The 57,671-nt window shown below is 57.0% G+C and carries 51 protein-coding genes (1 of these 51 running past the window's edge); 14 read left to right on the forward strand and 37 right to left on the reverse strand.

Annotation, left to right across the window (positions count from 1 at the left end; translation table 11 throughout):
• Positions 1-208: 208 nt before the first annotated feature.
• Positions 209-1,270 (reverse strand): helix-turn-helix domain-containing protein, encoded by a 1,062-nt coding sequence (locus tag ABYM29_RS00505; protein ID WP_372860756.1) that lies wholly within the window; start codon positions 1,268-1,270, stop codon positions 209-211.
• A 129-nt stretch (positions 1,271-1,399) separates the two neighbouring features.
• Here ABYM29_RS00505 and ABYM29_RS00510 point away from each other — a divergent pair, with 129 nt between their 5' ends.
• The 8 genes from ABYM29_RS00510 (at position 1,400) to ABYM29_RS00545 (ending at position 10,888) form a co-directional block, all read left to right on the forward strand.
• A complete protein-coding gene (locus ABYM29_RS00510; protein WP_372860759.1) occupies positions 1,400-2,263 on the forward strand; it encodes a metal-dependent hydrolase in 864 nt (287 codons plus the stop codon).
• Positions 2,260-3,078, forward strand: a complete 819-nt coding sequence (locus ABYM29_RS00515; protein ID WP_372860761.1) for an SDR family NAD(P)-dependent oxidoreductase — start codon at positions 2,260-2,262, stop codon at positions 3,076-3,078. The genes ABYM29_RS00510 and ABYM29_RS00515 overlap by 4 nt, the downstream gene beginning before the upstream one ends.
• A gap of 9 nt (positions 3,079-3,087) precedes the next feature.
• Positions 3,088-4,590 carry a flavin-containing monooxygenase gene (locus ABYM29_RS00520; RefSeq protein ID WP_372860764.1) on the forward strand — a complete coding sequence of 501 codons (1,503 nt, stop codon included), beginning with the start codon at positions 3,088-3,090 and terminating at the stop codon, positions 4,588-4,590.
• Entirely contained in the window at positions 4,587-5,591 is a 1,005-nt protein-coding gene (locus tag ABYM29_RS00525; RefSeq protein WP_372860767.1) for an alpha/beta fold hydrolase, read from the forward strand. Before ABYM29_RS00520 ends, ABYM29_RS00525 begins: the two co-directional genes overlap by 4 nt.
• Position 5,592: 1 nt before the next feature.
• On the forward strand, positions 5,593-6,858 hold the full coding sequence (locus tag ABYM29_RS00530) for an MFS transporter (protein ID WP_372860769.1): 1,266 nt from the start codon (positions 5,593-5,595) through the stop codon (positions 6,856-6,858).
• Between the two features lie 84 nt (positions 6,859-6,942).
• Complete coding sequence (locus ABYM29_RS00535; RefSeq protein ID WP_372860772.1) at positions 6,943-9,279, forward strand: TonB-dependent receptor; 2,337 nt, start codon at positions 6,943-6,945, stop codon at positions 9,277-9,279.
• 10 nt (positions 9,280-9,289) lie between these two features.
• Positions 9,290-9,961, forward strand: a complete 672-nt coding sequence (locus tag ABYM29_RS00540; RefSeq protein ID WP_372860775.1) for an START domain-containing protein — start codon at positions 9,290-9,292, stop codon at positions 9,959-9,961.
• A gap of 228 nt (positions 9,962-10,189) precedes the next feature.
• Complete coding sequence (locus ABYM29_RS00545; RefSeq protein WP_372860777.1) at positions 10,190-10,888, forward strand: GNAT family N-acetyltransferase; 699 nt, start codon at positions 10,190-10,192, stop codon at positions 10,886-10,888.
• An 83-nt stretch (positions 10,889-10,971) separates the two neighbouring features.
• On the opposite strand, the gene ABYM29_RS00550 is transcribed toward ABYM29_RS00545, so the two are convergent.
• The 26 genes from ABYM29_RS00550 to rpmH all read right to left on the reverse strand — a co-directional run bounded on the left by ABYM29_RS00550 (position 10,972) and on the right by rpmH (position 35,422).
• On the reverse strand, positions 10,972-11,280 hold the full coding sequence (locus tag ABYM29_RS00550; protein WP_372860779.1) for a hypothetical protein: 309 nt from the start codon (positions 11,278-11,280) through the stop codon (positions 10,972-10,974).
• 84 nt (positions 11,281-11,364) lie between these two features.
• Complete coding sequence (locus ABYM29_RS00555; protein WP_372860780.1) at positions 11,365-11,967, reverse strand: class I SAM-dependent methyltransferase; 603 nt, start codon at positions 11,965-11,967, stop codon at positions 11,365-11,367.
• Positions 11,968-12,229: 262 nt separating this feature from the next.
• On the reverse strand, positions 12,230-12,856 hold the full coding sequence (locus ABYM29_RS00560) for a hypothetical protein (RefSeq protein ID WP_372860783.1): 627 nt from the start codon (positions 12,854-12,856) through the stop codon (positions 12,230-12,232).
• A gap of 109 nt (positions 12,857-12,965) precedes the next feature.
• A complete protein-coding gene (locus ABYM29_RS00565) occupies positions 12,966-13,412 on the reverse strand; it encodes a hypothetical protein (protein WP_372860785.1) in 447 nt (148 codons plus the stop codon).
• Positions 13,413-13,508: 96 nt separating this feature from the next.
• Positions 13,509-13,841: a hypothetical protein gene (locus ABYM29_RS00570; protein WP_372860788.1), complete on the reverse strand. Its 333-nt coding sequence runs from the start codon at positions 13,839-13,841 to the stop codon at positions 13,509-13,511.
• Between the two features lie 758 nt (positions 13,842-14,599).
• The gene (locus tag ABYM29_RS00575) at positions 14,600-15,025 is read right to left on the reverse strand and encodes a F0F1 ATP synthase subunit epsilon (RefSeq protein WP_372860791.1); all 426 of its coding nucleotides are present in this window, start codon (positions 15,023-15,025) and stop codon (positions 14,600-14,602) included.
• 39 nt (positions 15,026-15,064) lie between these two features.
• Entirely contained in the window at positions 15,065-16,462 is a 1,398-nt protein-coding gene (atpD, locus tag ABYM29_RS00580; RefSeq protein ID WP_372860793.1) for a F0F1 ATP synthase subunit beta, read from the reverse strand.
• A 53-nt stretch (positions 16,463-16,515) separates the two neighbouring features.
• Complete coding sequence (gene atpG / locus ABYM29_RS00585; RefSeq protein ID WP_372860795.1) at positions 16,516-17,382, reverse strand: F0F1 ATP synthase subunit gamma; 867 nt, start codon at positions 17,380-17,382, stop codon at positions 16,516-16,518.
• A gap of 52 nt (positions 17,383-17,434) precedes the next feature.
• The gene (atpA, locus tag ABYM29_RS00590; protein ID WP_372860797.1) at positions 17,435-18,979 is read right to left on the reverse strand and encodes a F0F1 ATP synthase subunit alpha; all 1,545 of its coding nucleotides are present in this window, start codon (positions 18,977-18,979) and stop codon (positions 17,435-17,437) included.
• A gap of 32 nt (positions 18,980-19,011) precedes the next feature.
• Positions 19,012-19,548 (reverse strand): F0F1 ATP synthase subunit delta, encoded by a 537-nt coding sequence (locus tag ABYM29_RS00595; RefSeq protein ID WP_372860799.1) that lies wholly within the window; start codon positions 19,546-19,548, stop codon positions 19,012-19,014.
• 12 nt (positions 19,549-19,560) lie between these two features.
• A complete protein-coding gene (locus ABYM29_RS00600) occupies positions 19,561-20,031 on the reverse strand; it encodes a F0F1 ATP synthase subunit B (protein ID WP_372860802.1) in 471 nt (156 codons plus the stop codon).
• Between the two features lie 56 nt (positions 20,032-20,087).
• Entirely contained in the window at positions 20,088-20,327 is a 240-nt protein-coding gene (atpE, locus tag ABYM29_RS00605) for a F0F1 ATP synthase subunit C (protein WP_251086350.1), read from the reverse strand.
• A gap of 54 nt (positions 20,328-20,381) precedes the next feature.
• Complete coding sequence (atpB, locus tag ABYM29_RS00610; protein ID WP_372860804.1) at positions 20,382-21,320, reverse strand: F0F1 ATP synthase subunit A; 939 nt, start codon at positions 21,318-21,320, stop codon at positions 20,382-20,384.
• A 35-nt stretch (positions 21,321-21,355) separates the two neighbouring features.
• Positions 21,356-21,766 (reverse strand): ATP synthase subunit I, encoded by a 411-nt coding sequence (locus tag ABYM29_RS00615; protein ID WP_372860806.1) that lies wholly within the window; start codon positions 21,764-21,766, stop codon positions 21,356-21,358.
• A gap of 232 nt (positions 21,767-21,998) precedes the next feature.
• On the reverse strand, positions 21,999-22,895 hold the full coding sequence (locus ABYM29_RS00620) for a ParB/RepB/Spo0J family partition protein (RefSeq protein ID WP_372860810.1): 897 nt from the start codon (positions 22,893-22,895) through the stop codon (positions 21,999-22,001).
• Positions 22,888-23,712 carry a ParA family protein gene (locus tag ABYM29_RS00625; protein ID WP_372860813.1) on the reverse strand — a complete coding sequence of 275 codons (825 nt, stop codon included), beginning with the start codon at positions 23,710-23,712 and terminating at the stop codon, positions 22,888-22,890. The genes ABYM29_RS00620 and ABYM29_RS00625 overlap by 8 nt, the downstream gene beginning before the upstream one ends.
• Before the next feature lie 10 nt (positions 23,713-23,722).
• Positions 23,723-24,379, reverse strand: coding sequence for a 16S rRNA (guanine(527)-N(7))-methyltransferase RsmG (gene rsmG / locus ABYM29_RS00630; RefSeq protein WP_372860815.1), 657 nt, complete (start codon positions 24,377-24,379; stop codon positions 23,723-23,725).
• Position 24,380: 1 nt separating this feature from the next.
• Positions 24,381-26,270, reverse strand: coding sequence for a tRNA uridine-5-carboxymethylaminomethyl(34) synthesis enzyme MnmG (gene mnmG, locus ABYM29_RS00635; RefSeq protein ID WP_372860818.1), 1,890 nt, complete (start codon positions 26,268-26,270; stop codon positions 24,381-24,383).
• 409 nt (positions 26,271-26,679) lie between these two features.
• On the reverse strand, positions 26,680-28,575 hold the full coding sequence (locus ABYM29_RS00640) for an ATP-binding protein (RefSeq protein ID WP_372860820.1): 1,896 nt from the start codon (positions 28,573-28,575) through the stop codon (positions 26,680-26,682).
• A gap of 1 nt (position 28,576) precedes the next feature.
• Positions 28,577-29,284, reverse strand: coding sequence for a hypothetical protein (locus ABYM29_RS00645; protein WP_372860822.1), 708 nt, complete (start codon positions 29,282-29,284; stop codon positions 28,577-28,579).
• A 198-nt stretch (positions 29,285-29,482) separates the two neighbouring features.
• A complete protein-coding gene (locus tag ABYM29_RS00650; protein WP_372860824.1) occupies positions 29,483-31,459 on the reverse strand; it encodes a TonB-dependent receptor plug domain-containing protein in 1,977 nt (658 codons plus the stop codon).
• A gap of 113 nt (positions 31,460-31,572) precedes the next feature.
• Entirely contained in the window at positions 31,573-32,925 is a 1,353-nt protein-coding gene (gene mnmE / locus ABYM29_RS00655) for a tRNA uridine-5-carboxymethylaminomethyl(34) synthesis GTPase MnmE (RefSeq protein WP_372860826.1), read from the reverse strand.
• A 3-nt stretch (positions 32,926-32,928) separates the two neighbouring features.
• Positions 32,929-34,614: a membrane protein insertase YidC gene (yidC, locus tag ABYM29_RS00660; RefSeq protein ID WP_372860828.1), complete on the reverse strand. Its 1,686-nt coding sequence runs from the start codon at positions 34,612-34,614 to the stop codon at positions 32,929-32,931.
• Positions 34,611-34,871, reverse strand: coding sequence for a membrane protein insertion efficiency factor YidD (gene yidD / locus ABYM29_RS00665; RefSeq protein ID WP_372860830.1), 261 nt, complete (start codon positions 34,869-34,871; stop codon positions 34,611-34,613). The genes yidC and yidD overlap by 4 nt, the downstream gene beginning before the upstream one ends.
• A 4-nt stretch (positions 34,872-34,875) precedes the next feature.
• Positions 34,876-35,253, reverse strand: coding sequence for a ribonuclease P protein component (rnpA, locus tag ABYM29_RS00670; protein WP_372860833.1), 378 nt, complete (start codon positions 35,251-35,253; stop codon positions 34,876-34,878).
• 34 nt (positions 35,254-35,287) lie between these two features.
• On the reverse strand, positions 35,288-35,422 hold the full coding sequence (gene rpmH, locus ABYM29_RS00675) for a 50S ribosomal protein L34 (RefSeq protein WP_372860836.1): 135 nt from the start codon (positions 35,420-35,422) through the stop codon (positions 35,288-35,290).
• 490 nt (positions 35,423-35,912) lie between these two features.
• Here rpmH and dnaA point away from each other — a divergent pair, with 490 nt between their 5' ends.
• The 4 genes from dnaA (at position 35,913) to gyrB (ending at position 42,362) form a co-directional block, all read left to right on the forward strand.
• Complete coding sequence (gene dnaA / locus ABYM29_RS00680; RefSeq protein WP_372860839.1) at positions 35,913-37,394, forward strand: chromosomal replication initiator protein DnaA; 1,482 nt, start codon at positions 35,913-35,915, stop codon at positions 37,392-37,394.
• Positions 37,395-37,490: 96 nt separating this feature from the next.
• Positions 37,491-38,603 (forward strand): DNA polymerase III subunit beta, encoded by a 1,113-nt coding sequence (gene dnaN, locus ABYM29_RS00685; protein WP_372860842.1) that lies wholly within the window; start codon positions 37,491-37,493, stop codon positions 38,601-38,603.
• Positions 38,604-38,714: 111 nt separating this feature from the next.
• The gene (gene recF, locus ABYM29_RS00690; protein WP_372860844.1) at positions 38,715-39,854 is read left to right on the forward strand and encodes a DNA replication/repair protein RecF; all 1,140 of its coding nucleotides are present in this window, start codon (positions 38,715-38,717) and stop codon (positions 39,852-39,854) included.
• 84 nt (positions 39,855-39,938) lie between these two features.
• Complete coding sequence (gene gyrB / locus ABYM29_RS00695; protein WP_372860846.1) at positions 39,939-42,362, forward strand: DNA topoisomerase (ATP-hydrolyzing) subunit B; 2,424 nt, start codon at positions 39,939-39,941, stop codon at positions 42,360-42,362.
• A gap of 61 nt (positions 42,363-42,423) precedes the next feature.
• Here the strand turns inward: gyrB and ABYM29_RS00700 are convergent, their stop codons facing one another.
• Genes ABYM29_RS00700 through glyQ form a run of 3 tightly spaced genes read right to left on the reverse strand, consistent with a single transcriptional unit; the run spans position 42,424 to position 46,212 of the window.
• On the reverse strand, positions 42,424-43,155 hold the full coding sequence (locus ABYM29_RS00700; RefSeq protein WP_372860849.1) for a lysophospholipid acyltransferase family protein: 732 nt from the start codon (positions 43,153-43,155) through the stop codon (positions 42,424-42,426).
• Between the two features lie 22 nt (positions 43,156-43,177).
• A complete protein-coding gene (gene glyS, locus ABYM29_RS00705) occupies positions 43,178-45,262 on the reverse strand; it encodes a glycine--tRNA ligase subunit beta (RefSeq protein WP_372860852.1) in 2,085 nt (694 codons plus the stop codon).
• A complete protein-coding gene (gene glyQ, locus ABYM29_RS00710) occupies positions 45,262-46,212 on the reverse strand; it encodes a glycine--tRNA ligase subunit alpha (protein ID WP_372860855.1) in 951 nt (316 codons plus the stop codon). Before glyQ ends, glyS begins: the two co-directional genes overlap by 1 nt.
• A 144-nt stretch (positions 46,213-46,356) precedes the next feature.
• Between glyQ and djlA the strand changes: the two genes are divergently transcribed.
• Positions 46,357-47,133, forward strand: a complete 777-nt coding sequence (djlA, locus tag ABYM29_RS00715; RefSeq protein WP_372860857.1) for a co-chaperone DjlA — start codon at positions 46,357-46,359, stop codon at positions 47,131-47,133.
• Between the two features lie 20 nt (positions 47,134-47,153).
• Here djlA and ABYM29_RS00720 read toward each other — a convergent pair whose 3' ends face one another.
• Positions 47,154-49,034 (reverse strand): putative bifunctional diguanylate cyclase/phosphodiesterase, encoded by a 1,881-nt coding sequence (locus ABYM29_RS00720; protein WP_372860860.1) that lies wholly within the window; start codon positions 49,032-49,034, stop codon positions 47,154-47,156.
• A gap of 163 nt (positions 49,035-49,197) precedes the next feature.
• Here ABYM29_RS00720 and ABYM29_RS00725 point away from each other — a divergent pair, with 163 nt between their 5' ends.
• Entirely contained in the window at positions 49,198-51,624 is a 2,427-nt protein-coding gene (locus ABYM29_RS00725) for a penicillin acylase family protein (RefSeq protein ID WP_372860862.1), read from the forward strand.
• Here the strand turns inward: ABYM29_RS00725 and ABYM29_RS00730 are convergent.
• From ABYM29_RS00730 to def, 6 genes are all read right to left on the reverse strand, one after another.
• The gene (locus ABYM29_RS00730) at positions 51,614-52,201 is read right to left on the reverse strand and encodes a class I SAM-dependent methyltransferase (RefSeq protein WP_372860864.1); all 588 of its coding nucleotides are present in this window, start codon (positions 52,199-52,201) and stop codon (positions 51,614-51,616) included. The two genes, ABYM29_RS00725 and ABYM29_RS00730, sit on opposite strands and share 11 nt — an antisense overlap.
• Entirely contained in the window at positions 52,201-53,649 is a 1,449-nt protein-coding gene (locus tag ABYM29_RS00735; protein ID WP_372860867.1) for a TrkH family potassium uptake protein, read from the reverse strand. The genes ABYM29_RS00730 and ABYM29_RS00735 overlap by 1 nt, the downstream gene beginning before the upstream one ends.
• 12 nt (positions 53,650-53,661) lie before the next feature.
• A complete protein-coding gene (gene trkA / locus ABYM29_RS00740; protein WP_372860869.1) occupies positions 53,662-55,035 on the reverse strand; it encodes a Trk system potassium transporter TrkA in 1,374 nt (457 codons plus the stop codon).
• An 83-nt stretch (positions 55,036-55,118) separates the two neighbouring features.
• Entirely contained in the window at positions 55,119-56,408 is a 1,290-nt protein-coding gene (gene rsmB, locus ABYM29_RS00745) for a 16S rRNA (cytosine(967)-C(5))-methyltransferase RsmB (RefSeq protein ID WP_372860872.1), read from the reverse strand.
• On the reverse strand, positions 56,405-57,358 hold the full coding sequence (gene fmt, locus ABYM29_RS00750) for a methionyl-tRNA formyltransferase (RefSeq protein WP_372860874.1): 954 nt from the start codon (positions 57,356-57,358) through the stop codon (positions 56,405-56,407). Before fmt ends, rsmB begins: the two co-directional genes overlap by 4 nt.
• A 9-nt stretch (positions 57,359-57,367) precedes the next feature.
• A protein-coding gene (gene def / locus ABYM29_RS00755) for a peptide deformylase (protein ID WP_372860876.1) crosses the window boundary here: on the reverse strand, positions 57,368-57,671 show its 3' portion. Its footprint extends 203 nt past the window's final position; 304 of the gene's 507 nt are visible here — the last part of the coding sequence; the start codon falls outside the window, past its right edge; it ends in the stop codon at positions 57,368-57,370.

Genomic DNA, 57,671 nt, shown 5'->3' on the forward strand with positions numbered 1-57,671 from the left:
ACCACCTGGGTGAATTTGGTGACCCGCTGCGCAATTGACTGCGCCTGCGCGCCATCGACCACAATCCGCCCCTGCGCCAACAGCAACCGGGTATCGGCAATGGTGTAGTCGCTGTGTTGACTGATAAAGCGATCGAGTCGCGTGGTCGAGGCTGTCATGCCCTGCTGGCCATAGAAATACTCACCCAGGGAGGCAAAAATCTGCCGACCTATCCGCGGTGTTTATTGAGGTATTGCTTGGTAGAGTAGCCGGTCCAAACCTTAAACGCCTTGCTGAAATTACTGGCGTTGCTGTAGCCCAGCAATTCGGAGATATTCTCCAGCGTCATGCGCTCGTCTTCCAGTAACTGGATAGCCCGGCTGAAGCGCTCGGAGTTTTTGATATGTTGGAAGCTGCTGCCCTGTTGGTTCAGTTTTCGCTTAAGACTGCTCACCGACATAAACAGCGCGTCGGCGACTTCGTCTATCGACCGCCAATGCCGGCGGTCATCGCAGTAGATAAGATTGCGCACCTGATCAGTAAAGGTGATGCCCCGGGCATTCATCGCCAGCAATTCTTCCTCACATTGCGCCAATGCCGCTTGTGATATCGCCGGATTGTGCGCCGTGGGCTGCATTTCTAACAGCGCGGCCGGAAAAAAAATGCTGTGGCGCTCACCCTGGTACTGAATATCCAGCGCCGGCTGCTGGCGACGGGGGTCAACCCCCCGGCTCGGGTAGGTGGTGTGGATAACAATGTCGCGATCAGACTGCAACTGGCCGATAAGCTGCTTGGCCATCAACGCCAAGCAGCACAATATCGTCAGCACAAAGATCTCTTCTATCTGTGCCTGCTCCGGCGCTAGCACATCCTGGTTCGCCAGCTGATCGACAATAAACACCTCGGCGATATCGCCGTTTATCTCAAGTTTTAGTTTGAGGTTTTGGATACGAATATCGATAAGCTGAATCAGCAGAGTAATGGCTTCATGTACCGTTGCGCAGCCGTTCAAGGCAAAACCCAACTTGCCGTGACGCGACAGCGTAAGGCGCCGTGCAAAGTCGTATGGCAGCATCGGGTCGGCCAGCAAACTCGGACAGTTTCTCAGCACCTGCACCAGCGACTCATTGCCTATTTTGATATCGTCATGAATAAAAATATCAACGGGCAGGTCGCTGCCAGCCAGAAACTGTCGCGGCTCAATGCCGCGCTCAAACGCCAGCTCCTGCAGTGCCACCAGGTATTCAACGGCGATAGCCGTGTCGCCTCTCCCCACCATTTTTACTGTCATTGTGCGCACTTTATTAAAGTTAAATCGGGCTAAAAGGACTAAAAGCTGGTCTGTTTGAATCTGTCCGCACCACTACCCCTACTCTAAGATCATCGACCAGTTTGGGTCAACACGCTTAAGGGGAAGCAAATGGACGGCAACAATACCGCTAATTCGGCGACATCGGAAATATCAAAGATTCTGCCACGCAATGTGCAATTTGATTTTAATATCGATATTAAAAAATATTGGTACGACGACAACGCGCTGATGACCGCGTGGATGTGTGCGCTGTCTTCGATGTTTCCCCCCGGCGAAAAGGAATTTATTCGCTCAATACGCGCCTTTGAAAAACAAATTCAAGACCCCGCTCTGCAACAAGATATCAAAGGCTTTATCGGCCAGGAGGGCTTTCACCAGCTCAACCACAAACGCGTTAACCGCTATCTGGAAGAAAAGACCGGCTTGCGCGTCACCGCCCTGGAACAGCAGGTCAGCGACAATATCGGCGACATGCTAGCCGCCGGTGACTTTAGCGACGCCCAGTTACTGGCCTCCACCGTATGTCTGGAACATATCACCGCGATTATGGGCGAGTGGATGCTGCGCAACAAGGAAATCGCTGACCCTGCCCCGGCCATCTTTCGCGAGCTGATTTTGTGGCACGGCGTGGAAGAGCTGGAACATAAATCTGTCGCTTTTGATGTGTATATGCAGTGCGTCGGCGACCGCAAATTGCTGCGCCGGGTCATGGTGGCCACCACCTTCGGCTTTTGCATTGGCCTGCTGCGCATGCAGCTCCAGCTGCTGTGGTGGGAACGCAAGCTGCCGTCGCTGCGCGACCTGTGGGGCACGCTCAAATTCAACTTTGGCAAGCACGGCGTTATACGCCATGTGTTTAAGCCCTACTTCACCTTCTTCAAAAAAGACTTTCACCCGGACAACACCGATGAAAGCGCACTCATTGCCGAGTGGGCGCGAAACTACCCAGAACTGGCGAGTGCCACAAAATGACGACCCAGCAAGCACCGGTGGTGGCGATCAGCGGCGCCGCCTCGGGCATCGGCCGCGCAATAGCCCTTCTCTATGCCCGCCGCGGAGCGCGCTTGTCGCTGGCGGATAAGGGCGAACTCAGCGAGGTTGAGCGCGACTGTCGCCACCTGGGCGCCGCCGATGTGCTGTGCCTGCAGCTGGATGTCAGCGATCGCCAGCAGGTCCGGCAGTGGGCCGACAGCAGCGCCGCACAATTTGCGGAAATTAACCTGATTATCAATAACGCTGGCGTGAACCTGAGCGGCTGTTTTGAACACAGCAGCCGCGAGGACTTTGACTGGCTGATGGGCATTAATTTCTGGGGCGTGGTCAATGGCTGTGAGGCCTTCCTGCCCTACTTAAAACACGCCCGCTGGGGCCACGTGGTGAATATATCCAGCCTGTTTGGCCTGATCGCAATGCCCAATCAAAGCGCCTACAACGCCGCCAAGTTTGCCGTGCGCGGTTTTACCGAAAGCCTGGCGCTGGAAATGGCGCAAAGCCCCTACAACATCAGCGTCAGCACCGTGCACCCCGGCGGCATTAAAACCAATATCGTCAACAACGCCCGCTTTGGCGACGCCCAACTGGGCGCCGTCGATATCGAACAGGCCAAGCAGCAATTTAACCACCAGCTGGCGCGCACCAGCGCCGAACAGGCCGCGCAAATTATCGTCCGCGGTATCGACCGCAAAAAGCGCCGCATCATCGTCGGTAAAGACGCGGCGTTTATCGACCTGGTTCAACGCCTATTGCCATCACGCTACCAAGCTTTAGTGCTGCGCTACGTATCCTGAGGACTCATCATGAAAGAACAACAGGCCAAGGTAATTATCGTCGGCAGTGGCTTTGCCGGCCTAGGCATGGCAATACAATTAAAGAAAGCCGGTTGGCACGACTTCATCGTACTGGAACGCGGCGACGACGTTGGCGGCGCCTGGCGTGAAAACCACTATCCGGGTTGCGCCTGCGATGTCGAGAGCCTGCTCTACTCGTTTTCCTTCGAGCCCAAGCACGATTGGTCGCGCAAGTTCGCACCGAGTGCGGAGATTCACCAGTACCTGCGCCACTGCGCGCGCAAATACGATATTTACCCCCATATTCACTTTTCGCGCAGCCTGGTTAGCGCCGAGTTCGACGAAGGCAATGCCCGCTGGCAACTGCGCGACAGTGACGGCCGGCATTACAACAGCCAATTTCTGGTGTCGGCACTGGGGCCGCTGAGCAACCCCATTATCCCCGACCTCGACGGCCTGGATAACTTTGACGGCCCGGCATTTCACTCCGCGCAGTGGGATCACAGCGTTGACCTTAAAGACAAGCATGTCGCGATTGTCGGCAGCGGCGCCAGCACCATCCAGTTTTTACCGAAAGTGGCCGAACAGGCCAAGTCGGTCACCCTGTTTCAACGCACAGCGCCGTGGGTGATGCCAAAGCTCGATAGACCCTTCAGCCGCCGCGAACAACTGATGTTCAAATGGCTACCGGGCTTTCAAAAACTCTGGCGGGGGATGATCTACTGGCGCGCCGAGCTGTTTCTTAAAGCCTATCTCAACACCGATTCGTGGTTACACCGCTACGGCGAAAAGCAAATTAGACGCTATATCGACGCCGTTATTAGCGACCCGCAGTTGCGCGAAAAAATAACGCCCAAATTCAGCCTCGGCTGCAAACGCACCCTGCTCAGTAATGACTACTACCCCGCCCTGATGCGCGACAATGTCAGCGTGGTCGACGCCGGTGTAGAACAGATTTCTTCTCGCGGGGTCATTGCCGCCAACCAGCAGGAATACCCCGCCGACGCCATTTTATTTGGCACCGGCTTTCGCGTTGACGACCCACTCTCCGGGGTCACGGTGAAAGGGCTGGACGGCCGCGACCTCGGCAAAGAATGGCAGGGCAATGCCTTTAGCAGCTATTACGGCACGACGGTCAGCGGCTACCCCAATATGCTGATACTGGCGGGACCGAACACCGGCATCGGCCATACCTCGCTGGTGTATATGATTGAGCAGCAAATCAGCTACGCGATTAAATACCTGAAAAAAGTCGACAGTATCGATGGCGCTTATCTCGATGTGCTCCCCGACGCTCAGCAGCGCTTTCACGACAAACTGCAGCAGCAATTCCCCGGCACCGTGTGGGCCGCCGGCTGCGAAAGCTGGTATCTCACCGAGGGCAAAAAGAACTTCAGCATTTGGCCGACCTTTACCTATCGCTACGCTAAAGAAGTTCGTCAGCTGCGCCTGAGCGACTACCGCCTGTGCTCAGTCGCCGGGGTCAATGGTAGCGAGGTGCTGGCGCGATGAAGCCGCTGAATAAAATCGCAGCGGGTGCTGCGCTGGTATCGGCCTTGGTCGCACTGCCAATTGCCGCCTGCTACACCGCCCCGCTACAAACCGCAGCGGGAATTACCCAACTGCAACGCTACTTATCCGGCGCGAGTTACCAACAAGTGTCGCTGGCCAGCGGTGTAAGCATGGCCTATTTAGATAGTGACAGCAGCGCAACCGCCGACAAACCAGTGCTGCTGTTACTGCACGGCATTACCTCTAGCAAGGATATTTGGCTGGAGATACTGCAAAACTTCCCCAGCTATCGCGTCATCGCTGTGGATATGCCCGGCCACGGCGACAGCCGCGAACCCCAGGACTTTGACTACGCCGTCGAAAACCTCAGCGCTCAACTTGCCGCCTTTATTCAGCAACTTGAGCTGCCGCCGGTTCACCTGGTCGGCAACTCACTGGGCGGACTCGTTGCCGGCCTCTACACCGCTGAGCACCCTAAGCAGGTACAGTCATTAGTGCTGATGAACAGCGCCGGCATTGACCCGCCACAGAAGAGCATGTTGATGCAGAAGGCCTTAACAGATCGCAGCTACAACCCGCTGTTAGTGCAATCACCTGAGGACCTTTCGCCAAAACTGGCCGCCGTGCTGGCCCGGCCACCGCAGCTGCCACCACCGATAAAGCAGCTGATGTCTGCCCGGGAACTGTCGCGGCTGAAGGCCAATAGCCAGTTGTTCGCAGCCGTGCTTGACGATGAAAGCAACCTGAATAAATTAGAAGCGCTGCTGCCCAAGTTCGCGGTGCCAACCCTGTTGCTGTGGGGCGATCGCGACCAAATATTTCACTTCTCTGCAGTGAGTAAAGCTCGGCGACTGGCGCCGGCACTGCGCAGCCATATAATTCCCGACTGCGGTCACCTGCCGATGCTTGAAGCGACGGCCGAAACCGCCGCCGTGTTGCAGCAGTTTTTTGCCGACATCGCCCCCAAAGGGCAGCGCGCCGCTTTATTGACGGGGGTATAGGGTGCGCAGCACTAACGCCCTGCTGGCGGCGCCCGCACTGGTGATCTATTGGCTGTCCTTTTACGCTGGCGCCCTATTGTCGATCAACATGGCATCGCTGCCCTATCTCGCCAAAAGTTTCTCACTGGGCGACGGCCAGCTGGCCAAGATGCTGTCGGCGCTGGCGGTTGGCGGCATATTGGCGCTGTGGGGGGCGCGCTACAGCGACCGCTTAGGACGCCGCCGCGTGCTGCTGGCCTGTGCCTTATTGTCCTACCCTCTGTTGCTGGCCAGCGCGCTGGCACCGAGCCTGTGGGTGTTTATTCCCCTGCAAATCGCTCTCGGAGGCTTATTAGGCACCATCCACATCACCACCATGGTGGCAGTGGAGGAACAGCTGCCGCTGTCGTTCAAGGCAAAGGGCCAGGCCTGGGTGGGTGCGATCTTTGTGCTGGGCAATGGCGCCGGACTGATCAGCGTCAACCTTGCCGCCTATTTTATTGCCGAGGAAAGCTGGCGCTATGTGTGGCTGTTCTTTTGCTCGGCTATTTTTCTGCAGCCACTGCTCGCAAAATTTCTCAGCGAAAGCCACGAGTACCAGCAAATTGAAAGACACCAGGGTCTGCGCGGCGATCGCTGGCTGGATTTATTTTCGGGCCGACAGCGGAAATTAACCCTGTCGCTATTTGCCGCACTGCTGTGCTGGGACATCGCCCAGTCCGCCGTCAACAGCTGGTTGATCTATCACCCGGTAGAAAATTTAGCGGTGGCCCACGAGTGGGTCACCAGCTATTTGATTATCGGTGGCTGGCCGGCCTTGCTGGGCTTCGCCCTGGGGGTTTGGCTGCGCGAGCGCCTCGGCGGCTATGCGCTAGCGCTGTCGCTGTGTTGCGCACTGAGCTTGCTGGGCAATTTTGTTTACTTCTGGGTAAAAGCCGATGCCAACGGACTCTTGGCAGCCATTAGCAGCGCCTATGTTCTCGGTCTACTGATGGCCAACGCCCTGCTGGTCAATGTGCGCCTGCTGATCAACGAACGCTACCCCACCCAGATGCGCGCCAGTATGCAATCGATCGCGGTACTGGCAATGGCCTGTTCTTCAGTGCTTTCGCAGCTGGCAATTTCGCAACTCATCGCGCCCCTGGGCGGGCTGGCCAATGCCATCAGCGCACTACTGATGTTGAAGATCCTGGCGGCGCTGATTTTCATCGCCCTGCCGCTGGCGACAGAACCTGCAACAGGGCTCAAAACAAAAAACGCTGGCCTGATAACAAAAAATAATTTTTAGCGCTTAGCCACCGCCATAAGGCCGCGCGCTTAATAAGCAAAAGAATCCGCTGGTATTTCGCGGAGAGAAGATTGGAGTTTAATAATGATAGCGAATTTTGCTAAAAACACCCTCACACTGTCGATACTGCTGAGCGCCGTCAACACCGCACAGGCCGACAGCCGCATGATTGAAGAAGTGGTGGTCACCTCGCAAAAAACCGCACAGAGTTTACAAGATGTGCCGATATCCGTGTCGGCGGTCACCGGCGAGGCGCTGCGCGATGCCAATATCGGCACCCTTGCGGAACTTTCCGTACAGCTGCCCAACGTCAACTTTGCCTCGGAAGGCCAGCGCAACGAACAGGTTTATATTCGCGGCTTTGGCACCAACCCCTTTAACCCCAGCTTTGAAAGTTCGGTCGGCATGGTGCAGGACGAGGTGTTCTACGGTCGCGCACCGTATTTTTCGGAAATTCCCTACGACATTGAACGCATAGAAGTGTTGCGCGGGCCGCAGGGCACACTGTTTGGCAAAAACACCGTCGCCGGCGTATTCAGCCTGACCTCTCGGCCAATCACCGAAGAGTTTCAATTTTTTCTGGAAGCCGGCGCCTCGGAACACCAGGGCAAGAAATTGGAAGTGGCTGCCGGCGGCATGCTCAGCGAGCGCATTGGCCTGCGCCTTGCCGGTATTGACGTCAGCAGCGACGGCCAGCTGGACAATTACTTTCTCGACCGCAAGGAAGAGGCCTTTGAATACCAAGCCGCGAAACTAAAACTGCTGCTGCGCTTAAGCGATAGCACTGAACTGGAGCTAAGCGCCTCAACGGCAGACACCGACAGTAATTTTTGGGGCAACCAGCTGTATCTGTTAGACGACGATACGCGCGAATACCTGCAGGATTTTGACCCCGACATCGAAGGCAACGCCTTTGATTATAAAATGAGTTCCAACACCCCCGGCACCGCCGACAAACCCACCCAGACTTATATCGCCAAACTGAACATGGACCTGGGCGAAGCCCTGGGCAGCGATCAACTGGATATGACGGTGGTGCTTGCCAGCACCGACCTGCAAGTCTCTTCTCTGGCCGACCTCGACGCCTCGCCCGCCGATATTGCCACCATGTTTATCAACGACGACTACCAGCAATACACCTTGGAATGGCGCTTCAGTGGTCGCGGCGGCGCGCCCTTCGGCCTTGGACAGGGCGTGGATTTTGTCACCGGCGTTTACCTGTTTGCCTCCGACTACGTCTTTCACGGCGGTTTCAAACAGGGCGAAGACACCACCGACTACGTATTAACAGAAGACGCCGCCGAACTGGCCGGCGACATGGCGCCCGCCATTCCGGCGCTGTATGCCCTGACCCTGACCCAGCGCAATCAGCGCTACGATTTACACTTTGATCGCCGCACCGAATCCATCTCGCTGTTTGGTCAGTTCACCTGGCAGTTAAGCGACAGCCTCGCCATCACCCCGGGTCTGCGGGTCAACCGCGAAACGAAGCGGGCGGATTTATCCGGCACCCTGAGCTGCGACAGCATCGTGCCGGTCGTCGGCGAACAGACGCCCTGCACTTTCGGCATGGTATTGGGGGCAAACTCTTACGCACTGCGCGACCAACAGCGCACCGTCGATGATATTTCGCCAAAACTGTCGCTGATGTACGCCCCCAGCGAAGAGATCAATTTTTACACCACCGCCAGCGTCGGCTTTAAAAGCGGCGGCTACAACGCCCTGTCCTTTAGTGGCGAACAGCTGTCCTACGACGATGAAACCGCGCGCACCATCGAATTTGGCAGCAAGGGCCGCTTTTTCGACCGCAGTCTAAGCCTCAATGCGGCGGTGTTCTACAGCGAGTTTGAAGACCTGCAGGTACTGGCCTTTAATGGCGTTTTCTTTGACGTGCGCAATGCCGCCACCGCCGTGTCTCAGGGCCTGGAACTGGACTGGCAGTGGCTGACCCCCTTTGAACCGCTGAGTGTCAGCGGCGCTTTGGGCTGGCTGGACTCGCACTATAAAAGCTATCCGGGTGCGCCGGCACCGATCAGCGACGGCCGCGAGGCGCAGCAGGATCTGGGCGGCGAGCAGGTGGCCTATTCACCGCAAAGCTCGCTGACGGTGAGCCCCAAGCTGGAACTTCCGCTGGGAGATCACTATGGTGTGCAAACGGTGCTGGATATTGTTTACAACGGCGACAAATACACCGATACCGATTTGGATGAGAACACCAAGGTGGCGGCCAACACCAAGTTAAACCTGCGGCTTAGCATGGGGCATATTTCGCGCAGCTGGGGGGTGACACTGGGGGTAAAAAACCTCACCGATAAACGCACCCTCAACGCCGTTACCGACTCGCCGTTTTTTCCCGGCAGTTATTTCGCCACTCAGGCGCCGGGACGCGAATACTACGCATCGCTGCGCATTGATATCTAGGAGATATGTTATGGCAAGACTGCAAAATATCTTTACCGCAATCGTGCTCGCACTGCTAACTGCCAACACCGTACTGGCAGAAGAAGGTGATTGGCAGCTCGCCGCCGAGCGCGACGGCGTGCGCGCCTACACCCGCGCCATAGACGGCTCGGACTACCGAGAGTTCAAGGGCGAAATGCTCGTCAGCGCAAGCATCAAGCAGTTGCTCGGTTTGCTGGACGACACCCAAGCCTGCCCCCAGTGGATGCACAACTGCGTGGCGCCGCAATTACTCAGCGCCGTTTCCGCCAGAGAGCGCTACACCTATATGCGCAACGACCTGCCCTGGCCCTACTCCGACCGGGAACTGCTGGTCCACTCTGTCATTCACAACGACGGCGACAGCGTGACCATTGAACTTAATGGCGTCGACGAAGAGGCTCTGACCGCCAAGGCCCAGGCAACGCTGCCCAGCGGCAAAAAATTTCAGCGCGCCAAATCCCTGCGCGGTTTCTGGCGCTTCACTCCCCAGGGCGACAACTACCATATTCACTACCAGCTGCACATCGACCTCGGCGGCTCGCCGGCACCGACGCTGGCCAACGCCCAAATCGCCGACACCCCGCTGAACACCCTGCTCAATATGCGCAAGCTGATAGAAGCCGGCGCCTATCGCGAATTCACCCTCCCCGACGATGTCTGAGTATCACGCTGGCCGCCAAGCCAGCGTGACACAGCAGTCGCCGCGCCCTCCTCAAGGGCACTGCTGAAGCAGGAAATTGTCGTCGAAGCGGGGGCTGAAGCCCGTCCCCAGCCAGCGTCAGCTATACTTGTTTAGCTGACACGGCTACCGCGTCACGCTGATCCGAATCGTTAATGTGCACGAAATGGCCCACCAAGCCGGCTGGTAAACAAGAGGGGGGGATATGACGTGATCGCCGTTAACGAGATACGTAACAGCGTTGCAAAATTCGGCGTTACTAGCACCGTCCATGATCTAGCCCTTAGAACTGCAAATCGCCTGCTGCTATTGAAGGTATTTAAGGGATTTGTCGGCGAGCGCGTCGCCCCGTCCTTTCTGCTCTGCCCGCCGCCATACCGCCGACAATTTCTCGATGAAACCATGCTGCGCGCATTCGCGCTGGACCCCAATACCGGCCTGTCTGCAGGGTTTTTGGATGAAGCACTGTCCAAAGGGGACGAGTGCTATGGGATACTCGACGGCGACGGTAGACTGGCCAGCTATGGCTGGTATGCCCGAACGCCGACTCGCATCGACCCTCCCAAGCTGAGGCTATTCTTCGGCGAGCACTATATTTACATGTACAAGGCCTATACAGACCCTCGCCATCGTGGAAAAAAGCTGCTCGCGCTGGCCATCACCGGCGCACTCAAACACTATCAGCAGCTGGGCTACCAGGGGCTCGTTGCCTACGTTGAGTCCAACAACTTAAGCTCGCTCCAATCTTGCCGGCAGTTGGGCTACAGCGCTTTCGGCACAATCGTCCTTATTAAACTATTCGGCCGATTCCTCATCCTGACCAGCGCCGGATGCCGCCCCTTTGGCTTGCGCATCGAGCCTGTCGCTGCCGACGGCAGCGACCGCCATCACCCCCCTGCCGGCAGCTGAGTAATACCGCCGTCGCCCCCAGCTGCCCGCACTGAGCAGCGCCTCGCCGGCCGGAGGCAAACTAACGAAAATGTCTCGGCGAGCTAGCGGCCAAGTATTTCGATAATTTCCCGAGTGTTCTCCATAACCCTGAACACCTCGCCGTCGACATCTACCGTGACCGCCCCGCGGCCATCGCTGGAAATCACCCGGCCCTGACGATAAATATCATCGTCAATCACCTCACCCACCACCAACTTCTTCTGCCAACCCGGTGGCAGAGCACCCCCTCTGTCCACTTTCTTTTGCAGGCCCGGCGGCAGCGGCTTGTCTTTTTCCGGCTTGGCCTGCGCCAAGCCACTGATACCCATCATCAACACCGCTAGCGCCACCGCAACTTTTATTAGCCTCATACTCCGCACCCTCTGATAAAAAGCTTACCCTGCCGCCCCTTATAGCCCTGGGCGGCAACGCAAAGCAAGACCGGCGAGCGTATCTCAGCCCTCGGCAGTCGCGCGCTTCTCTGCATTCAAGGTATACGCCCAGCGCCAGCCGTGTTTCTGCGACACCACAAAGCCGTGCTCGACCAAACAGCGCGCCAGCTGCGGCGCGTGCTCAAAGTCCGGGTCGGGATGGTGCTCGGTAATCGACAGCACACCGCCCGGCTTCAACACCCGCGCCGCCTCGCGCAAAAAAGACTCACGCTCGGCGATCTCGCCAAACACCGTCACCAAAAAAATCGCATCAAAACTGCCATCGTCAAAGGGCAGCGCCTTGCCGTCCGACTGCCGGGTGACAAAATTATCCAGCCCCGCTGCCTGCAAGCGCGCCGCGCTTTTCGCCAACATCTCCGGCTGAATATCCAGCAGCGTTAACATGCCCCGCGGAATCCGCCGCGCCACCGCCGCACTGTAATAGCCAGAACCCGGCCCCACTTCCAACACCGCCGCATCCGGTGCCACCGGCAAACGCCCCGCCACCGTCTTCGCCGACATAATCAAACCCCGCCCCGGCAAATCCAAAAACCACGTCATCTGATGCGGATACACCCCGCGCCCAAAGGCCCGCGACCAAATATTCAACCTCTCGGAAAGTTTCATAAGCTCAATTCTTATTGGTGAATTTCAGCGGTGAATTGCAGGGGTAGACTCGCCTACACCGTAGCGCCCCCAGCCACATAAAGACCGGTTAAACCCGCCATGCGATTCCGCCTTGAACCATCAAGCTAAACTATCGACAGCGTGCAGAGTCAATGATTATTACCCCATTGAAATTGTTGATTAACGCCTTACATAGATAAAACTTTTTACTCAATGAACGACACGGGAAGGGTAGAGACTACACCTCCAATGTCACTCCGATTTATATGTCGTTGCCGGCTGCTTGGCAACCTCCGGAAGTGACCGTGTCATCCCCACCAACAACATTACAGTCATCTCCGCCGACAAGCGTTGTGCTTTCGCCGCCGCCGGAATCACTTCCACCGCCACCGCCACCGGCAGCTACAGCCGCTCCTACGGCGACGGCGCCAACCCACACCCAAGGGTTGGCAAAAAAACTGCTGCCTCCTCCACTGCCATTGGCGTGCTTTATTAGTGATGGGTTGTGGTAGGCAACAGGAATGCCGTAGAGGTAGCTGGTTTTTACGCCGGAACTGCTTAGCGAAAATTGGGCAAACGGACTAACGAAGGTATCGCCCTGCGTCAGTAAAAGCGCGTTTTGCCCAGAGGAGGCAAGCAAATTACTGACTGCATTTTCATTCATTCCCAAGGAGGTGAGCTGGGATGACTGCAAAACATCAGCTTGCGCGCGAGCGTTGTGGCTAACAAACAGATTGCTTACCCAGCGATCTTGTTGAGCAGCCAACGAGCCGAATTGCAGGGTGAAATTAAGTGCCAGCGAGTACTGCTGTTCTGCCGCCTTAATCGGACTAGTACAACAAAGAAATACCGCAATAAAGCTAGCGATCCGTAGAGATATCGGCTTCATTCCCATCTTCCTTAATGATTGTTATTTTTGAGCACGGTCTAACGCCGCCGTTTGCGGGCGCGACGACAAAAGTCTTCCTCTGAGCCCTATTGATTCTTGCCAGCTCTAGTTAAGAGCCAGAGACATTGTTCATCTCAGCTAGTATTTCAGGCGTTGGGCACTCGGTTTTCTCCAATAAAAAAGTGGGAACCATGTTGGCAATGATCGGAATAATTGCCGCCCCCAACATCTCCCGGTTTGGCTTGCTGGCGATGCATGTTGTTTTTCCGGGAACAAGATCAACTTCTAGAATTGATGCAGGGCTAGCATCCGCTTTTGCTTGCAGAACATGATTCCCAGAATCGATTTCAACGACCGAATATTGGTCATTCCGCAACTTCATAAAATACTGGTCCCCTTCACCGACATACAAGCTTGCTGCACCAGCCTGGAATGCCGACTCCCGGTAAACAAGGAGTTCAGAGGTTTCACTTCCTTCCGTTACAAATGAATAATCATTCGACAACGTCGTGCAGCCTGACAATACAATCAAACCCAGGATTATCAGTTTCTTCATTCGAGCCTCCTATGCTCATTTTTCTCATAACGCCGCCAGCAGGAGCGAAAAAACCAGAGCGAAGCGTCGGTTTTTACGTCGCGCTGCCTGGCCTTGTTAATTGTCTTTTTCATACTTTGCTAATATTAGCTTTGCTTCAGCCAAACATAGCTTAAGCATAAGCTCTTCCTGCAACGAACCTACTACCGTTTGGTACTGCTCAGCCATCGCCGCCTCAATTTCCTGCAAGATTGACTCTGCACCGGCGGGGATGTTCACGCTGAACGATAACGATGGTAGCCCTCCATATTCATTGAAAATTTCGACGACCCTATCAATGACTTCTTGCTTTTCCGCTGGATTGCGTATCTTCAACCCCGCAATAAGCTCGTCTCGCATTTGATTTGAAGCGCGGAGTTCCTTCGACGGAAATTCTATAATTTTGCTCATAGACAATTAACAGCCTGTTTATGAGGACTCCGTCCTCATAATAATTATTATCGGGCGGCCATCTATCACTTTTAGGCGGCCGTTTAATTACGCGCTAACTCACTGTATTAAAATCAATATTTCTCTAATGAATTAACCAAAAATCCATTAACCGGGAGATGGCGAGTTAGATAAAAGTGTTAAACAGCCCGACTTTTTAACAACGAAGGAAGTGAGAAGAGTTACGAGAATCCTTACCGTTCCTTCGGCATTGCGGGGCAGTAATCCTTAACTGCTTTAGTGCGTTTACCATAAATTCCCGCCACGCTTTAGGCAAGCATTTCCTTCGATCCTTCCGTTGGCACGGACGGTAATCCCCCTCAGCACTGCCGAGCACGGCCTTGCCCAAACGGAAATTGCGCGAGGACTGTCTGAGCCGACAGGCGAGTTCCGCAGCGCCCGTTTGGGCAAGGCCGCGCGCAGGGGATCGGCGGCGATTAGCCGACGACAGTGATGTGGGGGCGTGCTTTTCTTGCTTACTTCTTTTTCACGTAAAAAGAAGTCAGTCGCCCAGCAAGGGCGAAACCAGTTTTATCAACCAGTAAATTAAATAAAGAATTTCGCCAAGTTATCCACACGGCACCACACAACGCCACCCCGCTATCTAATCACACAGCCAACGTCGCAAACACCAAGCCCCAGCGGCTTAAGTCTGCCCTAAATCCCAGACATAAAAAAAGGCAGCCTAAGCTGCCTTTCTTCGTAACCCCATTTAGGAATTACTTGCTCATCGCCTTGCGAATCTGCTGCAAAGTCCGCAACTGCGCAGTGGCTGCCGCCAATTGCGCCGCAGCGCGCGAATAATCGATATCCGCACTCTGGTTGGTCATGGCGTGCTGTGCTTGCTTCTGGGCTTCCAGTGCTGCAGCTTCGTCCAGGTCGTCAGCGCGCAATGCCGCGTCAGCAAGAATGCTGACCACATTGGGCTGAACTTCCAGATAGCCACCTGACACGTAGTAAACCTGCTCTTCGCCGCTGTCCAGTACGATGCGTACTGGGCCGGGCTCGAGTGAGGTTAACAACGGGGCGTGACCGTAGGTCACACCCAGGTCACCCTGAATGCCATTGGCAACAATCAGCTTGGCACGGCCGGAGAAGATTTCTTCCTCGGCACTAACGATGTCGCAATGTATTGTCATAGCCATATCTTCAGCCTCTTAGGCATGAAGCCCGCTCGCGCGGACTTACAGTTTTGACGCTTTCTCGATTGCTTCTTCGATGGTGCCAACCATGTAGAAAGCCTGCTCTGGCAGGTGATCGTAGTCACCGTTCAGAATGCCTTTGAAGCTGGAGATAGTGTCTTTCAGAGACACGTACTTACCGGGGCTACCGGTGAAGATTTCTGCAACGTGGAAAGGCTGTGACAGGAAACGCTCGATTTTACGCGCGCGCTCTACAGTCATTTTGTCTTCTTCAGACAGCTCGTCCATACCCAGGATGGCGATGATGTCTTTCAGCTCTTTGTAGCGCTGAAGTACCGTCTGTACACCGCGGGCAACTTCGTAGTGCTCGGCACCAACGATCAGCGGGTCGAGCTGACGTGAAGTTGAATCCAGTGGGTCTACCGCCGGGTAGATACCTTTTGCAGCGATATCACGGCTCAGTACTACCGTTGAATCCAAGTGAGCAAAAGTGGTGGCTGGCGAGGGGTCAGTCAAGTCATCCGCCGGTACGTATACCGCCTGGATAGAAGTGATAGAACCGGTTTTGGTTGAGGTGATGCGCTCCTGGAGTACACCCATCTCTTCCGCCAGAGTCGGCTGGTAACCTACCGCTGAAGGCATACGACCCAGCAGTGCTGATACTTCGGTACCGGCCAGTGTGTAACGGTAGATGTTGTCGACGAACAACAGTACGTCACGACCTTCGTCACGGAATTTCTCGGCCATAGTCAGGCCGGTCAGTGCTACGCGCAGACGGTTGCCCGGCGGCTCGTTCATCTGACCGTAAACCATGGCTACTTTTGATTTGCTGAAGTCTTCAACGTTTACAACGCCAGCTTCCTGCATCTCGTGGTAGAAGTCGTTACCTTCACGAGTACGCTCACCAACACCGGCGAATACAGACAGACCGCTGTGCTCGGTAGCGATGTTGTTGATCAGCTCCATCATGTTTACGGTTTTACCAACACCGGCACCACCGAACAGACCAACTTTACCACCCTTGGCGAACGGGCAAACCAGGTCGATAACCTTGATGCCAGTTTCCAGCAGGTCGGAAGACGCGGCCAGCTCTTCGTATTTAGGTGCAGCGCGGTGAATTTCCATGCGCTCTTTTTCACCGATGGGACCACATTCGTCGATGGGGTTACCCAGTACGTCCATGATACGGCCCAGAGTTTCTGTGCCCACGGGTACTTTGATTTTTTCGTGGGTATTGTTGACGTCCAGTCCGCGGCGCAGGCCTTCAGAAGAACCCAACGCGATCGCGCGAACTACGCCATCACCCAATTGCTGTTGTACTTCCAGGGTCAGACCGCTGTCAGAAACTGTCAGTGCATCATAAACCTTTGGCACGGAATCGCGCGGAAACTCCACGTCGATAACGGCGCCGATAACTTGTACGATACGTCCGCTACTCATGTTAGGTTCCTCTTAAAAACCTTAAAAATTCAAAATCCGTTGCCGGCGTCGTCTTAAGACGACACCGCCGCAGCACCGCCAACAATCTCGGACAGCTCTTGGGTAATCGCTGCCTGACGGGCTTTGTTGTAGACCAGTTGCAGACCGTCGATAATTTCACCAGCGTTGTCGGTGGCGCTCTTCATCGCGATCATTCGAGCTGCCTGCTCACACGCGCCGTTCTCAACTACTGTTTGGTAAACCTGTGACTCAACGTAGCGAGTCAGCAGACCTTCCAGCAGTTCTTCCGGGTTGGGCTCGTAAATATAGTCCCAGTGGTGTTTCAGGCTATCGTCTTGCTCTGCTTCCAATGGCAGCAGCTGGCGGACAAACGGCGTTTGAGTCATGGTGTTAATGAACTCATTGCCCACCAGGTAAAGACGGTCGATCCGGCCTTCGCTGTATGCGTCCAGCATGGTTTTCACAGAGCCGATCAGGTCGGCAACGCTGGGTGCTTCACCCATGTCGCGAACTGAAGCAACAATGTTGCCACCAAAGCTTTTGAAGAAACCGGCGGCTTTGCCACCGATCAGGCAAAGATCAACCTCGACGTTTTTGTCTGACCAGCCCTTCATGGCTTTGATGGCTTGCTTGAACAGGTTGGTGTTCAAACCGCCACACAGACCACGGTCTGTAGAGACGATGACAAAACCGACGCGCTTAACTTCGCGCTCTTCCATGTACTGGTGACGGTATTCCGGATTTGCATTGGCGATATGCCCAACCACTGCACGCATACGCTGCGCGTAGGGCTTACCCACTTCCATGCGATCTTGAGCTTTGCGCATTTTACTCGCCGCAACCATTTCCATGGCGCTAGTGATTTTTTGCGTGCTCTTGATGCTGGAGATCTGGGTGCGTATTTCTTTTGCACCTGCCATGATTAAAAATCCTCAAGCAGCAAAGCGCCCCGTTGAGGGCGCTTTATCCGTCTTACCAAGTCTGAGTTGACTTGAACTTTTCGACCAGTTCTTTGAACTTGCCTTCCAGCTCGTCATTCCAGTTACCGGTGTCGTTGATCTGCTTCATCACATCGCTGTATTCAGCGTGTGCGAAAGACATGATCGCGGCTTCAAAATCCAGTACCTTTTCGACTGCGATATCTTTCAGGTGGCCTTCGTTCGCGCAGTACAGCGACAGTGCCATTTCGGCATTGTTCATTGGGCTGTATTGCTTCTGCTTCATCAGCTCGGTTACGCGCTCACCTTGCTCAAGCTGAGCTTTGGTGGCGTCGTCGAGGTCAGAGGCAAACTGCGAGAATGCCGCCAGTTCGCGGTACTGAGCCAGTGCGGTACGAATACCACCGGACAGTTTCTTAATAACTTTAGTCTGCGCTGCACCACCAACACGCGATACCGAGATACCGGCGTTCATTGACGGACGAATACCGGCGTTGAACATGTCGGTCTCGAGGAAGATCTGACCGTCGGTGATCGAGATAACGTTGGTCGGTACGAAGGCAGATACGTCACCAGCCTGGGTTTCGATGATGGGCAGAGCGGTCAATGAACCGGTTTTGCCTTTCACTTCGCCGTTGGTGAATTTTTCAACGTAGGCTTCTGATACCCGTGCAGCACGCTCCAGCAGACGAGAGTGGAGGTAGAACACGTCACCGGGGTAGGCTTCACGGCCTGGCGGACGACGCAGCAGCAGCGAGATTTGGCGGTAAGCCCAAGCTTGCTTGGTCAGGTCATCGTAAATGATCAGCGCGTCTTCACCGCGGTCGCGGTAGTATTCGCCGATAGTACAGCCGGTGAACGGCGCGATGAACTGCATGGAAGCAGGGTCAGACGCGGTTGCGGCAACGATAACGGTGTGGTCCATAGCGCCGTGCTCTTCCAGTTTGCGCACAACGGCGGCAATAGAAGAAGCTTTCTGACCTACGGCAACGTAGACACACTTAATACCAGAGTTTTTCTGGTTGATGATGGCGTCAACAGCGATCGCTGTTTTACCGATCTGGCGGTCACCGATGATCAGCTCGCGCTGGCCACGACCGATGGGTACCATCGAGTCAACGGCTTTCAGACCGAGTTGTACCGGCTGGTCTACCGACTTACGCCAGATTACACCGGGGGCAACTTTTTCAACTGCGTCGGTGAGTTTGGCATCGATAGGGCCTTTGCCGTCGATGGGGTTACCCAGTGCGTCGATAACGCGACCCTGAAGTTCGGGGCCTACGGGCACTTCCAGAATACGGCCAGTACACTTACAGGTTTGGCCTTCGGCGATATCAAAGTAGTCACCCAGGACTACCGCGCCGACTGAATCGCGCTCGAGGTTAAGTGCCATACCGAAATGGCCACCTTCGAATTCGATCATTTCACCGTACATCACATCGGTCAGGCCGTGGATACGTACGATACCGTCTGATACCGAGACGATAGTGCCCTCATTTTGGGCTTCAGCGGTCACATCCAGTTTCTCGATGCGCTGCTTAATAATATCGCTAATCTCGGAGGGGTTCAGTTGCTGCATGCTCTGTTCCTCAATCCTATTCTCTAAAACGCTCAGGAATTTATTGCTTCAGCGAGTTTCGCCAAGCGACCGCGCACCGAGCCATCTATAACCAGGTCGCCGGCGCGAACCACAACGCCGCCCAGCAGGCTGCGATCTTCGTGGCTGCTTACCTTTACCTGGCGTTGCAGTTTCTTAGTCAAAACGTCGGCAAGACGCTGCTCGGATTCTGAGTCCAGCGCAAAGGCTGTTGTCAGCTCGACGTCCACGGTTTTCTCTTGGACGGCTTTGTGCGCTTCAAACAATTCGCTGATTAACGGCAGTAATGCCAAGCGCTTGTTCTCTGCGAGAATCCTGATGAAATTTTCACCGCCGGCATTGAGTGCATCACCGCAGATGTCGATAAACTTCTGCGCTTGCTGCTCGCTGGTGATGGCCGGAGAAGACAGCAATTTGCTGACCCCGTCCTGACTGGCCACAGCGGCTGCTGTTGCCAGCATTTGTGACCATTCACCTAATGCCGAAGAAGCCAGGGCGTGCTCGAAAGCCGCCTTGGCGTAGGGTCTAGCCATCGTGCTCAATTCAGCCATGATCAACCTCGCTTATAGGCCTGCGGCCAGCTTGTCGACCATGTCTTTATGAACAGACTCATCGATAGAGGCTTGCAGTACTTTTTCAGCACCCGCCAGCGCCAGTGTCGCCACCTGTGAACGCAGCGCTTCTTTCGCGCGGTTCACTTCCTGCTCAACTTCTGCTTGGGCTGCGGCTTTCAGGCGATCGCCTTCAGCACGTGCAGTCTCTTTCGCTTCATCAATAATTTGATTGGAGCGCTTGTTGGCAGCATCAATGATGGAAGCCGCTTCCGCTTTGGCTTCGCGAAGCTGCTTGGCAGCTTTTTCTTGAGCAAGCTCAAGATCGCGACCCGCGCGGTCTGCGGCATCAAGACCGTCAGCAATCTGCTTTTCACGCTCTTCCATGGCCTTGCGAATAGCGCCCCACACAAAAGCGTGGCAGAACCATACGAAGAACAGGAAGGTGATCGATTGTCCAATCAGTGTGAGATTAATATTCACGCCGATACCTCTGCTATATCAAGTTGCTGAACGTGTCGTATTCCGAATGCGTGCAATTAAGCGGGCAGGCCGGGAACAACAACGAACAGAACGTACATAGCGATACCAACACCGATCATTGGAACGGCGTCAAGCAGACCGGCGATCAGGAACATTTTACCTTGCAGCATCGGAGCCAGTTCAGGCTGACGTGCAGAGCCTTCCAGCAATTTACCGCCCAGCAGTGCGAAACCAATCGCAGTACCCAGTGCGCCAAAACCGATCATCAGTGCAACAGCAATCAGAGCCAAACCCATGGTAGTTCTCCTACATCAATTTAAGTTAAGAAAAGTAAGTTAAAACAAATTGCCTTAGTGGAACTGGTCTTCTTCTTCAACCTGGTGCGCCGTTGCCATGTAGACAATGGTCAGTACCATGAAGACGAAAGCCTGCAGCGTAATAACGAGGATGTGGAATACTGCCCACGCCCACTGCAATACACCTGCGAAAAGTCCCAAAATCAGTCCAGCGCCGAACATAGTGGCGATCAAAATAAAGATCATCTCACCGGCGTACATGTTGCCGAACAGTCGCAGACCGAGTGAGATTGGCTTGGAGATCCACGAGATCGCTTCAAGCGCAAAGTTGATCGGCACCAGCAAAATATTTACGTACCACTTGGGGTGGTGGAAAGGGTGCAGGGTCAGTTCTTTGACAAAACCCATAAAGCCTTTTTTGGCGATGGTGAAGTAGATCATCAGGCCAAAGATGGTGAAGCCCATACCCAAGGTAACATTGGGATCGGTAGTCGGCACCACTTTAAAGAAGAAGTGCGGGTCGCCAGTGGCCCAGGCCATAAAGGCGGGAATCCAGTCGACCGGCACCAGGTCCATGGTGTTCATCAACAGGATCCACATGAAAATGGTCAGTGCCATCGGCGCGATCATGGCATTTTTGTAGTGGAAGCCGTCTTTAACCGTTTGGTCGATAAAACCGATGATCATTTCGATGGCGTTTTGCGCACCGCGCGGAATGCCGCTGTGGGCACGCTTGGCGATGCGGGCAAAAATCAGCAAAAACAGGAAACCCAGACCGATCGACCACAGCATGGAGTCGACGTGAATGGCCATAAAGCCCATGTCGGCAGCTTCCTGACCACTGTGCGCCAGCGTCCAGGTGTCTTCCGCCAGCACTTCGTGGACGTGACCGTCACTGTCGAGGCGCTCGTAGCCAGCGGGAAGCTTGCCATAGGTGAGATTGGTTAGATGGTGCTGGATATATCCAACAGTCGACTGCGATTCAGCTGCCATGTGTCACTCTCATTGCAAAACTTAGAAATCGGTTTTTACCTTGCGCCGGTATTTTTCAACACGGCCACCAGCAAGGCGTTCAGCAGCATAGCCAGTAGATATGCCGCAAATAAGACAAATTCATTAAGCGGTTTGACCAGGGCAAACGCGCTGGCAAACAGCCCGAGCGTCGCCAAAAACTTCCCCGCTTCCCCCCGGTAAAACGCCCCGGTAACTTGTCGCGCATAGGCGGCGCCAGCGTAACGAAATACCTGGCGCGCAAAATACGCATTGGGTAAAACGGCGGTCAAGCCACCGATCAACAGGGAATAGCCCGCCACCCTGTCGATTGAAAATACTATGCCGGTCGCGACCAGCAGTACGATGCACTGCGCGCTGTAGATCTTCAGCAGTGGCGGTTTGACTGTGTCGAGTGCCGATTTCGGCCGCCTCTGTGTCGCTGTCATCGCCTTAACACCTGCCGCCGCAACGCATCTTTCGCTTGTCTAAAAAGCGGGGCGAATTATAGGGTTTCGCTGGCTAAGGATCAACCGATTTACCGCGAATGCCGACAAAGTCGGCAATAAGCACGTTTCACAATTCGCTTTAATTATCAGGAATTTAGCGATCTAGCCCGAGGCGCATCTGCAGCCAGCCACCAGATACAGTAGCGTAACCAGAGATGGGCCACCAGATAAGCTATTTGATGTGGGCGAGGATGCCGTCCAATTCGTCCAGGCTGCTGTATTTGATGGTCAGCTTGCCGCTCCCCTTGGCGCCGTGTTGAATCTGCACCGGTGAGCCGACTTTTTCCGACAGGGCGTTCTGCAGTTGTTGGATATCGGGGTCCAGACGCGGCGCAGCGTTACCGGGGCTTTGCGCCTCATCGACCAGGCGGCGCACCAGCGCTTCGGTCTGGCGCACCGACAGACCGCGGCTAACCACGGTGGCGGCAGCGCTGCTCTGCTGCTCGGCCGGCAGGCCCAACAGCGCGCGGCCGTGGCCCATTTCAATATCGCCGTTTTCCAACAGGGTTTGCACTTCTTCACGCAGGCCGGTGAGGCGCAGCAGGTTGGTGATGGTGGTGCGCGACTTGCCCACCAGAGAGGCGATTTCGGCGTGAGTGAGTTCAAATTCGCGCTGCAGCCGCACCAATGCCTGGGCCTCTTCCATCGGGTTGAGGTCTTCGCGCTGCAGGTTTTCGATCAGCGCCATGGCCGCCGCGGCTTCGTCGGCGACGTCGCGAATCAGCGCCGGCACGGCGTCCAGGCCGGCCAACTGGCTGGCGCGCCAACGGCGTTCACCGGCGATAATTTCGTAGCGCTCGTCGGCCACCAGCCTCACCACAATGGGCTGCATAATGCCCTGTGAGCGAATCGATTCGGCCAGCTCTTCCAAACCCTCGGCGGGCATTTCCCGCCGCGGCTGGTATTTGCCGCGCTGCAAAAATTCAATGGGCAGGTTGCGCAGTTCACCGTCTACCGCGCCACTGCTGTGCTCGACAGCCGGCGTGTCCACTTCCGCGATCGCCACCGGTTGGGCCGACGCGCCCAGCAGTGCATCCAGTCCGCGTCCCAAGCCTCGTTTTTTAGCCATTGATCTGCTCAACCTGTTCGTTGCCCTGACTATTTTCCACCAGCGTGTCGCGCTGCTGACTGCGGCGCAAAAGTTCACCGGCCAGCGCCAAATAGGCCAGTGCGCCCTTGGATTGTTTGTCGTAGTAGAGCACTGGCAAGCCGTGGCTGGGCGCCTCGGCCAGGCGCACATTGCGCGGGATCACCGTGCTGTAAAGTTTGTCGCCAAAGTGGTGACGCAGTTCGTCGGTTACCTGGGTGGTGAGGCTGTTGCGGCCGTCGTACATGGTGCGCAATATGCCTTCGACCTGCAGCTGGGGGTTGATCAGCTGGGTGACGCGGTTGACGGTGTTGAGCAGAGCGCTGAGCCCTTCCAGCGCGTAGTACTCACACTGCATGGGGATGATTACGCCATCGGCCGCCGCCAGGGCATTGACGGTGAGCATATTCAGCGACGGCGGGCAGTCGATCAGCACGTAGTCGTAGCGCTCGGCAACCGCTGTCAGCGCTTCGCGCAGGCGAAATTCGCGGCCGATTTCATTGATCAGCTCCACTTCCGCAGCGGTCAGGTCCTGATTGGCGGGCAGCACGTCAAAGCCGCTTTCCGGCGCGGTGACGGCGGCGTCGGCGATGGCGCGGTCGGCCACCAGCACATCGTAGACGCTGTACTCGACCTCGTTTTTGTCTACCCCGCAGCCCATGGTGGCATTGCCCTGGGGGTCGAGATCGATCAGTAAAACCCGGCGCTTGGTCGCCGCCAGAGAGGCGGCCAGGTTGACGCTGGTAGTGGTTTTACCCACCCCGCCTTTCTGGTTGGTGATCGCGAATATGGTGGCCACGGCCGGTTCCCTATTGGTCGCACGCAGTAAGTTCACCGCTGTGATTCGGGGCGATCACCAACAAGTGGCGCGCCTCGTCCACACCGGGAACGGAAAGGTTGTGACAGGCCTCGACGATAAAGTGTTTTGGCAGCTGACTCAACTCTTGCTCGGGGTATTGACCCTTCATGGCAAACAGCCTCCCCGCAGGAGTTAGTAAGTGCTCACAACCACTTACCATGTCGGCCAGCGAGGCAAAGGCCCTTGAAGTGATGGCATCGAAGCCCTGTTCATCGCGCAGCGACTCCACCCGGCAACAGTGGACTTTGACATTGCTCAAACCCAGCTGCAGCTTGGCTTCGATCAAGAACCGGGTTTTCTTGCCGTTGCTGTCGAGCAGTTCAAACTGGCGCTCGGGGTAGAGAATCGCCAGTGGAATACCGGGCAGTCCGGGGCCGGTGCCAACATCGAGAATCCGCTGGCCCGTCAGCAGCGGCGCCACACTCAAGCTGTCGAGCAGGTGGCGGGCAACCATCTGGCCGGGGTCGCGGACTGCGGTGAGGTTGTAAGCCCGGTTCCACTTGATCAGCAGCGCCAGGTAATTCATCCGCGCATCGAGGTGGGCATCGCTGAGGCTCAGCCCCAGTTGCGCGGCGCCGCGCTGCAAAAATCGGCGTTCGTCATTCACCTCAGGCAGATTTCCTTTCCAGTAAACCGCGTTTTTTCAGGGTGATCAGCAACAGCGACACCGCGGCCGGGGTCACGCCGGGAATGCGCGACGCCTGCGCCAGGGTCTGCGGCCGGGCGTCGCCGAGCTTCTGCTTGATTTCAGTGCTCAGCCCGTCGATCGCCGCGTAGTCGAAATCGATGGGCAGCGGGGTTTCTTCGTGGCGGCGCAGACGCTCAATTTCGTCTTTTTGGCGCTCGATATAACCGGCGTATTTGACGCCGATTTCCAGCTGTTCAGCCACTTCGTCGCTAACTTGTTCGCCGTCGTCGAGCAGCGCCGCGAGGTCGGCAAAGTCGAGTTCGGGACGCTTTAGCAAGTCCAGCAGATTGTATTCATGGGCCAGCGGCTTGGCGATTTTAGCGGCCAATTGCTCGGCCTGGGCACTGCCGGGCTGTACCCAGCTGCTGGCCATGCGCTGGCGCTGGCGCTCGATGGCTTCGCGTTTTTCACAGAAGACGGCCCAGCGCACATCGTCGACCAAACCGAGCTCGCGGCCCTTTTCGGTGAGTCGCTGGTCGGCATTGTCCTCGCGCAGCAGCAGGCGGTATTCCGCCCGCGAGGTGAACATGCGGTAGGGCTCTTTGGTGCCCATGGTTATCAGGTCGTCAACCAGCACGCCGATGTAGGCCTCGTCGCGGCGCGGACACCAGGCGTCTTTGTCCTGGGCCAGCAGTGCGGCATTGGCGCCGGCCAACAAGCCCTGGGCGGCCGCTTCCTCGTAGCCGGTAGTGCCGTTGATCTGACCGGCAAAAAACAGACCGTTGATAAACTTGGTTTCCAGCGAGTTTTTCAGGTCGCGGGGTTCGAAGTAATCGTATTCGATGGCATAGCCGGGCCGCGTCATATGGGCATTTTCAAAGCCCTTGATGGAGCGCACTAACTCCAGCTGCACATCGAAGGGCAGGCTGGTGGAAATGCCATTGGGGTAGAGCTCGTGGGTGTTTAGCCCCTCGGGCTCGATAAACACCTGATGGGAATTTTTGTCGGCAAAGCGGTGAACTTTGTCTTCGATGGACGGGCAGTAGCGCGGGCCGATGCCCTCGATAACGCCGGTGTACATCGGCGAGCGGTCCAGCCCGCTGCGAATGATCTGGTGGCTGCGTTCGTTGGTGTGGGTAATCCAGCAGCACACCTGCTCGGGGTGTATGGCGCGATTGCCCAGATAGGACATCACTGGCCGGGGCTCGTCGCCCCACTGCTGCTCCAGACCGTCGAAGTTAACGGTTTTGGCATCAATGCGCGGCGGTGTACCGGTTTTTAGCCGATCGACGCGAAATGGCAGTTCGCGCAGACGGTGAGCCAGGGCGATGGAGGGTTGGTCCCCCGCCCGGCCGCCGCTGTGGTTATCGAGGCCGATATGAATTTTGCCGCCGAGGAAGGTACCGGCGGTAAGCACCACGCTGCGACTGTAAAACTTCAGGCCGATGTTGGTGACCACGCCGCGTACCTGCTCGCCCTCGACAATCAGGTCGTCAACCGCCTGCTGAAAAATGGCCAGATTAGCCTGGTTTTCCAGAATTTCCCGGATTGCCGCCTTGTACAGCGCGCGGTCGGCTTGGGCACGAGTGGCCCTAACAGCAGGGCCTTTGCGAGCGTTGAGAACGCGAAATTGAATGCCGCCACGATCAGTGGCTTGCGCCATGGCGCCGCCCAGGGCGTCGACTTCCTTGACCAAATGGCTTTTGCCGATGCCGCCAATCGCGGGATTGCAGGACATCTGCCCCAGCGTTTCGATGTTGTGCGTTAGCAATAGGGTCGATGCGCCCATGCGCGCAGCAGCCAGGGCCGCTTCGGTTCCCGCGTGGCCGCCTCCAATAACAATGACATCGTAACGCTGCGGATAGTCCACATTGCACCTAAGTGAGAAATTTTGCTGGGGGCGAAATTATACGGGGTTCTGTCTGAGCTGCAATGAATTGGTGAATTTTTAATCAAGCTTGTTAAAACATAAAAGAATAAATGTTTATGAATATATATATGTTGATAGTTCTATGTTTTTTATTCTTGATACTGATGTTAAGGGCCGGCTATTTTGTTGATAATTAATTTAACTCTTTGTTTTTAATAATTTTTTAGAATGTATAACTAGGGGTTTTATCCACAGAAATCCTGTTCCTTCACTGTGTGTGCACTGGGGATGAAATGTGGATAAGTTGCTCGGTTTTCGCGGCCTGTGGGTAAGGCCTGCTTTATGGACGGTTTTTTCACAGGCTCTGAGGGGACTCTACAGTCGTTATACCGGTGGGATTTGGCGGGATTTAGGGCTTGTCGATGGCACTCGGCAGCAGCTCGGCAATGCTTTGCTGGAGTTTTTGCAGCGATATTGGTTTTGATAAGAAGGCATTCATCCCGGCGTTGACGCATTGCCGTTGGGTTTGGGGGTCGGTATTGGCGGTCAATGCGATCACTGGAGTGTCCGAGTGGAGGCGCCGGCGCAGTTGCAGGGTGGCTTCATAACCGTCCATTAGCGGCATTTGTAAATCCATTAACACCACGTTGAAGGGGTGTTTTTCCAGCAGTCTGACGGCGTCTACGCCATTGTCGGCGGTCATCACTTTTGCCCCCCAGCCCTGCAGACTGCGTGCCACCAGTAGCTGATTTACCGGGTTGTCTTCGACCACCAGCGCTGAGACCCCCAAAAAACAGTGCTCGTCGCGGTATTCAATTTGCGAAGTCGTTGTTTCTGCCGACGGCTTGCGGCAGCGACTGTGCCAGCGCAAGGTAAAGCAGGAGCCCCGCCCCAGTTCGCTGTCTAGGCTCAGTTCCGCCGACATCACTTCGCTGAGGCGTTTAACGATGGCCAGTCCGAGGCCGGAGCCGCCGTAGCGGCGCACCGTGGAACTGTCAGCTTGGTGGAAGCTGTCGAAGATATGGGGTTTTTGCTCATCGCTGATGCCGATACCGGTGTCGCTGACCTGCAGTTCGAGTTGCAATTTGTCACCTTGGCGCTGGCGTTGACTGAGGCGAATGCGGACTTCGCCGTCGTGGGTGAATTTAACCGCGTTGGCACAGAGGTTGAGAATCAGTTGCCGCAGGCGCGTTTCATCGCCGAGGATTTCAATATCTTCCAGTTGAGGGTCAACGTCGGTGAGCAGCTGAATACCCTTGCTCTGCGCCTCGAAGCGCAGCGGTTGGAGAAATTCGGCGAGCAGCGACCTGGCGGGGAAAAAGCGTTCTTCAAGCTGCATATCGCCTTTTTCGATGCGCGAAAAATCGAGAATATCGTTGACGATATGCAGCAGGTGTTCGCTGGAACTTTTGGCGATATTGACGTAGTTCAGCTGTTCGTCGCTGAGCGGGCTTTTGGCGAGTAATTGCAGCATGCCGAGGGCGCCGTTCATCGGTGTGCGCAGTTCGTGGGTCATGGTGGCCAAAAATTGGCTCTTGGCGACACTGGCCGCTTCGGCGCGGCTCTTGGCTTGCTTTAGCTCTTCAACGTGCTGGTTGAGGACGCGCTGCTGGACGTCAATACTGTCGGCCATGTAGTTGATATGGCGCTGTAGCTCGCCGAGCTCACCCTGTTCGAGGTGGCTGATGCGACTGCTGTGGTCACCTTGGGCGATACGCTGAGTGACCGTTTGTATTTCGCTGAGCGGTTGCGACAGCCGGCGACTGATCAACCAAGCGACGCCGATGCCGATGATGACGGCGAGGCTGGCGATGCTGCTGGAGACGCGCACGATGCGCTGTTGCAGTTGGTGCAGGCGCTGGCTAGAGATGTCCAGTTCCAGGCGGCCGAGCACATTATTGCTGGCGCTGCTAAAGCGTTCGCCAGTGATGCTGTCTTGCAGCGGAATACTGCGCTGGGTGATGGTGGTGCTGATGGTGTGGCCGGCGGGTTTGGCGCCGTCTTTGGCAATGCTAACCGGGTGCTCCAGGTGGTCGCTGTAGATCCTTATTGCCGTGATATCGCCGTGCAGCGCCGACTGCAAGATGTCGTCGAGCTGCTGACGGCTGCCGCTAATCAGCGGCAGTTCAACCAGCGCCGCGACGTTTTCGGCGATGCGGTGGCCAATGTCCAGTTGATTGAGCTTGGCGTCGTTGAGGCGCGCGGCCAGGGAGTAGGAAAACAGGGCGATAAACAGCACCAGCATTGGCCCAAGACTGGCCAGCAGTATCTGTTGGAATAGGCTGCGACGCCGCTGCCAGATCATATTAGGGCTCCACCATCTGTTGCTGCAATGCGCTGTCGTTGAGGCGCAGTCCCAGCGATTCGGCGACATGGTGGTTGACGACAACCCGATACCGGCTGGGGTGTTGCGGCGCCGGCAGTGCCCCGCTGCTCAGGTAGCGGTGTATCATTTCGCGAATATCGGCGGCGTAGTGTTCAGGGGTGGAGATCACCGAGGCCAGCGCGCCGGCGTTGACAAAGCTCTGTGTCGGGCCGATCAGCAGTTTATTGTGGCGATAGGCGGCGAGCAATATCCCTCTGGCGCTGCGGGCGTTGTACAGTGCGCTTTCGGGGGTGGCCAACAGGACGTCGTTGCGCTGAATAAGCCGGTTTATGCGGCGCTGGGCGTCGCTGCCGGCAAGTTGTTCATCGACGATTTTCAGTTGTGGGTAACGCCGCTGCAGGGCAGCGATTTGTCGGCCATAGTGGGGGTGTTGCCAGCCAATGGCGATGCTTGCCGGGCGCTTCTCTACCAGGGCGTTGATCAGCTGCAGTTGCCGGCTCAGGGGTTGGTCGGCATAGACCGCGCTGCTGTTTGTCGGCGCGGCGTCGGCATAGGCGGCACTGTGGGTGTACAGCGCAAAGCCGGCGCGATAGTGGTGGTCGACCAATAGCGGCAGCAATTGGTCGGAGACTACCAGCAGTATATCGCCGGCTTTGTCGGGCGGCGGGCTGCCTATGTAGCTGTTCACAGCAAAACCTGCTCCTTGGCCAATTTGCTCGGCTAGGGCCCGCAGCTCGGCGTTGTCAGCCGGCAATATAATATCCACCGTGACCGCGCGGGGCGCGTCACTCCAGGATAGTGTTGTAGCTAGCAATGCCATTGCTAGCAGTATTCCCTTAGTTAGTCTTTTCAAGAAGCCGATCCTTGACTCTTGTCGGGGTGTTCCCTAGTAGCGCATGCTGATACTCAGTAGATGCCGGGTGCTGTCTTTGTAAAAATTGTCGGATAGCAGCTCGCTGTTGTTGTCGTGTCGATACTGTAGAACATACGCAAGTTCGAGTCGGTTGTGCAAGGCTGTGGGGCGGTGACTAATACGTAGATCCGAGCGTGAAAAATGGTTTTTCTTGTTGCCGGTGCGGGTATTTTGACTGTAGTAGCGGCTGAGCGACAGCTGGGTATGGGGCCGCCATTTGTAGCTGACCATTGCACTGGCAGCGTTGCTGGGCGTAAAGCTTTGCTCATTTTGGCTGCTGCTATCGGAGTTGATATAGCTGTAGCTGGCATGTAGCAACCAGGCTTGATTGGGGCGGTAGTCCAACTCGGTTTCGACGCCTTGTTGTTCTACGTGGTTGTTGTTCTCGGGAGAGAATTTGTCCAGCGCGGTGGAATCGGAAACAAGCTGTTTGAGCTTGTCGCGAAATATTTTTACGTCCCACTGCAGGCCGATGCTTTTATAGTGGCCGTAGTAGCCGATTTCACGGGACAGGATTCTTTCGGATTTGAGTTCGGGGTTGCCCGATGCGGTGATGATAAATTGTCCCTCGCTCATGCCGTCTTGGTGAGGCTGGATATCACGGACCCGGTAGCTCCAGTCGGCCGAGGTTTCTAACAGGTCTGGGGTGCGCACGGCCTCGGAGAACACCGCGCGGAAACTGTGGTTGTTGTTGATGTGGTAATGCATGGCCAGGCGCGGGGAAAAGTGGCTGTGTTTTTCGTTGTCATCGCGCTCCCAGGAGGCGCCGAAGTTAGTGCTGATATGTTTGCTGGCGGCGTATTCGATATTGCCGAACAGTTGCACGCTGTCGCTGCGCCGGTTGCCATTGTAGTAAGTTTCAGAGCTGACTTGGCTGTGTTTGAAGTGGACGCCGGAAACGGTTTTTACTTTGGCGTTCCAAATCTTCGTGTCCTGAAACTCGACATCCTGACGGGTCTGGCGAATGTTTTCATTGGCCGTGGCGGTAACCAGTGGCGAGGGGTGGTTGGGCTGGCCGAGAAATGCCGGTGGCAGCATGGCCGTCCACTGTTTGATTTGCTTCTGGCCTGAGTAGTCGTAGCGCAAATGCTGGCTGTGGTTTTTGTGTAGATCCCAGCCCAGTTTTACCGAGACAAAATGGTTTTTGTGCTGGGTGTCGGGGGAGCTGACATCGAAGTCACCGAAGTCGTCGGTGGTCCAGCCCTGCTTATAGCCTAAGTTGACACTCAGATTGGCACTGGCTATCGGTTTTTCGTAGCGCAGGTTTATCATTTCACTGTTATCGCTGTCGCGGCGGTCCTTGCCATCGCGGTCTTCGTCGAAGCCGTCGTCGCGGCGGGTTTGCAGACTGACTCGGTAGTCTCCGCCCTCGGCGCTGCCCGCGTGGCTAAACAGATAGTCTTCCGTGCGATTGCTGCCGCGCCGGGCCTTTACTATCAGTCGTTCGCTGTCTTCGGGGTGGCGGCTGATAATGTTGATAACGCCAAGGAAGGCATTGGCGCCGTAGCTGGCGGTGGATGGCCCGCGCACCACTTCAATGCGTTCGATGTCTTCGATGGCCAGTGGAATGTCGTTCCAGTTGACGGTTGCCAAGCCGGCTTGATAAATGCTGCGGCCGTCGATCAGCACCTGCATGCGGCGGGAGTCGCGGTAGTTGGTGCCGTGGTAACTGACGACGTGGTTCCAGCCGTCGCGGGCGCCAACCGAGGTGCCGGGAATCAGTCTAAACAGTTCGGGGATACGTCGCAGGCCGGAGGCGATAATCATTTCCCGGTCGATGACGCTGACACTGGCCGGTACTTCGCTGCGGCTTTGTTTTAGTCGCGCGGGGGTGAGTACCATGGGGAGCGCCTCGTTGTCCCACAGTTCGGTGTGGCCGGTAATCGGGGTGGACAGCGAGGTGGCAATCAGGGCAGACGCGAACAGAGCGCGGCGAGTGGAATCAGTCATAACAAGTTCCTTTCGTGTGCATTCCACAAAGATAGGGCGTAACAGCCTAGTATTATAGTGTAGCTCGAATAAAACTGCGGAAAAGTCCTTGTGCAAGGGACTTATATCAATATTTACTTGCCGATACAGAAGCTGGAAAAAATGCGTCCGAGCAGATCATCGGAAGTAAAGGCGCCGGTGATTTCGGCCAGCTGTTGTTGCGCGAGGCGCAGTTCCTCGGCCAGTAATTCACCGGCGTTATAGGTTTGCAGTTGGTATTCGCCCTGTTGCAGGTGTCGGCGGGCACGGTCGAGGGCATCGATATGGCGGCGGCGGGCGATAAATGGACTGTCGCCGTCTTCGAAGCCCACGCAGCGCTTCAGGTGTTCGCGCAACAGCTCAATGCCATCGCCGCGCTTGGCGCTGAGGTAGAGCCGCGGGGACTTGCCGCCCTCTTCCCGAATCTGTTCGCCGCTGAGATCACACTTGTTAAAAATAACGCTGAGTTTGCCGTCGCGGGCGTGTTTCGCAAAGGCGTCGGGCACCTCTGTGCCGGGTTGTTGCTGACTGTCGACAATCAGCAGGATGCGATCGGCCTTGTCGATCTCCTGCCAGGCGCGGCGTATCCCCTCTTGTTCCACCGGGTCGTCGCTATCGCGCAGGCCGGCGGTGTCGATGATATGCAGTGGCATGCCATCAATCAGAATATTTTCCCTGAGCACGTCGCGGGTGGTGCCGGCGATATCGGTGACGATGGCGGATTCGCGGCCCGCCAGGGCATTGAGCAAACTGGACTTACCGGCGTTGGGTTTGCCGGCGATCACGACGGTCATACCGTCGCGCAGCAGGCTGCCTTGCTGCGCTGCACTGCTGACCTGCTGAAGTTGCTGCTTGATTGCCTGGAGATCGTCGGCGACGCGGCTGTCGCTGATGAAGTCGATTTCTTCCTCGGGGAAGTCGATAGCCGCTTCCACGTAGATGCGCAGCACAGTGACGGCCTCTACCAGGGCATTGATTTCGCGACTGAAGGCGCCATCCAGTGATCGCATAGCCTGGCGGGCGGCCTGTTCTGAGGCGCTGTCGATCAGGTCGGCAATGGCCTCGGCCTGGGCGAGGTCGATTTTGTCATTGAGGAAGGCGCGCTCGGAAAATTCGCCGGGCCGGGCCATACGGGCACCGGCGCGCAGGCAGGCCTTGAGCAGGCGGTCCATAATGACCGGGCCGCCGTGGCCTTGCAGTTCCAATACGTCTTCGCCAGTAAAGGAGTTGGGGCCGGGGAAAAACAGCGCCAAGCCCTGGTCGATGACGTCCGGTTGCTCGCCGATCATTTCGCGGAAGTGGGTGAAATGGGCGCGCCGCGGTTGCGGCTGGGTGTCCATGAGGGCCGCGGCAATGGCTAGGCTTTGACTGCCGGAGATACGCACGATGCCGACGCCGCCCTTCCCGGGCGGCGTGGCGATGGCGGCGATGGTGTCCTGCTGGCTCATCGCTTAGCGGGACGGCAGGCCGGCTTTTTCAATGCGTTTGGTAATAATGTACTGCTGAACAATCGACAGGGTGTTGTTGACCACCCAGTACAGAACCAGGCCCGCAGGGAAGAACAGGAAGAAAAAGGTAAAGACCACGGGCATCCACTGCATGATCTTGGCCTGCATTGGATCCGGTGGTGGCGGGTTGAGCTTCTGCTGGATAAACATCGACAGGCCCATAATCAACGGCAGGACGAAATACGGGTCCATTGACGACAGGTCGTTGATCCACAGCATAAAGGGCGCGTGCCGCAACTCGACACTTTCCATCAGTACCCAGTACAGGGCGATAAAGACCGGCATTTGCACCAGCATGGGCAGACAGCCGCCGACGGGATTGATTTTCTCTTTTTTATAGAGCTCCATCATCGCCTGGGACTGCTTCTGGCGGTCGTCGGCGTAGCGCTCGCGCAGTTCCATCAGTTTTGGCTGCACGCGGCGCATATTGGCCATCGAGGTGAAGGCCTTGGCATTGAGTTGGAAGAAGGCAATTTTCACCAACAGCGTTACCGCGATGATGGACCAGCCCCAGTTGCCGATAAAGCCGTGCAGTTTGGTAAGTAGCCAGAACAGCGGCTGGGCGATCCACCACAGCCAGCCGTAGTCGACGGTGAGTTCCAGGCCGGGGGAGATTTCCTCCAAACGGTATTGGTCTTTGGGGCCGATATAAATAGCGGCGCTCACGCTGCCGCTATCGCCGGCGGCAATGGTGTGTGTCGGGGAGGTAAAGCGGGCGATATTCATGTCCTGACCGGTAACCACGGTGCTGTAGTGGTTGTTCTGGCTTTGGTCGGGCACCCAGGCGCTGAGGAAATAGTGTTGAATAATGGCGATCCAGCCGCCGTCCATCTGCTGCTTGAGAGGTTTGTCGCGCAGTTTGGCAAAGGCCAATTTGTTGTAGGGGTCTTCGCTGCTGGCGTAGGCTACGCCCATAAAGGGTTTCATTGCGAACAGGCCGTCATCGGTGACGCCCGGGTCGTGGCTGTTACCGCGCTTAAGCTGACCAAAGAGGCTGGCGCTGAAGGGCGCTGCGGAGCGGTTGTCGATCAGGTATTGCAGCTTAACCAGGTAGTCGCCGCGGTTTAGGCTGTAGCGTTTAATAATTTGAATGTCATCACTGTAGGCGTAGTGCAGATCCACGGCTACGCTGTCCTGTCCGTCGCGCAGTTCAACGGAGTCGGCGGCGGCGCGGAACAGCGGGCGACCTGCAGCGGTATCAGTGGCATTGGCTCCGATTAGGCCGCTCTGTGCGGTAAAGCGGCGGCGCTGATTATTTTCCAGCAGCACGAAGGCCTTTTTAGACTCCAGGCTTTCGTGGTGTTTAAGCATGGCGGCATAGATGATGTCGCCACCCTGCAGGTCGATTTTTAAATCGAGAACGTCGTTGCGGATTTGAACATAGCGTCCGTTAGTTGAGCCCTGCTCGGGAAGTTCCTGCACCGCGCCGCTGTTACTGGGCATAGCGGTTGGTAACTCCTCGCTGTCGGCGCTGAGCTGTGGCAGCGTGTCGCCGCCGACCGCGGCCTGTTCGGCAATGGCGGCCAGTGGCAGGCTGTTGTCGACATCGAAATTTTTCCATTCCACCAGCAGCATAAAGGACAGTGCGGCGATGGCGGCGATTAGGAGGTAACGCTGAATATCAATCATTGCTTGATAGCCTTGATAGAGTTGTTGTCGTGTTGGCAGTGCCGACAGGGAGGAACGGGGTCATATCCGCCAGGATTCAGGGGGTGGCAGCGACCGATACGGCGCAGGCTTAACAGGCTGCCGCGCAGGGCGCCGTGTTGGCGGATCGCGTCAATAGCGTAGTGTGAACAGCTGGGGTAGAAACGGCAGTGCGGTGCCATCAGGGGGCTGATGCACAGGCGGTAAAACTTTATGCAGGCGATGAGTAGGCGCTGCAAGGCATTAACCCTCTCGCTGACGAAGCTGCTTTTCGGCGCGTTTTTCTAGTTGCCGCCACAATTGTTTGCAGGTGTGGTGTAGACGGGGATTGTCGAGTTTATCGACCCCCTTGCGAGCCAGCACAATAACATCGATGCCCGGCAGCTGCGACTGCTGCATTCTGAAGCTGTCGCGAACAATGCGTTTTAAGCGGTTGCGCTGTACAGCTAGGCGGACATTTTTCTTGGCAACAACGAGACCGAGCCGAGGGTGATCCAGGCCATTGGCGTTGGCTAGAAATAACAGCTCAGCACTGGAGACCTTTAGACGAGACTGGTCGAAAACCGCTTGGTAGTCACCGGCATTGAGTAGACGCAGCGATTTATCAAAGCGGAAGTCCACTGCAATACCGGTCTATACCTTCTTATCGCTTATATTAAGCAGACAGAACTGCGCGGCCTTTGGCGCGGCGGCGATTCAGAACTTGACGGCCGCTTTTAGTTGCCATGCGAGCACGGAAACCGTGGGTGCGGGCGCGTTTCAGATTGCTGGGTTGGAAAGTTCTTTTCATGGTCTTGTCCGTTCGCAGTGTCGGAATACCGACGAGGTCACATGGTTATCCGCCCAAGCCGCTCAATGTCAGGCACAGGCGCAAAAATCGGATCGCGAATTTTAGTGGACAGGCGGCGCAATAGCAATGCCCGGGCGGGTTTATTTGTTTTTGCCGCGCTGTTCGCCTGCGCTATCGCCGCTTAGGGGCGGTGCTAAGGCGGTCTTTGGCTTTGATCACATGCTGTTGACAGCTTATACACAAGCTGCTCGTGTAGTTATCCACATGCAAGGTTCTTTATTCGTGTTTACTTAGTGTTTTATGTTATATGCCATTGAAAAAGCGGTATTTTTTCGGATTTATCGATTGTTGATAAGCACGGGATGTTGTGGATAACTGCTGGCTATAGGCGTAGAATAAGCGCTCGTTTTATATCTGCGCGGGCGGCTTTCAGCTGACGGGTGGCGCCGGGGCGACCTGGCGGGTTTATGGATGTTTCAGGAGCATTATTTTGTCTGATGCCACGTGGCAGCGGTGTGTCGTTCATCTTCAGGAAGAGCTACCCGCGCAGCAATTTAACACTTGGATACGACCGCTGCGGTTGGAGACCGGCAGTGGTTGGATTCGCTTGTTGGCGCCCAATCGCTTTGTACGCGATTGGGTGAGCGATCGTTTTTTCGCTCGTATTGAGGAGCTGGTTGCCGAGTTATCGCCGCCGGAGTCGACAATCGCGGTGGAGTTGACGATTGCCGAGCGCCAGCCGCGGGTGCCCGCGTCCGCCCCGCCGCCCCGCCCCGCCCCGGAAGTGGTGGGACACCAACACCAGCACGAGCAGCATAAACTGCCCATTGAGAGGCCGGCGGCGGTAGAGCCGGAGTACCGGGAGACCGCCGCGCCGGCGATAGTCAGCTCGGCGGGTCAAGCCTTGCGGGGGAATTCCCGACAGGTTGAGGTGGAAGGGGGCATTCGTCACCAGAGCTCGCTGATGGAGTCCTATACCTTTGAAACCTTTGTTGAGGGTAAGTCCAACCAGTTGGCGCGGGCGGCGGCCAGCCAAGTGGCTGAGAATCCCGGTAGGGCTTACAACCCGCTGTTTTTGTACGGTGGTGTCGGTCTGGGTAAAACCCATTTGATGCATGCGGTGGGCAATTCATTGGTGCAGCAAAACCCCAATGCCCGGGTGGTTTATTTGCACTCCGAGCGTTTTGTGGCGGACATGGTGAAGGCCCTTCAGCTCAACGCGATTAATGAATTTAAGCGCTATTATCGCTCAGTCGATGCCCTGTTGATTGACGACATACAGTTCTTTTCTGGTAAGGAGCGCTCGCAAGAGGAGTTTTTTCATACCTTTAACGCGCTTTTGGAGGGCGGCCAGCAGATGATTTTGACCTGTGACCGCTATCCCAAGGAAATTAAAGGCTTGGAGGAGCGGCTCAAGTCTCGTTTTGGTTGGGGCTTGACGGTGGCCGTGGAGCCACCCGAGTTGGAAACCCGGGTGGCGATTTTGTTGAAAAAGGCGGAGCAGGAAAAAATCACCCTGCCCTCCGATGCGGCCTTCTTTATTGCGCAGCGCGTGCGCTCTAATGTGCGTGAGCTGGAGGGGGTATTGAAGCGGGTGATCGCCAGCTCGCGCTTTATGGCTAAGCCTATCGATATTCCCCTGATCAAGGAGTCATTGAAGGATTTGTTGGCGCTGCAGGACAAACAGGTCAGCTTGGATAATATTCAGCGCACGGTGGCAGAGTACTACAAAATTAAGATTGCCGATCTGATGTCCAAGCGTCGCAGTCGCTCGGTGGCGCGACCCAGGCAGTTGGCGATGGCGCTGTCCAAGGAGTTGACGAACCACAGCCTGCCGGAAATTGGCGAGGGTTTTGGCGGTCGAGACCACACGACGGTGCTGCACGCCTGTCGGAAAATCAAAGAATTGCGCGACAGTGATGCGGATATTCGCGAAGACTATAAGAATTTGATAAGACTTCTGACAACCTAATGTTTTTAGGGCAATTTTTATAATAAAGTGTAGTGAGCTTGCGGTCTGGTAAACGCGGCCTTGCTACCAGTAAAAAATATAACGGGAAAACAGAAAATGAAATTTTCGATTTCTAGGGATGCCTTGATCAAGCCCCTCAATCTTGTTGCCGGCGTGGTCGAGCGCCGCCAGACGCTGCCGATTTTGGCGAATGTGCAGCTGCTCCTGGACGGTGGGCAGTTGTCGCTGACGGGCACCGACCTAGAGGTGGAATTAATTGGCCGGGTAGAATTGGGTGACACTGCAGCGACGGCGGTCGGCGGTGAGATCACCGTGCCCGCCAAGAAGTTGGTCGATATTTGCAAGGCCCTACCCGAGGGCTCGGTGATCGATGTCAGCCAGGATGAGCAGAAACTGATTATTAAGTCCGGCCGCAGTCGTTTCCAGCTGTCTACCCTACCCGCTAAGGATTTTCCCAGTGTTGAGCAGGGTCACGGCGGTCAGCGCTTTAAGCTTAAGCAGGGGGATCTCAAGCGCCTGATTGATCGCACCAGTTTCGCGATGGCCCAGCAAGATGTGCGCTATTACCTCAACGGCATGCTGTTTGAAGTCAGCGATGGCCTGTTGCGGGTGGTGGCGACCGATGGTCATCGCCTGGCGATGGCCAGCTTTAGCGGCGATATATCGGTGTCGAGTAATGCCCAGGTGATCTTGCCTCGCAAAGGCGTGATTGAGCTGGCGCGATTGCTGATTGACGAAAATGAAGAAGTTGAGTTGTTCGTGGGTAGTAACCATATTCGCGTGGTGACCAGGGACTTTACCTTCACTTCCAAGCTGATTGACGGCAAGTTTCCCGACTACGAGCGGGTGTTGCCCCGGGGCAGTACTAAAACGGTGCTGGGCAGTCGCAGTGATCTCAAGCAGGCTTTTGCGCGCACGGCCATCCTCTCCAATGAGAAATACCGCGGCATTCGCTTGCTGCTGAGCAGCGGCAGTTTACAAATCGTGGCCAACAACCCCGAGCAGGAAGAGGCGGAGGAGATCGTGGCGGTGGATTACGAGGGTGAAAACCTCGAGATTGGCTTCAATGTCAGCTACTTGCTGGATGTGCTGTCGGCCATTCAGGGCGAGGTGGTTAAATTCTCGCTGTCGGACGCCAACAGTTCGGCCTTGGTGGAAGAGTCAGAGAGCAGCGACAGCCAGTACGTCGTGATGCCGATGAGGCTCTAGCGTTGGCGGCGATCGCTTACCGGCAATTTTCAGCGGCTGTCTTCGGGCGGCCGTTTTTGTATTCCCCCTGCCCCCTCCTCCCGCTTGCGCGGCGCGTCTCCCGGCTTTTTGATGCACCTTAAAGAGTTACATATCCACGCCTTTCGGAATCTGCAGCAGTGTTCGCTGCGGGATCTGGGACAGTTTAATTTTATTCACGGTCGCAATGGCAGCGGCAAGACCTCGGTGTTGGAAGCGATACATATGCTGTCGTTAACCCGCTCATTCCGGTCGCGCCAAGTGGCGAGCGTGGTGAACTTTGATGCGCCGGCGCTGATGGTCAGGGCGCAGTTGGCGGAAGCGGCGGGTCAGGATACGCGAAGTTTGGGTATTCAACGCGGTCGCGATAAGTCGCTGTTGCTCAAGTACGACGGTGAGCGCCTGCGGTCCTTTAATGATTTGGCAGGCTTGTTGCCGGTGCAGTTGATCAATCCAGACAGCTTTTTGCTGTTTGAGGGTGGGCCTGCGGAACGCCGTCAGTTTCTGGATTGGTCGGTGTTCCACGTGAAACATTTGGGTTTTTACGGGGAGTGGACGCGTTATCGAAAAGCGCTTAAGCAGCGAAATACCCTGCTTAGACGTGGTAAACTAGCGGATGCACTACTCTCCCCCTGGGAGGGTGAGATCGCGCAAACCGGGGCAAAAATTACCGCCATGCGACGGGCGCAGTTTGAGCGTATCGCAGACGGTTTTGCCGACATCGTCAAGCAAATACAACGGGATATCGGCGCGGATGCCGCGGCGCTTAGTCAGCAGCATTTTACGATGCGCTTCCACAGTGGCTGGGACGATGCCGAAGGTGAGCTGGGCGCGGATGCCCTGCGTGCGGCGCTGGTGGGTTCTCGGGAGCAAGATGGCCGGCAGGGTTTTACCCGGCTGGGTCCGCACCGCGCAGACATTCGCTTTTTGTGCGGCGGGGTAAATGCCAGTGACGTATTGTCTCGCGGGCAGATAAAAACCCTGGTGTGTGCATTAAAGTTGGCCCAGTGCCGGTTGATGCGCGAACAGGGCTTGGATGTGGTGCTGTTGGTAGATGACCTGCCAGCAGAGCTCGATAGGGAAAGACGGCGGGCACTGTTCTCGTTGATATCGACGATGGGGATTCAATTGTTTGCCACGTCGATTGCCGAAGATGATCTAGATGACAGCTGGTGCGGCGCTTCGGGGTGCGTGACAAGGTTTCACGTGGAACATCTTGCTGTCGGGGGCTAGTGCAGCGCGAAAGCATTAGCTCGCCGAAATGAAATTTTAAGAACTTGCTACTGGGCAAGGCTCTTGTGTATAGAGGTTCAGGAAATGACTGACGACAACAACAAAAACTACGATTCCTCAAGTATCAAGGTGCTAAAAGGCTTGGATGCCGTGCGCAAGCGGCCCGGTATGTATATTGGTGATACCGATGATGGTTCGGGCTTGCACCATATGGTGTTTGAGATTGTCGACAACTCCATCGATGAGGCCCTGGCCGGTTACTGCAATAAAATCCAAATTACTATTCACCCCGATGAGTCTGTCACGGTCTGCGATGACGGCCGGGGTATCCCCACAGAAATTCACGATGAAGGGGTGTCTGCCGCCGAGGTCATTATGACGGTGCTGCACGCCGGCGGTAAGTTTGACGACAACACTTATAAGGTGTCTGGTGGCTTGCACGGTGTGGGGGTCTCGGTGGTTAATGCCCTCTCCGAAGAGCTGCGCCTGACGGTGCGCCGCGGTGGCAAAGTTCATGAGCAGATATATCGTCACGGCGTGCCTGAGGCACCGCTGGCGGTGATAGGCGAAACCGACCGCAGTGGTACCGAGGTTCGCTTTAAGCCCAGCAGCGAGACCTTCAGCAACATCGAATTCCATTTTGATTATCTGGCCAAGCGTATTCGCGAGCTGGCCTTCCTCAACTCGGGTATCAATATCGAGCTGATTGATGAGCGCAGTGGCGAGAAGGAAATCTTTTGTTATGAAGGGGGGCTCAGTGCCTTTGTCGGCTATCTGAACAACAATAAAACGCCGGTCAATGATGTTTTCCACTTTAATACCGAAGCCGATGGCATTGGCGTCGAGGTCGCGTTGCAGTGGAATGATGGCTTCCAGGAAAACCTGTTTTGCTACACCAATAACATTCCCCAGCGCGACGGCGGCACCCACTTGGCCGGTTTTCGCGCTGGCCTGACTCGCAACCTCAACAACTATATTGAGCGTGAGGGGCTGGCGAAAAAAGCCAAAGTGTCGACCACCGGTGACGATGCTCGGGAAGGGCTGACCGCGGTGATTTCGGTGAAGGTGCCCGACCCCAAGTTCAGCTCACAAACTAAGGATAAACTGGTTTCCAGTGAGGTAAAAACCGTTGTAGAGCAGGCGATGACCGCGAAGTTTGGTGATTTCCTGATGGAAAAACCGAATGAAGCCAAGCAGATTGTGCAAAAAATGCTCGATGCTGCCCGCGCCCGTGAGGCGGCCCGCAAGGCGCGGGAAATGACCCGTCGCAAAGGCGCCCTGGACATTGCCGGTCTGCCGGGTAAGTTGGCGGACTGCCAAGAGAAAGATCCCGCCCTCTCCGAACTCTACCTGGTGGAGGGTGACTCGGCCGGCGGCTCAGCCAAACAGGGGCGCGATCGCCGCACCCAGGCCATATTGCCGCTCAAGGGTAAGATCCTCAATGTTGAAAAGGCGCGCTTTGACAAAATGCTGTCCTCCGCCGAGGTTGGCACCATTGTGACTGCGCTGGGCTGCGGTATTGGCAAGGAAGAGTTTAATCTCGACAAGCTGCGCTATCAGCACATTATCATCATGACGGATGCCGATGTTGATGGCTCCCATATTCGCACCCTGCTGCTCACCTTCTTCTTTAGGCAGATGCCGGAATTGATTGAAAATGGCTATATTTATATCGCCCAGCCGCCTCTGTATAAAATTGGCCGCGGCAAGCAGCACCAGTATTTGAAAGACGAAGCGGCCTTGGCCAATTATTTAATTCAAAACGCGCTAGACGGTGCGGCCTTGTATGTGAATCCCGATGCGGCGCCGATCAGCGATACTGGCCTGGAAAGCTTGGTGAAGAGCTACCGCAAGGTTGAAGACGTCACCCAGCGCCTGTCGCGGATTTACCCGGCGCGCCTGCTGCGTGAGGTGGTTCACTTACCGCGGGTTAAGGCCGAGCAGCTTGCCGAGCGCGATGTCATGGAAGCCTGGAGTACCGCGCTGGCGGAGATCACGGTGGAGTTGGAAGTTCGCGACCCTCAGCATCGCTACGATGTGCGCGTGGTGGAAGACCAGGAATTGCATATTTTCGTTCCGGAGGTGGAGATTACTTCGCACGGAGTAAGCACTAACTATCGATTTGGTCGCGATTTCTTTAAGTCAGCGGACTATCAAAGCATTGCCGAGCTGGGTGAGAGCCTAGAGGGCTTGCTGGAGGAAGGGGCCTATATCAAACGCGGTGAGCGCAGTCAGGAAGTCGAGAGTTTTGACGAGGTCATGCAGTGGTTGATGACCCAGGCTGAGCGCGGCTTCAACGTTCAGCGCTATAAGGGGCTGGGTGAGATGAACCCCGATCAGCTGTGGGAAACGACGATGGACCCCGATGCCCGCCGCATGTTGCGGGTAACCATTGAGGACGCCATTGCCGCTGATCAGATCTTTACCTGTCTGATGGGGGATCAGGTGGAGCCGCGTCGCGAATTTATTGAAAGCAACGCCCTGAAAGTGGCGAACCTGGACGTCTGATGGCGGCCCGATAAAAAAGCCCGGCAATAGCCGGGCTTTTTTTTGCCTGCGCTGTTCGGCGCTAGGGCATTTCTGCGCAGCGCGCCTCTATCCACTCCCCCGCCTGCTCCGCCAGTTGCTTGGCATCGCCGCCGTCGGTGTTGATCAGCTCGCCGATATGCACGGTAATCGTCCCCGGTTGAATGATCAGCCCCTTGCTGGGCCACAAGCGCCCGGCATTGTGGGCGATTGGCAAAATGGGCACACCGGCCTTTATCGCGATGCCGGCGCCGCCGCGGGCGTATTTACCGCGCTGGCCGTGGCGCACGCGAGTGCCCTCGGGGAAAATCAGCAAATTACAGCCCTCGGATAAGCGCCGAAGGCCCTGTTCCAGGGTTTGGCGCATGGCCGCCCGCGGATTGCTGCGATCGATGCCAATGGCATTCATTGCGCGCAAGCCCCAGCCAAAAAACGGCACCGATAACAATTCGCGTTTCACCACGGTGGTCACCGGGAACAATGCCCACTGCAAGTAAAAGGTTTCCCACTGGGTTTGGTGCTTGGCCAAGGCCACATAGGGGCCAAGCTTGGCGTCCGGCACCTGGCCGATGACCTCAGTGCGGACGCCGCAGATGATCCTCAGACTCAACAAGATAAGGCGATTGCCCAGGACAAAATAGCGGCCGCGGATAGGGAAAGGTAAAAAGCCGGTAAATAAAATACCGCTGACGCTGGTAAAGGCGATGATCAGTGCCAGCACACTGAAAAACAGCGCCGAGCGCAAAATCAACAGTAGTCGATACAGCGGATTCATAACAGGTATCCCTTCGTGTGCCCTACTTCTTCGCGGGTACTAGCAGCGAAATATCGGCCACTTCCAAAAACAGCGACTGCAGTTGTTTGAGCAGACTCAGGCGATTGTTCTTCAGCGCATCGTCATCGACGTTTACCATGACGTCATCAAAAAAGCGGTCCACCGGCGTGCGCAGCACGGCCAATGACTTTAGCCCCTGGCTGTAATCGCCGGCCGCATACATTGCCATAACACGCGCTGACTCCCCTTGCAGGGCCTGGTGAAGCGCCTGCTCGGCAGCTTCTTTCAGCAGTGCCTCGTCAACGCGATCGCTGACTTCGCCGTCGGCTTTGGCCAGGATGTTCGATACCCGCTTGTTGGCCGCCGCCAATGTGCTGGCTTCGGGCAGTTGACTGAAGGCCTGTACGGCCTTGACGCGCTGGTCGAAGTCCCGGGGTTGGCTGATGTTCTTGGCATTTACCGCCAGGAATATTTCGCTGGCAATGCCCTGATCGTCGTACCAGGCGCGCAGGCGCTCGAACATATAATTGAGGATACTGTCGAGCAGCTCGTCGCTGTAGTCTACCGCGGTGTGTTGGCTCAAAGCGCTGGCCAAGCTTGGCCGCAGATCCAGATCCAGGCCTTTTTCTATGATGATCCGCATCACGGCCAGCGACGCGCGGCGCAGGGCAAAGGGATCTTTTGAGCCGGACGGCAGCTGGCCAATGCCAAAAATGCCGCTGATGGTATCCAGCCTATCCGCCAGGGCGACGGCGGTGCCGGCCTTGCCCGATGGCAGAGTATCGCCGGCAAAGCGCGGCAGATACTGCTCTTGCATGGCCAGCGCGACATCCTCGCTCTCGCCGTCGTTGAGGGCGTAGTAATAACCGGCGATTCCCTGCATATCATCAAATTCCAGTACCATCTCTGATACCAGGTCGCTTTTGCAGAGCTCAGCGGCACGCCGCGCCTGTGCGCTGTCGTAGCCGAGTTGTTCGGCGATGGCTGTGGCCAATGTGGCTACGCGGCTGGTTTTGTCGAATACCGTGCCGAGTTTTTCCTGAAAGACGATCTTCTTCAGGCGCTCGCGTCGCGCTGCCAGCGTGGTTTTGCAATCGGTCTCAAAAAAGAAGGCGGCGTCGCTGAGGCGCGGGCGAATCACCCGCTCGTTGCCGTCGATGACCTTCTGCGGATCGCGGCTTTCTATGTTGGAAACCGTAATAAAGTGCGGCATAAGCATGCCGTTACTATCGACAACATGGAAGTACTTCTGGTGTTCCTTCATCGACGAAATTAAGGCTTCGGCGGGCACTTTCAAAAATCTTTGTTCGAAGTTGCCAGCCAGTGCTACCGGCCATTCGACCAGAGCGGTGACCTCGTCGAGCAGATCGTCATCGATCACTGCCGCGCCGCCCAGGCGTTGACCCTCGGCTTCGACTTGGCTGCGAACGATATCGCGACGTCGGCTGAAGTCGGCAATTACCCTGCCCTCGCTTTCGAGCTGTTCGGCGTATTGTGCCGGCTTAGCGAGGCTTATTTCGCCGCTGCTGTGGAAGCGGTGACCGCGGCTGCTGCGACCAATGGTGTGACCCATAATCTCGCCGGCGATGACTTGGTCGCCAAATAGCAGGCTCACCCAGTGTACCGGGCGGACAAATTGCTCGCGTTTGGCGCCCCAGCGCATACGCTTGGGAATGGGCAGTGCCGCCAGCGCCTGCTCGACCATGTTGGCCAGCAGCTGATCGGCGCGACTGCCGGCAACGGTGCTGCGGTAGCAGAGTTTGTCTTGCTTGCCGTCGTTGGCGACGTAATTGCTCAGCTCGTCCAGTGCCAGCCCATTGCCCTTGGCAAAGGCCTCGGCGGCCTTAGTGGCCTGGCCGTCTTTAAAGGCGACCTTTAGCGGCGGGCCCCACTTTTCAATGTCTTTATCCGGTGCCTGCTCGTCCAGCGCACTAATGACCATCGCCAAACGCCGGGGCGTGGCATAGCTGCGCACCGCGTCGAAGCTTAGTTGTTCGCCGCGCAGTTGCTCAACGACGCTGTTGGTAAAGGCTTCAGACAGTGCTTTTAGCGCCTTGGGAGGCAGTTCTTCGGTACCGATTTCTATCAGCAGATCACGCTTGCTCATCAGGCTGTTCCTTTCTCTGCGCGAAACTGTTCGCGCCATAGGGCTTTGCGTTCCTCGCTGGCCAGCGGGTAGTCGAGCTGGTTGCGGGCTTCGTCGTAGGCTTTGGCGACGGCTCGGGCCAGGCCGCGCACGCGCAGAATAAAACGCTGGCGTTCGGTGACGGAAATCGCGTGGCGGGCATCGAGCAGGTTAAAGGCGTGGGAGGCCTTCATCACCATCTCGTAGGCGGGTAGCGGCAGGCCCTTTTCTACCAGGCGCTGACTTTCCGCTTCGTAGTGGTCAAAGTTGCTAAACAGTTGAGCAACATCGGCTTCCTCAAAGTTGAAGGTCGACATTTCGACCTCGTTTTGATGAAAGACGTCGCCGTAGGTCACCACACCCTCTGGGCCTTTTGTCCACACCAAGTCGTAGATGCTGTCGACGCCCTGCAAGTACATGGCGATGCGTTCCAGGCCGTAGGTGATTTCGCCGGTGACCGGGAAGCACTCGATGCCGCCGACCTGCTGGAAATAGGTAAACTGTGTGACCTCCATGCCGTTTAGCCACACCTCCCAGCCCAGTCCCCAGGCGCCAAGCGTGGGCGATTCCCAGTTGTCTTCGACAAAGCGAATGTCGTGAACGCTGGGGTCGATACCGAGCATTTTCAGCGACTCAAGATAGAGCTCTTGAATGTTGTCGGGCGACGGCTTCATGACCACCTGAAACTGGTAGTAGTGCTGTAGGCGGTTGGGGTTTTCGCCGTAGCGGCCGTCGGTGGGGCGGCGGCAAGGCTGCACATAGGCGGCGTTCCAGCTCTCTGGTCCCACAGCGCGCAAAAAGGTTGCCGGGTGAAAGGTGCCGGCGCCCACTTCCATATCGAGGGGCTGCATCAGCACGCAGCCCTGCTTGGCCCAAAACTGTTGCAGGCTCAGGATGAGTCCCTGAAAGCTGCTTACATCTGCCTGGTTCACGGTGATCCCCACTTACGCACTGTGCTGGTGTAAAGAAAGACAGGGATTATACAGAGTTGCGCGCGCGGCGGCGACGCGAGATCGCACTGGGCGTGGCGATGGCTGGCTTGCTATGATCTGGCCATCTTAATGAGGAGGTCGAATATGGGGAAGTTGATCGGCGGGCTGCTGGGTTTTATTACCGGCGGTGTAGTACTGGCTGTTGTCGGCCTAGTGGTCGGTTATTTCTTTGACCGGGGCCTTAAGCAGGCCATGGGCTTTAATTACGCGGCGCGCCGGGAGCAGGTGCAGCAAGTATTTTTTGACAGTACTTTTCGCATTATGGGCCACTTGGCCAAGGTTGATGGTCGGATATGTGAGCGTGAAATTGACCAGGCCGAGGTGATATTTGGTCAGCTGGGTTTGAGTCGCGAGCGGCGCCGCAGCGCGATCGAGCGTTTTAAAGAAGGCAGCGCCGACAGCTTTGTATTGGAAGAAGAGGTGTCGAGCTTCCTCCAGCACTGCGCTACACAGCCCTTGCTGAAGCAGATGCTGATAGAGGCGCTGTTGGCGATGGCGATGGCCGACGGTCAAGTCGATCCCATGGAAGAGGATGTGTTGCTGCGGGTTGCCGGTTTTTTGGGCATCAATGCCTCGGAGTTTCAGCGCCTGTTGCGCATGGGCCGGGCTCAGCAGCAGTTCCATGCCGAACAGCCCTCTCCGCAGACGGCAGTAGAGGATGCCTATGCCGCGCTCGGGGTGGCGGCCGAAGTGAGTAATGCTGAACTCAAGAAGGCCTACCGGCGATTGATGAGTGAACACCACCCCGACAAACTCATTGCTCGCGGGGTGCCTGAGGACATGGTGAAAATCGCTACCGAAAAATCACAGGAAATACGTGCCGCCTACGATTTGATTCGTCAACATCGCGGTCTTGGTTAAGGGCGTCGGGTAAAACGGTGCTATATGTGTTGGGCTTGCTGTACGTCGCTGTAGCGCTTGGCCCAATTGGCAAAGTCGTCGGCCTTAAGTGCTGGCGAATATAAGAAGCCCTGTACCATATCGCAGTGATGTTCTTTGAGCAGCCGCCGTTGCGGCAGTTTCTCCACGCCCTCGGCGATCACTTCCATATTAAAGCTGTGGGCCATGGCGATAATGGCGTTGACCAGCGTTACGCTGTCGCTGCTTTGGTCGATGTCGTGGACGAAGCTGCGATCTATTTTGAGAATGTCGAAGGGGTAGCGCTTGAGGTAGCTCAGTGAGGCGTAGCCCGTGCCGAAGTCGTCGAGTGACAAGCGTACGCCTATTTTCTTAAGTTCCTGGAAACACTGGCGGAGGTTTGGTGTGTCGTTGATTAACAGGCCCTCGGTAATTTCCAGCTCCAGTTGTCGGGCTGGCAGTCCGGATTGTTTGAGCGCGCGGCGCACCGTGTCGACAATCTCCGAGTCTTCAAACTGGCGGGCAGAAATATTTACGGCAATATTGATTTCCGGCAAGCCGGCCTGGCGCCAACGCATTGCCTGTTTGCAGGCATTGATGAGCACCCATTCGCCGATGGCGCCAATTAAACCGCACTCCTCGGCGATTGAGATAAACTGCGCCGGACCGGGGTTGCTCAATTCGTTGTTGTGCCAGCGCAGCAGTACTTCGGCACCCACCAAGCGGTTTTGGCTGAGGTCGATAACGGGTTGGAAATGCAGTTTAAATTCGTCGCGCTCGATCGCGCGGCGCAGCTGTGACTCGGTTTCCAAGCGGCGTTCGGCCTGGCTAGCCATGCCCTGCTGATAAAAGCAGAATTGGTTTCCACCCTTGCCCTTGGCGCCGAACATCGCCGCTTCTGCGCGCCGCAGCAAGGTTTCGGCATCACCGCCGTGCTCGGGATACTGGCTGATGCCGATACTGGCGGAGATATTAATCTCGTGGGTGTCGACGAAGTAGCTGTCGCGAATTTTGGCCAACAAGGTTTCGGCAAAGATACTGGCTTCGTCTGCGCAGCTGTCGTCGCCGAGAATGATCAAAAACTCGTCGGCGCCCAAGTGGGCCACCAGTTGGCTGTCATTGAGACTGCGGCGCAGGCGCTCGGCGGTTTCGCAGAACAAGCGGTCGACGACAAGGTGACCCAATGAGTCGTTGATATAGCGTATGCGATCTAGGTCGATGTGCAAAATTGCAAAGCCGCTGTCTTCATTGCGCTGTTTTTCAATATTGTGCTGCAAGTTTTTCAGTGCCAGCTGGCGATTGGGCAGGCCGGTGAGCACGCTGTAGTGTTCGCGCACAAACAGTCGGTTGGCAATGGCCTTGTTTTCAGAAATATCCTCGCAGCTAAAAATATAGCCTTCTAGGCGGCCCTGTTGGTCGCGCAGTGCCGAGACCACCGCGGCCACGTACTCTTCTCTATCGGCCAGCTGCAAGTGCAATTCGCCCTGCCAGTTTCGCCCCAGCTCAAGGGTGTGGCGGATGCGTTCGCGAGTCTCGTCGGGAATCATTGATAGCAGTGGCGTTATGCCTTCTGAAGAGCGTCCACTGCGGCTGCCCAGTCCGCTGATATTGCGAAATTTGGCGTTGGCATAGCGCGCTTCGAAGTCGGGGCTAAGCAGAATCAGTGCCGAGGGGCTGTGTTCTAACAGCTGGTCTAATTGTTTGGCTCGCTTGCGGCTGTCGGCAAGTTTTTGTTTCTGGGTTTGCGCGCGACTGCCCAGGGCAAGGAAAAAGCACAGCAGGCTCATGGTGAATACCGCCAGCGCCAGCACCGCAGGGTCGTAGCGGCTGTCTGGCAGGAGCGCGCTCGCGGCAGCCAGTGCGGCTGAGGTCAAAAGAGCGATAGCGAGCTGGCTGTATCCCATGGTTTGTCTTTATTGAGTGATAACGTCGTTATGATGGCAGGCGCCAAGGTTTAACGCCAGTATTGCCGGCGTCCGAAGTGCTCATGGCACAGGTGTTGAAAATAAGGTATTAGTGGCCGTCGTTTGGCCTGCGCCGTTGCCGAGAATCGTTTAAGGGGAGTTCATGGGTATCAAGCACACTATCGAGAGGGGTTTTTTAGGTTTGTCGCTGGCAGTTATTGCCGCCTGCGGTGGCAGTGGAACAGCGGGTGAGGGAGATACCACAGGCGGTGGCGGCGATAGTGGCGCCCTGTTTGAGGTAGAGGTGCGGCGCAGTGAATTTGGCATACCGCATATCAAGGCCGACAACTACGCCAGCATGGGCTACGGCTATGGCTATGTGCACGCCGAGGACAACCTCTGCGTGCTGGCTGAAGATTTGCTGACGATTCGCGGTGAGCGCGCCCGCTATCTCGGGCGCGATGGCGAATACCGCATCATCCCCAACGGCTCTGTCGCCAGCAACGTCGACTCGGATTTTTTCTGGCGGGCCGTGGCGACCGACGAGGCGATTGCGCCGATAAAGGCCAACAGTGACGCCGAGGTGGTCGATGCGACACGGGGATTTGTGGCGGGCTATAACCGCTACTTGCGTGAGCTCAAGGCTGGTCAGCACCCCGGTCGGCACCAGGCCTGTCGCGATCAGGCCTGGTTGACGGAGATTAATACTGATGACCTGTATCGGCGTTATTTCCGCTTGTCGATACTGGCGTCCTCATCGGTGTTTGTGAGCGAGATTGCCAACGCCGCGCCGCCCTCCTCCGACAATGTGCCACTGCCGGTCAGCGCGGCGGCCATCGCGGCGCTGGATGCTGAGGACATGCCGCTGGTCGGCGAGCAGCCCTTTGCCAGCAATATGTATGCCCTGGGTTCGCAGGCGACTGATGGCGAGTCGCTGTTGCTGGTCAACCCCCATTTCCCCTGGCAGGGTACCGAGCGACTGTATATGGCGCATATGCAGCTGCCCGATGCCGAAATTATGGGCGCCTCGCTCTACGGCGTGCCGGCGGCGCTGATTGGTTTCAATCAGCATTTTGCCTGGAGCCACACGGTATCGTCGGCCTACCGCTTTACCTTTTATGAATTGACCCTCAACCCGGCCAACCCCACCCAGTATTTCTATGAGGGTGAGCTGCGCGATTTGCAGGCTGTGGACGTTACCGTGCCGGTGCTGGAAAGCGATGGCAGTTTGGGCAGCGAGACGCGAACCTTGTATCGCTCCCATTTCGGGCCGATGTTGGAGTTGGCTGTTTCCGGCGTGCCGGTGTTGGAGTGGTCGGCGGCCAAGGCCTATACCCTGCGCGATGCCAATGCTGAGAACAACCGGATGATCAACCAGTTTTTCCGCTGGAACCGCGCGCAGAGCTTTGAAGAGTTTGTCGAGCTGCACGCCAGCGTATTGGGGGTGCCTTGGGTCAATACCGTGGCCACCGGTCCGGGCAAGCCGGCGTATTATGGCGATTTAACCGTGGTGCCCAATGTGCCCGACAGCAAGGTGCAAAGCTGTGGTGCCCAACCCCTGCAGGCCGCACTGGGCGCATTGTTGCCCGGCCTGCCGATACTGGATGGCTCGCGTGCCGCCTGTGAGTGGGATAATGATGCAGATGCGCCGGCGCCCGGGGTCTTTGGTCGCGCCAACCTGCCATCACTGCAGCGCGACGACTGGGTACACAACTGCAATGACAGCTACTGGCTGACCAACCCCGCTGAACCGCTAACCGGTTTTGCTGGGATTATTGGTAATGAGAATGCCGCCCGCAGCCTGCGTACGCGACTGTGCATACTGCAGGTACAACGCCGTCTGGATGGTAGCGACGGCCTGCCGGCGACCGGTTTTGACATGGCGAGCTTGCAGAGTGTCGCCCTCGACAGCGCGGTGTATTCCGCCGAGCTGGGCAAACAGGCGGTGCTGGATAGTTATTGCCAAATGCCTTCGGCGCTCGGTAGCGCCGGTCCGGTGGATATCGCCAAGGCCTGCCAGGTACTGGATAACTGGCAGGCTAAAAACAACCTGCAGTCGGTGGGTGGCCATCTATGGCGAGAGTTTTGGCGCCGTGCGAAGGACGTTTCGGGATTGTGGCTGACGCCATTCTCCGCGGCGGACCCGGTGAATACACCGCGGGACTTAAATGTACTTAACCCGCAAGTCGAACAGGCCTTTGCCGACGCGGTGCGCGCGGTGCAGGACTCGCCCTTTGCTGAAGACAGCGCCATCATCGACCTGCAGTACTCGGGTATTCATCAGCAGCAGATTCCCATCTTTGGCGGCGAGAGCTTTGCCGGTTCTTTTACTATTGCCAGTGCGGGGCCGCTGAGCGAAGACGGTTACCCGGTGACCTATGGCAACAGCTACGTGCAGACGGTAAGTTGGGACGAGTCGGGAGCGCCGGTGGCCGAGGGCTTTATTACCTACTCCCAGTCTACCGACCCGGCCTCGCCCTACTACCAGGACATGACCGAGGCCTATTCCGCGAAGAACTGGATTCGCTTTCCGTGGAAGGACGCCGATATTGCGGCGAAAACCCGGGAGACATTGCTGCTTAGCGAGTAATTGCGCTGCTGGGCTTGCGGGCGATAAAGGCGCTTTGCAGGGCGTATTCCTCGCCCTGCAGGTCTAGGTCTTCGCGATTCAGCAAAATGTCGAAGCCGGCAAACTGTTCGGCGAGCTCACCGGCGGTCAACAGAAAATGGGCATTGCTGGGGCCCCGCTGGTGGCGGCGCCGGGTGTTAAAGGTCTGGTAGAAAAGCAGCCCGCCGGGCTGTAGTGCTGCGCCGAGAGTGCAGAGCAGAGGCCGGTGCAGGTAATAGCTGACGACGATGACGGCATAGCGGCCGGCGGCGTCGGGCGGCAAGCCGTCGGCTTCCAGGTCGCGCTGCTGGCAACGGATGGGCAGTTGCCGCTGCGCCGCATAATCGGCGAGCTTGTGCAGGGCGGTACTGGCGTAGTCCACCGCGTCGACCTGCAGTCCCGCCTCGGCCAGTAGTACGGCGTTGCCACCCAAGCCGCAGGCGACATCTAGCGCCAGGCCCTGCTGGGGCAGCCGGGATTGGTACTCGCGCAGTAGCCAGCAAGCCGGTTGTGGCAGGCTGGCGGTCGCGTATTTTTGCTGCCATTTGGCGAGGCTCATCAGCGCCGCCAAAACGCCGGCATAAGCAATACCAGCAAGGTGAAGATTTCCAGTCGACCGAGCAGCATGGCATAGCAGAGAATCCACTTGCCGGGGTGGCTGACGCTGCTGTAATTGGCGGCAACCTCGCCCAATCCGGGCCCCATGTTGTTAATGGCCGCAGCGGTCGCCGAAAACGCCGACAGAAAGTCGAGGCCGCAGGCCATCATCGCCAGCGTAATGCCCATAAACGAGATCAGGTAGACGCCGACAAAGCTCCACACCGCGCTCACCACCTTGGCTTCCACCCGGTGGGAACCGATTTTGAGGGGAATCACCGCGCTGGGGTGTATTAGCTGCTTGAGCTCGCGGATGCCCTGCTTGGTCACCAGCATAATACGCACCGCTTTCATGCCGCCGCCAGTTGAGCCGGCGCAGCCGCCGACAAAGGACAACATCAGCAGGCCAACGGGTAAAAAGCTTGGCCATATTGCGTAGTTATCTGCGGCAAAGCCGGTAGTGGTGGCGATGGAGACGGTGTGAAAGATGCCGTTGACCAGTCCTTCCGACCAGCTCTGGGTGTCGCTGACAATCAAATAGGCGCACACCGACAGTGTGGCTGTCGCCATTACCCCAAGATAAAACTTGGTCTCCGAATCGCTGCCGTAGATTTTTGGGCTGCGCGAGCGCCAGGCGTGGAAGTGTATGGCGAAACTCATGCCGGACAGCAGCATAAACACGCTACAGATCATCAAAATTAGCGGGCTGTTGAAAAAGCCCATGCTGGCATCGTGAGTGGAAAAGCCGCCGATGGCGACGGTGGAAAAGGCGTGGCAGATGGCGTCGAAAACGCTCATGCCGGCCAGCCAATAGGCCAGCGCACAGGCGAGAGTAAGCGCTACATACATCAAAAACAGCACCTTGGCGGTGCCGGTAATGCGCGGCGTGAGTTTGTTGTCTTTGACCGGGCCGGGGGTTTCGGCTCGGTAGAGCTGCATGCCACCAATGCCCAGTATCGGCAGAATGGCCACCGCGATGACGATGATGCCGATGCCGCCCAGCCACTGCAGGAACTGGCGGTAGAACAAAATGGATATCGGCAGTTCGTCAATGCCGACGATGACCGTGGCACCGGTGGTGGTCAGCCCGGAAATGGACTCAAAGACCGCCTCGCTAAACGACAGCCCGGGGCTGTCGGCGAGAAAAAACGGCAGTGAACCGAATACGCCGAGTACCGTCCAGAACAGCGATACCACCAGAAAGCCGTCGCGGATACCGAGCTCGGGCTGGCGGCCTCGGCTGAGCAGCCACAGTAGCAGACCGCTGCAAAAGGTCAGCGCAAAGGCGTAGCCAAAGGCGTGCAGCGCGCCGTCGCGGGACACCACAGAAAATGCCGCCGGCAACACCATGGTCAGGCTAAAGACCATAAGCAACATGCCAATAATGCGACAGATGGTGATCAGGTGCATGAGCGGTCCTGTTTAAAAGAAGGTAAAGCCGACGGAAAATAGTTTTTCCACCGCCTTAATTTTGCCCTTGTCGACCAGGAACAGAATCAGGTGATCTTCGCTGGCTACAGTGAGGTGGCTGTGGGCGATCAATACTTCGTCGCCGCGTACGATGGCGCCAATGGTGACACCCTCAGGCAGGTCGATTTCGTCCAGCCGGCGGCCCACCACTTTCGATGAGCGGCTGTCGCCGTGGGCAATGATCTCCAAGGCCTCGGCGGCGCCGCGGCGCAGTGAGTGCACATTGTAGATGTCGCCGCGGCGGACATGGGTAAGTAAGCTGCCGATGGTGATTTGCTGTGGTGAAATAGCGATATCGATCTCGCCGCCCTGCACTAACTCAACGTAGGCGGGGTTGGTGATCAGGGTGATGACTTTTTTAGCGCCCATGCGCTTGGCCAGCAGCGAGGACATAATATTGGCCTCGTCGTCGTTGGTCAGGGCCAGGAAAACATCGGTTTCCTCGATATTTTCCTGGGCCAGCAATTCGTGATCGGAGGCGCCGCCGTGCAGCACAATGGCGTTGCGCAGCTGTTCTGAAAGGGTGCGGCAGCGGTCGTAGCTGCGCTCAATAATCTTGACGTTGTAGCGCCCTTCTACTGCGCGGGCCAGGCGTTCGCCGATATTGCCGCCGCCGGCAATGATCAGCCGCTTGTAGCGGGTGTCGATGCGGCGCAGTTCACTCATCACCGGCATCACGTTTTTCTTGGCGGCGATAAAAAATACCTCATCGCCGGCTTCCACCACGGTGGTACCGGTGGGCACAATGGCGTTACCGCGACGGAAGATCGCCGCTACCCGGGTGTCGACCTGGGGCATGTGTTCGCGGATGGTCGCCAGCTCGTTGCCGACCAAGGGGCCGCCGTAATAGGCCTTAACGGCAACCAGCTGTACTTTGCCGTCGGCGAAATCCAGCACCTGCAGCGATCCCGGATATTGCAGCAACCGCTTGATATAGCGGCAGACCAGTTCTTCCGGGCTGATAAAGACGTCGATGGGAATGGCATCGCTGCCAAATAGTCTCGACTCGCTGGTGTAGGCACTGGAGCGAATGCGGGAGATTTTGGTGGGCGTGCGGAACAGGCTGGCAGCAACCTGGCAGGCCACCATATTGATTTCGTCGCTGCTGGTCACGGCAATTAGCAGGTCGGCATCATCGGCGCCGGCGCGGCCGAGTACATCCGGGTGAGAGGCGGCGCCACACACCGTGCCGATATCCAGCCGGTCTTGCAGTTCGCGCAGTCGCTCGGGGTCTTTGTCGACCACGGTGATATCGTTGTGTTCACTGGCCAGGTTGGCGGCCAGTGTGCCGCCAACCTGGCCGGCACCGAGAATGATGATTTTCATAAAATTGCTGCCGCCACTGCGCGATTTGCGCCAATTGTGCGCTGATTAGCGCCTGTGTCTCAAGGGCTTAATGCTGTCCCCGGCTACTGCTTTATCAGCTTAGCGTAGAAGAAGCCGTCTGCGCCCTCCTGCGAAGGCAGTATCTGGCGGCCAACTTCGCGGTCGAGCCCCCAGTCTACCGCCAGTGCTTCGCAGTTGGCGTCGTCGTGGCGCTGCAGAAAATGCCGTATCTGCTGCTCGTTTTCCTCGGGCAGCACCGAGCAGGTGGCGTATAGCAAAATGCCGCCGGGGGCCAGACAGCCCCACAGGGCGTCAAGCATTTGCGCCTGCAAGACGGCCAGCTCGGCAATGTCGCTGGCGCGCCGGTGCAGGCGAATATCCGGGTTGCGGCGCAGCACGCCGGTGGCGCTGCAGGGCGCGTCCAGCAAAATGCGCTCGAAGGCCTTGCCGTCCCACCACTGCTCGGGTCGGGCGGCATCGGCGGCCTGGCAGTTGGCGGCCAGATCTAGGCGGTGCAGGTTCTCGGCTATGCGCTCCAGGCGCGTGGCGTCGATATCCAGGGCGATCAGCTCACTGAGATCCGGTTCGGCCTCGAGGATGGCGCCGCTTTTACCGCCGGGGGCGGCGCAGGCGTCGAGCACCCGCTGGCCGGGCTGTAAGTCTAACAGGGAGGTACACAACTGGGCGGCTTCATCCTGCACCGATACCGCGCCGCCAAAAAAGCCCGGCAGCGCATCGACGCCCACGGCGTGGCCAAGGCGGATGCCCTGGGGGCTGAATTGACAGGCATCGGCGGCGATGTCGGCCTGCGCTAACTGCTGCAGATATTGCTGTCGGTCGCCGCGCAGGCGATTGACCCGCAGGCACATCGGCGGGTGGCTGTTGTTGGCCGCCAGTACAGCGCTAGCCTGCTCCGGCCAGGCGGTGTTAATGGCCTTGTACAACCACGGCGGATGGCCGCTGGCCGCGGCGGCGGGCAAGTTTGCAAACAGTGCTTCGCCGTCGCGCTGGCAGCGCCGCAGGATGGCGTTGCACAGGCCGGCGGCCCATTTTTTGTTCAGCGCCCGGCAGCCGTCGACCGCGCTGCTTATGGCGGCGTGGGCGGGAATGCGGGTATGGAACAGCTGGTAGGCGCCGATGTAGATCAACATGCGCACATCGTCGTCGCGGCGCTTCAGGCCCTTGCTGAAGCAGGGTTTGAGCGCGGCGTCGAGGCGCCAATACTGGCGCAGGGTGCCGTAACACAGCTCGCGGTACAGAGAGCGCTGGTTGTCGGCCAGCGGTTTTTCTTCCAGCGGCAGTTGGCGGCTCAGTGACTGGCCGTCGAGCACGGCGGCCAGGCAGCGGGCGGCGGCGACCCGTGGGCAGCTCATAGCTTGCCCAACATAACGCCGGGGGCAAAGCGCGCGGCGTGGCCATTGAGGATGTCGGCTACGGCCATCTGCCGGGCATTGGGCAGCTGCAGGCTGAGCAGGCGCAGGGCGCCGTCGCCACAGGCCACTACCACACCGGTTTTGTCGGCGCTGAGAATTTCGCCGGCGCGGCCGCGGCCGGCTTCCGGGCGGGCTTGCCAGATGCGCAGGCGATCATCGCCCAGCTCGGTATAGCACACCGGGAAAGGAATAAAGGCGCGAATCTGTCGGTCCAGCTCAATGGCGCTGCGCTGCCAGTCGATCTGCCCTTCCTGCTTATCGAGCTTGGCGGCGTAATTACTCAGGCTGTCGTCCTGAACCTCGGGCTGGGCGCTGCCGCTGGCGAGTTGGTCCAGCGCGGTGACCAGTGCGGGACCGCCCAGCTCGGCGAGCTTGTCGTGCAGGCTGGCACTGGTGTCGTCGGCGTCGATGGCGCAGCGCACTTTGTGCAGCATATCGCCAGTATCCAGTCCGGCGGCCATCTGCATAACCGTGACCCCGGTGTCGGCGTCGCCCGCTTCAATGGCTCGCTGAATGGGCGCGGCGCCGCGCCAGCGCGGCAGCAGCGAAGCGTGCACATTGACGCAGCCCAGGCGCGGAATATCGAGCACCGCCTGGGGCAGGATCAGCCCGTAGGCGACCACCACCATCAGATCGGCGCCCAGTGCGGCCAGCGCGTTGCGGTCTTGCTGCTGCTTGAAATTAAGCGGCTGCAATACCGGCAGTCCGGTCTGTTCGGCAAGCTGCTTAACCGGGCTGGGACGCGGTTTTTTGCCGCGCCCGGCGGGGCGGTCGGGTTGGGTGTAGACCGCCACGACCTGGTGGCGGCCGTCGTCTAGCAGGGCCTGCAGGTGTTTTGCGGCAAAATCGGGGGTGCCGGCAAAAACCAGCTTGAGTGCAGTGGCGGCCACAGCCGTCTCCTATGCCTGACGTTTGTGGATCTTTTCCAGCTTGCTGCGGATGCGGTTGCGCTTCAGGGGCGACAGGTAGTCGACAAAGAGTTTGCCCAGCAGGTGGTCGTTTTCGTGCTGTATACACACCGCCAGCAGACCTTCCGGCTCCATTTCAAAGCTGTCGCCGTTGCGATCCAGTGCCTTGACGCGAATGTGCCGGGGGCGCGCCACGGTTTCGTAGAAGCCGGGAATCGACAGGCAGCCCTCGTCGTACTGGAAGATCTCCTCGTCGAGGACGGTGATTTCCGGGTTGATAAATACCAGGGGTTCG

This window comes from Spongiibacter sp. (assembly GCF_041602295.1).
Taxonomy (GTDB): domain Bacteria; phylum Pseudomonadota; class Gammaproteobacteria; order Pseudomonadales; family Spongiibacteraceae; genus Spongiibacter.

What these genes read in the sequence shown, in the direction of transcription:
- ABYM29_RS00505 (WP_372860756.1), bottom strand. Translation starts at nt 1,270, where the DNA reads ATGACAGTAAAAATGGTGGGGAGAGGCGACACGGCTATCGCCGTTGAA.
- ABYM29_RS00510 (WP_372860759.1), top strand. Translation starts at nt 1,400, where the DNA reads ATGGACGGCAACAATACCGCTAATTCGGCGACATCGGAAATATCAAAG.
- ABYM29_RS00515 (WP_372860761.1), top strand. Translation starts at nt 2,260, where the DNA reads ATGACGACCCAGCAAGCACCGGTGGTGGCGATCAGCGGCGCCGCCTCG.
- ABYM29_RS00520 (WP_372860764.1), top strand. Translation starts at nt 3,088, where the DNA reads ATGAAAGAACAACAGGCCAAGGTAATTATCGTCGGCAGTGGCTTTGCC.
- ABYM29_RS00525 (WP_372860767.1), top strand. Translation starts at nt 4,587, where the DNA reads ATGAAGCCGCTGAATAAAATCGCAGCGGGTGCTGCGCTGGTATCGGCC.
- ABYM29_RS00535 (WP_372860772.1), top strand. Translation starts at nt 6,943, where the DNA reads ATGATAGCGAATTTTGCTAAAAACACCCTCACACTGTCGATACTGCTG.
- ABYM29_RS00540 (WP_372860775.1), top strand. Translation starts at nt 9,290, where the DNA reads ATGGCAAGACTGCAAAATATCTTTACCGCAATCGTGCTCGCACTGCTA.
- ABYM29_RS00550 (WP_372860779.1), bottom strand. Translation starts at nt 11,280, where the DNA reads ATGAGGCTAATAAAAGTTGCGGTGGCGCTAGCGGTGTTGATGATGGGT.
- ABYM29_RS00555 (WP_372860780.1), bottom strand. Translation starts at nt 11,967, where the DNA reads ATGAAACTTTCCGAGAGGTTGAATATTTGGTCGCGGGCCTTTGGGCGC.
- ABYM29_RS00560 (WP_372860783.1), bottom strand. Translation starts at nt 12,856, where the DNA reads ATGAAGCCGATATCTCTACGGATCGCTAGCTTTATTGCGGTATTTCTT.
- ABYM29_RS00565 (WP_372860785.1), bottom strand. Translation starts at nt 13,412, where the DNA reads ATGAAGAAACTGATAATCCTGGGTTTGATTGTATTGTCAGGCTGCACG.
- ABYM29_RS00570 (WP_372860788.1), bottom strand. Translation starts at nt 13,841, where the DNA reads ATGAGCAAAATTATAGAATTTCCGTCGAAGGAACTCCGCGCTTCAAAT.
- ABYM29_RS00575 (WP_372860791.1), bottom strand. Translation starts at nt 15,025, where the DNA reads ATGGCTATGACAATACATTGCGACATCGTTAGTGCCGAGGAAGAAATC.
- atpD (WP_372860793.1), bottom strand. Translation starts at nt 16,462, where the DNA reads ATGAGTAGCGGACGTATCGTACAAGTTATCGGCGCCGTTATCGACGTG.
- atpG (WP_372860795.1), bottom strand. Translation starts at nt 17,382, where the DNA reads ATGGCAGGTGCAAAAGAAATACGCACCCAGATCTCCAGCATCAAGAGC.
- atpA (WP_372860797.1), bottom strand. Translation starts at nt 18,979, where the DNA reads ATGCAGCAACTGAACCCCTCCGAGATTAGCGATATTATTAAGCAGCGC.
- ABYM29_RS00595 (WP_372860799.1), bottom strand. Translation starts at nt 19,548, where the DNA reads ATGGCTGAATTGAGCACGATGGCTAGACCCTACGCCAAGGCGGCTTTC.
- atpE (WP_251086350.1), bottom strand. Translation starts at nt 20,327, where the DNA reads ATGGGTTTGGCTCTGATTGCTGTTGCACTGATGATCGGTTTTGGCGCA.
- atpB (WP_372860804.1), bottom strand. Translation starts at nt 21,320, where the DNA reads ATGGCAGCTGAATCGCAGTCGACTGTTGGATATATCCAGCACCATCTA.
- ABYM29_RS00615 (WP_372860806.1), bottom strand. Translation starts at nt 21,766, where the DNA reads ATGACAGCGACACAGAGGCGGCCGAAATCGGCACTCGACACAGTCAAA.
- ABYM29_RS00620 (WP_372860810.1), bottom strand. Translation starts at nt 22,895, where the DNA reads ATGGCTAAAAAACGAGGCTTGGGACGCGGACTGGATGCACTGCTGGGC.
- ABYM29_RS00640 (WP_372860820.1), bottom strand. Translation starts at nt 28,575, where the DNA reads ATGATCTGGCAGCGGCGTCGCAGCCTATTCCAACAGATACTGCTGGCC.
- ABYM29_RS00650 (WP_372860824.1), bottom strand. Translation starts at nt 31,459, where the DNA reads ATGACTGATTCCACTCGCCGCGCTCTGTTCGCGTCTGCCCTGATTGCC.
- mnmE (WP_372860826.1), bottom strand. Translation starts at nt 32,925, where the DNA reads ATGAGCCAGCAGGACACCATCGCCGCCATCGCCACGCCGCCCGGGAAG.
- yidC (WP_372860828.1), bottom strand. Translation starts at nt 34,614, where the DNA reads ATGATTGATATTCAGCGTTACCTCCTAATCGCCGCCATCGCCGCACTG.
- rpmH (WP_372860836.1), bottom strand. Translation starts at nt 35,422, where the DNA reads ATGAAAAGAACTTTCCAACCCAGCAATCTGAAACGCGCCCGCACCCAC.
- dnaN (WP_372860842.1), top strand. Translation starts at nt 37,491, where the DNA reads ATGAAATTTTCGATTTCTAGGGATGCCTTGATCAAGCCCCTCAATCTT.
- recF (WP_372860844.1), top strand. Translation starts at nt 38,715, where the DNA reads ATGCACCTTAAAGAGTTACATATCCACGCCTTTCGGAATCTGCAGCAG.
- gyrB (WP_372860846.1), top strand. Translation starts at nt 39,939, where the DNA reads ATGACTGACGACAACAACAAAAACTACGATTCCTCAAGTATCAAGGTG.
- ABYM29_RS00700 (WP_372860849.1), bottom strand. Translation starts at nt 43,155, where the DNA reads ATGAATCCGCTGTATCGACTACTGTTGATTTTGCGCTCGGCGCTGTTT.
- glyS (WP_372860852.1), bottom strand. Translation starts at nt 45,262, where the DNA reads ATGAGCAAGCGTGATCTGCTGATAGAAATCGGTACCGAAGAACTGCCT.
- djlA (WP_372860857.1), top strand. Translation starts at nt 46,357, where the DNA reads ATGGGGAAGTTGATCGGCGGGCTGCTGGGTTTTATTACCGGCGGTGTA.
- ABYM29_RS00720 (WP_372860860.1), bottom strand. Translation starts at nt 49,034, where the DNA reads ATGGGATACAGCCAGCTCGCTATCGCTCTTTTGACCTCAGCCGCACTG.
- ABYM29_RS00725 (WP_372860862.1), top strand. Translation starts at nt 49,198, where the DNA reads ATGGGTATCAAGCACACTATCGAGAGGGGTTTTTTAGGTTTGTCGCTG.
- ABYM29_RS00730 (WP_372860864.1), bottom strand. Translation starts at nt 52,201, where the DNA reads ATGAGCCTCGCCAAATGGCAGCAAAAATACGCGACCGCCAGCCTGCCA.
- ABYM29_RS00735 (WP_372860867.1), bottom strand. Translation starts at nt 53,649, where the DNA reads ATGCACCTGATCACCATCTGTCGCATTATTGGCATGTTGCTTATGGTC.
- trkA (WP_372860869.1), bottom strand. Translation starts at nt 55,035, where the DNA reads ATGAAAATCATCATTCTCGGTGCCGGCCAGGTTGGCGGCACACTGGCC.
- rsmB (WP_372860872.1), bottom strand. Translation starts at nt 56,408, where the DNA reads ATGAGCTGCCCACGGGTCGCCGCCGCCCGCTGCCTGGCCGCCGTGCTC.